This is a genomic window from Fundicoccus sp. Sow4_F4 (assembly GCF_052116145.1).
Classification (GTDB): domain Bacteria; phylum Bacillota; class Bacilli; order Lactobacillales; family Aerococcaceae; genus Fundicoccus.
Map to the genome: position 1 here is coordinate 1 of NZ_JBQKLQ010000010.1, position 57,005 is coordinate 57,005.

Below are 57,005 nucleotides of genomic sequence, written 5' to 3' on the forward strand. Positions count from 1 at the left end.
TAATTAGCCCATTCAAGATTTGAGTGGGACAATTAAAACTTTAACGTGACCACTCTAACTCCGAGTGGAACAATTAGAATTAAGTTTAGTAAAATCAGCCGAAAATGATCCAATTTCGCCGGATTTTGTTCAGGTTGCTGACTGATAATACACCTATTAGGTGATCTTTTAGTTTTAATTGGCCCACTCGAGATTTGAGTGGGCCAATTAAAACTTTAACGTGACCACTCAAACTCCGAGTGCAACAATTAGAATTAAGTTTAGTAAAATCAGCCGAAAATGATCCGATTTCGCCGGGTTTTGTTCAGGTTGCTGACTGATAATACACCTATTAGGTGATCTTTTAGTTTTAATTGGCCCACTCGAGATTTGAGTGGGACAATTAAAACTTTAACGTGACCACTCTAACTCCGAGTGGAACAATTAGAATTAAGTTTAGTAAAATCAGCCGAAAATGATCCGATTTCGCCGGGTTTTGTTCAGGTTGCTGACTGATAATACACCTATTAGGTGATTTTTTAGTTTTAATTAGCCCATTCAAGATTTGAGTGGGACAATTAAAACTTTAACGTGACCACTCAAACTTCGAGTGCAACAATTAGAATTAAATTCGAGGAAAGATTATCCAAGGTACCTTTTATAAATGGCTATCAGCGGTTTGTCAGAGTTCTTTCAGGGGTTCTTCTTGATGCATTCGTCAGCGTGGGAGGTGGAGAATGTTGGGGGATTTGTATGGTTTGTTAGAAGATTGGCGACTTATTGTAGGAAAAGGGCTTGCCTTTTATGGGTTACAGGTGTAAACTGTAAATGTATCGAGGTTACAACCGTAACCCAGAGGGAGGTTTTGAGATGTCGGTTGAATTAAAGCAGCTTGCGATTAGTGCGGCTGAGTGGGAAATCATGCGAGTCGTATGGGCCGAGGGCGCGGTGACGAGTCGTCAGGTTATTGATACGATGTTGGGGCTTTCTGATTGGAAGGAAGGCACCATCAAGTCGATGTTGAATCGTTTGACGAAAAAAGGTGTGTTGACTCAGGATACGACCGTGACGCCCTTCTTGTATTCGAGTTCGATTTCTTTAGAGGATGCAACTTTGGCGCGGACTGATGAGATTATGGTCAATACCTGTAATTTGGATCGTGCGGATATTGTGCAGCATTTGTTGGATAGCAATACGTTTTCGCAGGCTCAGATTCTTGGTTTGTTGGAGACTTTGCAGGATAAATTGAAGACGGCGCCGGAGAAGATTAAGTGTGATTGTGCGCCTGGTCAGTGTCAGTGTCATTCGCAGGGTCACGGACAATATGCGTAAGTAGAATTTTAAATTGAAAGAAGGAATAACTAATGAAAAAAGAATTGTATACAGTTGAAGGGATGAGTTGTCAAGGGTGCGCCAATGCGGTTACTCGTGTATTAAATGATGTGGTAGGCGTTGAGTCGGCGACGGTTGATTTAGACAAACAATCGGCAGAGGTGGTGTATGATGAAGCAGCCACTAATTTTGAAGGGATTCGTTCGGTTGTCGATGAAGCAGGCTATCGTTTAGTAAAATAATTTAGAAAGGGAGTGGATGTTTTGGCTAAAGTAAGCTATGCCGTCGAAGGCATGACCTGTGCTTCGTGTGCGGCCAATGTGGAAAGAAGTTTGAATAGGACTGAGGGTGTTGAGGAAGCGTCAGTCAATTTAGCAACCGAGAAAGCACAAGTGTCCTTTGATGATACTTTATTGTCGGTGGCTGATTTACAAGCAGTCGTTAAAAAAGCCGGCTATCAGTTGATTATTGAACATGATGCGGCGGCTTTAAGTCATGACCGCTTGCATCAGAACTTCTCGATTGATGGGATGACTTGTGCATCATGTGCGGCCAATGTTGAAAAAGCGGTGGCTAAGTTACCAGCAGTCAAACAAGCTGGAGTCAATTTGGCAACTGAAACGTTGAGTGTTGATTGGAGTGAATCAGCAGATGCACAGTCAGTGTTTGATGCTGTGAAAAAGGCAGGCTATCAAGCGTCGCTATCTTTATCAGCCCAAGAACAATATGAGATTGATCAAGCTAAAAAAGAGACTCGTTTAAAAGAGATGCGTCAACGCGTGATTTGGATGGCAGTCTTTACGATTCCACTCTTTATTCTAACGATGGGCCCGATGATTGGGCTGCCTGTGCCGGCTTTGATTGATGCACATCATCAACCAGGCATTAACGCGCTCCTCCAGTTAGTCTTAACGCTACCGGTTGTGTGGTTGGCACGTGCGATGTATCAACGTGGCTTCAAGCTCTTATTCGGGGGACATCCTAATATGGATTCTCTCGTTGCGGTCGGGACAACGGCCGCTTTTGTTCAAGGTTTAGTGATGACTTACTTATTAGTGACCCAACGTTACATTCCAGTTGGTCATCCTGATTTATATTTCGAATCAGCAGCAGTGATTTTAACTTTAATGAATGTCGGTAGTTACTTGGAAGAACGTGCTAAAGGTCAAACGTCGGCAGCAATTAAAGCCTTGATGGATTTAACACCAAGCCAAGCGCGCCGTGTTAAGGAAGACGGATCTGTTGAATTGGTCGCTGTTGAGATGATTCAAGTCGGCGATTTAATCCAAGTACGTCCTGGGGAAAGTTTGCCGGTCGATGGTGAGATTACACAGGGGCATTCAAATATTGATGAGTCGATGTTAACTGGGGAAAGTTTACCCGTTGAAAAAACGGTCGGCGATTCGGTGACGGGTGCGAGTATTAATAAGACAGGTGCTTTTACTTACCAAGTGACGAAAATTGGTCAAGATACGATGTTGTCGCAAATTGTCCGAATGGTTCAAGAAGCACAAGGAACCAAGGCGCCGATTGCGAAGATGGCTGATGTGATTTCAGGTTACTTCGTGCCGATTGTGATGGGCTTGGCGATTGTGTCTGGTTTGTTCTGGTACTTCGTGATGGGTCAGCCGATTGAATTTGCGCTGACAATTTTCATCAGTATTCTGATTATTGCCTGTCCATGTGCTTTGGGCTTGGCGACTCCGACAGCGATTATGGTCGGGACCGGTAATGGTGCGCAAAAAGGGATTTTAATTAAAAGTGGAACGGCTTTAGAAGGCATTCACCACGCTAATGCGGTCTTGTTGGATAAAACCGGGACGATTACGGAAGGTCAACCGACTGTAACCGACTTTGTGTTAGCCGATGGTCAAGACGATGCTCAATTATTAGCATGGATTGCGGCGGCTGAATCTGCTTCGGAACATCCATTAGGTGAAGCGATTGTCCGTTACGCGACCGAGGAGAAAGGTCTGACCTTACCCGAGGTAGATTACTTTAACAGTATCACCGGTCAAGGGATTGAAGCCAAAATCGATACTCATACTATCAAAATAGGAAACCAAAGACTGATGGCTGACTTGCCGGAAAATAAAGAATTAATGCTAGCAGCGGACCGTCTAGCCAATGAGGCGAAAACACCGATGTTTATTGCAGTTGATGATCAATTAGCTGGTGTCATTTCGGTGTCCGATCCAGTTAAATCAGAAAGTGCCGCAGCGATTAAACAAATGCAGAAGATGGGCTTAGAAGTCATTATGATTACTGGTGATAATCGCAAGACAGCTGAGAAGATTGGCGAATTAGTTGGTGTCAGCCGTGTCATGAGTGAGGTTCTGCCGGAAGATAAGGCCGATATGGTCAAGAAACTACAAGCAGAAAGCAAGCATGTCATTATGGTGGGTGATGGGATTAATGATGCGCCTGCTCTAGCCCAAGCCGATATTGGGATGGCCATTGGTTCTGGAACAGACATTGCGATTGAATCGGCTGATACAGTCTTGATGAAAAACCAATTGACCGATGTGGTGGAAGCCATTAACTTGAGTCATGCAACAATTCGCAACATTAAGCAAAATTTGTTCTGGGCCTTTGGGTATAATGTGATTGGAATTCCAATCGCCATGGGTGTGCTTCATTTATTTGGTGGCCCACTACTTAGTCCAATGTTCGCAGCGGTCGCGATGAGTTTAAGTTCGGTTTCTGTTTTACTGAACGCTTTACGTTTGAGAAACCGCTAATCTTTATAGAAGAAAAGAGCCCCCGGAAACTAGTGCATGAACTGCTCCCTGTCAAGTAGACAGATAAATAAACAAAATATTTGTGCCATGTATGATAAGACATCATACATGGTATTTTTTTATGCTGGTATCTTTAACCCCATGCTCAGTGTAACTCGCTTGGTGTTGTAAAAGTCAATATAATCTTTGATATCAGACTCTAACTGTTCAAAAGTCTCATAATCATTCAAACGATACCTTTCATCTTTGAGCGTCCAAAAGAAACCCTCCATTGGACCGTTATCAATACATTTACCCGCTCTCGACATACTCTGAATAACTTGATGTTCATCCGCGAAATGTTTGAAGCTGTGTGACGGATATTGAAAGCCACGATCACTATGGATGAGTGTTTTAGTTGCTTTAATTCTATCCTCCATTTGACTGACTGACTCTCGAACTAATTCATTATTATTATGTTTAGAGAGTTTGAATGTCACAATTTTCTTTTCGCCATAATCTAGGATGACACTTAGATAAACTTTTGCTTGAGTCCCGTACTTAAACTCTGTGACATCTGTTAATAGGACTTCCATCGGCTGATAGTCCTTTTGGTATTCTCTGTTCAGTATGTTTTCAGCCACATGGGATGGAGAATGAGGCTTATAATTGTAACGTTTGCGAGAGATGACAACTTTTAATCCCAATAGATGCATCAATCGTTGAATACATTTAAGGTTGACTTTAGCGTTAAGAAAATGACCTCTAATTAGACGTCAAGAAACAACCACATGGGGTTAGAATTCTATAAAGTGTACTCTATAGAATAGAGTTTTTGTGACAAGGCCCTTCGATAAAATGAACCATCCTAAAAAAGAGTGTCAAAAACTATGGACAGTTAGCCAAAAGGGTCACTTTTTTCTAGATATCTCTAAAAAAACACTATTTTTTAAGCAAACAGACACAAAAGCTCGACTCAAAGCAAAACATAGCGAAAGTACAATGTGAAACAAGACACCCTATAGTGAAGAGCAAATTAATCAGATTAAACTGGCACCCTATCGTTTAACTAAAGATAGCTCATATGGGAATTACGTCGCACTTATGTCATGATCGTTATGGCTCTACTGCATGTGGCTCAATTATTAGTATCTTCCTTAGATTGATTTATCGCTTCATAGCTAAAGTATCCTCATCGCTTGGCGGGCAATAAAAAAAGGCAATCTGTAAAATCTACAGATTGCCGTTGGGCTTGCCTATGACAGTATCAGTTAGCAAGATGTTTTTATTATTTGTTCAACGCTTTTGAGTGGAAGTCGATATGTTCGCCAATGAAGGTCGCAATCGTGAAATAGCTATGGTCATAACCTTTTTCCAATTGGTAGCGAACGTCGTGTCCTGTCGCTGCTTCTAGGAAAGCTGTTTCTTGTAACTGCACTTCATAGAAATTATCTGCGTCTCCTTGAGTAATTAGAATTGGCGGAACTTGTTTGGCTTCTTTAATCAAATAGGTCGCATCCCAAGTTTTCCAGCTGCTCTCTTCTGAACCTAAATAAGCTGTGAACGCTTTTTGACCCCAAGGCACTTGACTTGGATTAGAGATCGGCGCGAAAGCTGAAATGGCTTCAAAACGTTGCGGATTCTTCAAGCCAATCACAAGTGCGCCATGACCACCCATTGAATGCCCCATGATACTTTCTTTACCAGAATAGTTTCCTATTAAGTCGTAAACTATTTGCGGAAGTTCTTCTGTTAAATAAGTGTACATTTGATAGTGCTCTACCCAAGGTTCTTGATTAGCGTCAACATAAAAACTAGCGCCGGTTCCTAAATCCCAAGCATCACTATCCGCAACATTGTCACCGCGCGGTGATGTATCGGGAATGACAACTGCCACTTCATGTTTGGCAGCATATTGTTGGAAGCCACTTTTCTGACTAAAGTTGTCATCGGTACAAGTTAAGCCTGATAGCCACCAAATTAATGATAGTTCTTTAGCTTCGTCTTGAACTACTTCTGGTAAATATAGACTAAAAATCATATCAACATTCATCGCTTTAGAAAAATGGCGGTACTTACGTAGCTCGCCACCAAAAGAACGATGTGTTTCAATTAATTCTACAGACATTTTATTTCCCTCCATATGTTAAAACAGTACGAATTGACTCTCCTTTATGCAATAAATCAAAGGCTTCGTTGATTTCAGTAAAGTCTAAGCGGTGTGTAATGAATGAATCTAAGTCAAGCTCGCCATTCATGAAGTCTTCCACCATACCAGGTAATTCTGTACGGCCTTTCACACCACCAAAAGCTGAACCGCGCCATACACGGCCCGTTACCAATTGGAATGGACGCGTGTGAATTTCTTTACCTGCACCGGCAACACCTAGAATAATACTTTCACCCCAGCCCTTGTGACAACATTCGAGAGCCGATTTCATCACTTCAACGTTTCCAATACATTCAAAACTATAATCCACTCCACCATCTGTCATTTCAACAATTACCTCTTGGATCGGACGATCTAAATCAGCCGGGTTAAGGAAATCAGTTGCACCCATTTTCTTCGCTAATCCCCATTTGTCAGGATTTAAGTCAACCGCGATAATGCGTTTTGCGTTTGCTTTTTTTAGTCCTTGGATAACCGCTAACCCAATCGCTCCTAAACCGAAGACCGCAGTCACCGCGTCCTCTTCAACTTTGGCTGTGTTTTTAACCGCACCTAAACCAGTCGTTACACCACAGCCTAAAAGACACACTTTATCTAAAGGTGCTTCTTCATCCACTTTAACTAAGTTAATTTCATTCACGACCGTGTATTCACTAAAAGTACTTGTCCCCATGTAATGATAAATCGGCTCGCCCTTGTAAGAAAAACGCGTCGTGCCATCTGGCATCAAACCTTTCCCTTGTGTTTCGCGAACTGCACTACATAGGTTTGTTTTACCTGATAAACAGAATTTACACTGGCGACACTCAGCCGTATACAAGGGAATCACGTGATCGCCCGCTGTAACAGATGTAACGTTTTTACCGACGGATAGCACAACTCCTCCACCTTCATGCCCGAGAACTGCTGGGAAAACTCCTTCTGGATCATCACCAGATAATGTGAAGGCGTCAGTATGACAAACTGACGTGTACAACATTTTGATAAGTACTTCGTTGTCTTTCGGTTCTGCTACATCGATTTCCACAATTTTCAGTGGCTCATTGGGTCCAAATGCTACTGCTGCTCTACTTTTCATCTAAAAACCTCTTTCTTGTTAAAGTGTTCTGTTCTCATTGTACACTTTTAAATTTTTTCTCGCTTGCTTCGGGTGTTTTAGTAGATGGGGTGCCGGTTCTTTTATATCATATATGATGGCACTTTACCCATTGCTTTATCAAGTTTACAATAAAAAATCCGGTTCCTTTTGATGATTTCATTCATCAAAGGACCGGCTTTTCTATTTAATGTATATTTAAGCTTTGGCTTTTTCCATAAAGAACATCGATACGCCACCCAAGCCGACGTGTGTTCCAACAGCGACACCCATCTGCATAATGTGAATAATCCCTTTGAAATTCGCTTGTGTTTCAAGGCGTTCTTTTAATTGCTGAGCAATTTCGACATTAGAGGAATAGCCGATAATAATAAAATTGTTCATATCTGCTTGATTACGGCTGATAAACTCATCAACATAATATTTGAGAGCCTTATTAAGTCCCCTAACTTTCGCAACGATGGCACCCTTGCCTTGTTTCATCGACATAATAGGCTTTACTTGTAAGATACTGCCTACAAATGCACCTGTATTTGAGATACGTCCACTTTTAATAAGGTTTTTTAAATCGTCCACACATAATAAATGTTTGACGCGCTTCTTGTGAGTTTCGTTAAAATCGATTAACGCTTCGAATGTAAAGCCCTCTTCTAACAACTGAGCCGATTTTAAAATCAGCCAACCACTTCCATGACTCATCGACGCCGAATCAACCACGTGAATCTTCACATTTGAATCGGGATATTGTTCTTCAAACATATTCTTTGCTAAAACAGCTGACTGATAAGAACCACTTGTGCCACTCGACATACAGATGCATAAAAATTCAGTATAGCCCTCTGCCATCGCATCATCAACAATATTTAAATACGCTTCAGGACTTGGCATTGCGGTCGTTGGTAACTGCGATAACGTCGGAAGAAATTCGAAGAATTCATCTGAAGATAAGTCTATTTTATCACGGTAAGTCTTGCCATTAATATCAATTTTTAAAGGTGCTATACCGATATTGTACTGTTCCACAATTTCCTGAGATAAGTCACAGGTTGAATCCGCCATAATTTTAATCATATTTAATCTCCTAATAAACAAACCAATCTTCACTCACAAAAATCAGCCTATATTCTAATGATAATAAAAGCATTTTAAATTTCTCCACCAGTCACTATATCTCACATTGGCGATTAACGCTTGAACTCAAATTATAGACAACTCACATACATTGTGCAATAAGAAAAGCGTTTACCTTGCCTACTTTCTCGCATGACTGGCTAGTTAATGTCCCACGTTTTCTGCTTGTTTTTATTAAAACTAATCGTAGAGCTTGGTACTTTTAAAGGACTTGTCGTTGGAAGTTCAGTGTTTTTGGGTGTTTTTTTAATAAGGAAACCATCTTTGCTTGTTACTTTTACAGACAGAGCAGCTTTCCTTAGACAAGAATGTGGTGGGCTGATGACTGGGTGTTCGCCTTTATTGGGGAAGCTTATTTTTAAATCTGTGATTTTATAGGGGCTTGTGATTGTATCAGCTTGGTTGCTTCGATATAATTAAATTAGATTGAGATTTGATGAAGGGGAGTTTTAGGATGGCTAAGTTATATTTCGCAGCATCTTTGTTTAATGAGATGGAGTTGGCCTTTAATGCGTTGTTGGCGGGGCGTATGCGTGAGGAGTTGCCTGGTTTAGAGGTGTTTTTGCCTCAGGTGCAAGGGGAGATTAATGATAAGAATGCGTATGCGGATTCTAAGATGATTGCGAAGTTGGATACTGAGGCGATTCTTAAGAGTGATGTCTTGTTTGCGGTGTTGGATGGTCAGGTGATTGATCCTGGTGTGGCTTCAGAGATTGGGGTGGCTTATCAAGCTGGGATTCCGATTGTGGCTTTATATTCAGATACGCGTCAGCAAGGTGGGGCTCATCCTGAGAAATTGGCGGCTTTACAGGTTTTGGCTGAGTCACAATTTAGTTATGTCAATTTATATACAGTTGGTTTAGTCAAATTGAATGGTAAGGTGGTTGCGTCGTCGTCTGAGGCGATTGAGGCGATTAAACAATATATCTAATATTCTGAAACTTTGAGGAGTTGGCGAGTGATGTATCAAGAAAAATTAGCGATTGTGGATATTGGATCGAATACGGTCCGTTTAGTGATTTATGGGATTGATTACGATTATTATTTAACCGAATTGATTAATATTAAGACGCCTGCTCGTTTGTCACAACATTTAACATTAGTGGATGGCGAGAAGGTGATGGATCAAGCGGGGATTGATAAGTTGGTTCGCGCTTTAGAGAGTTTTCGTTTGGTGACGGATGAGCATCATGTCGATACGATTAAGCCTTTGGCGACGGCGGCGATTCGTCAGTCAGTCAATCAAGAGGATATTCTAGCTCAAGTGTTCGACCGGATGGGTTGGCAAATAGAGATTGTGCCAGAAGTGGCTGAAGCATCTTATGGCCAGTATGCGATTATGCATTCAACGTCTTATAAAGATGCGATTACGATTGATATCGGTGGCGGTAGTTGTGAGGTTACTTTATTTGAAGACAAACAGATGAAGGAATACTTCAGTTTCCCATTTGGGACGGTGTCTTTGAAGGAGCAGTTTTTTGCCGGTAAGGAGCATAATGACAAAGAAGCCATGCAGGAATTGTCGAAATTTGTCAGCAAGCAGTTCAAGCAGTTTGCTTGGCTTAAAAAAGCAAAACTGCCTATTGTAGCAGTGGGTGGCTCGGCGCGTAACGTGACCTTGGTCCATCAGCGGGCGACGAATTATCCAATTGCAGGGGTTCATGGTTATCATTTGTCTTTAGATAATTTAGAGTATACGCTAGATTTATTTACTTCAACTTCTTTAGATAAAATGAGTGACATTGATGGCTTGAGTTCGGACCGAGTGGATATTATTATCCCAGCTAACTTAGTGTTTATTGAATTATTCAACGCAGTCAAGGCCTCGACTTTCGCGATTTCGATGCAAGGTCTACGTGAAGGGATTGCCTTGAGTTATATTAATACGACTTACAATTCGCCACTTGATACAGAATTAATTAAGGCGCGTGCCATTCGTCAAGCGATTCATTTATTCCCGATTCATTTGGACGGTGCCCAATTAAGGGTCAATACGTGTTTGGATTTATACAAGCAGATGTGTGATTTAGAGCAGTTTGAGTATTCCTATCAGACTCAAGAGATGTTGGAATTTTCGACTTACCTGTATATGTTCGGTTCCTTTATTAGTGCAGAAGCCGAGTCGCAACATACCTTTTACTTACTATCAAACATGAATCTGTTCGGCTTTTCGCATATCGAACGTTTACGTTTGGCTTTACTGAGTAGTTACCGAAACCGCTCATTATTTAATCAGTATCTTGAGGATTTTGACGGTTGGTTCAGTGAGTCGAGTCAAATAGAATTACAGAAATTAGGTGGTGTGATTAAATTCTGCCAAGCTTTAAATGATTCGCAGACGGCACCCATTCACACTCTAAATCTATCCCGTGAAACGGATGGCAATTTCACCTTAACGATTGAACATCACGGTCCAATTGTGGCTGAAAAATATCGGACTAATCGTCATATCAAACATTTAGAGCGTGCCTTGGATGGCAAATTATCGCTCAACTACCGTGATATTGCATCACAAGAAGCATAAGTTATATCATTTGCGATGTGCTGGAAGGAGTTTTTAGGATGATGAATGAATCGAAAAGGCCGCCTACTTCGAGTGACCAGAGTCTCGACTCGCAGCGAAGCATTGAGCCTAATGAGCAAACTAGATTGACCCCATTGCCTGTTGACGAATTCAATCAGGCGGCTAATTTTTTTAACCGTGAGTTAAGCTGGTTGGATTTCAATAAGCGCGTGATTGAAGAAGCTTATGATAATGAAAACCCCTTTTTAGAGCAGCTCAATTTCCTTGCGATTGGCAGTTCTAACTTAGATGAGTTTTTCATGGTCAGAGTAGCGGGCGTCTACGATCAATATTTAGCAAACATTGAGATTTCAGAAACGAAAACTTATATGTCCCCATTAGAATTGCTTTCTGCTATTAGTGAAAAGAACCATCAGATTGTGGCTAGGCAGTATGAGCGCTATCAAGAATTAGCACGGATGTTACCAAAAGTTCAGTGTACGATTAAACGAATCTCGCAACTGAATCAAGACGAATTGGCAGAAGTGGCGCGTATTTTTGAGCAATTAATTATGCCGACACTCTCACCTTTGGGGATTGATGCTTACCGCCCTTTCCCGCATTTAACGAATAAGTTATTGAATATTCTGGTCCGCTTAGAAAAAGATGGGCAAAGCAATGTGGCCATTGTGCCTATTCCAGCCCTCTTAAATCGCTACTTTACGATCGATGCTGGCGTTAAGAAAACGATTATTATGATTGAAGATATCATCAGTCATTTCATCCAAAGGCTCTTTGAAGGTCAAACGATTAGCTATACGTACCCTTTTAGAATTACGCGTAATGCTGACTTCGATATTATTGAAGATGGCGCATCGGATTTACTAGAAGTGATTGAAGATTATGTCAAAAAACGTAAAAACGGCATGGCAGTTCGCGTCGAAGTGGACACGTCCCAATTAGATGATTTTTCAGAAAAACAAGTCCAGTATTTATTGAATGCACTGGATTTACATATTAATGATGTCTATCAAATCAAAGGGCCACTCGATTTAACTTTCTTATTTAGTTTACGCGATGAAATCGGGGATGGATTTTCTGAGTTGATGTATCAACCTTATGACAGCTATCTAAATCCTGCCCACCTTGGTGAGAGTTTATTTACCCAAGCCAAAAAAGGTGATTTATACTTTCACCATCCCTATGACTCTTTCCAACCGATTGTGTCTTTAGTGGAACACGCAGCGAGTGATCACCAGACGATTTCTATTAAACAAACACTTTATCGTGTGTCTAAAAACTCGCCAATCATTGCGGCTTTGAAAAAGGCAGCGGAAAATGGCAAAGAAGTCACGGTTCTAGTCGAATTAAAGGCGCGTTTCGATGAGGAAAACAATGTCTTCTGGGCGCGTGAATTAGAAGAAGCGGGTTGTCATGTTTTATACGGGGTAACGGATTTAAAAACCCACAGTAAAATCACCTTGATTACTCGGCGTGAAGAGGAGCATATGCAACAATATGTTCATTTAGGAACTGGTAACTATAATGATAAAACGGCCAATTTGTACACTGATATGGGGATTATTACGACCCATGAAGGGATTGCAGCGGATGCCACTAATTTCTTTAATTATTTGAGTGGTTACACTGAACGCCCTGTCTATAAGCATTTACATGTCTCACCCTTTGCGATTCGAGATTCTTTGATGGATTATATCGAGGAGGAAATTGAGTTTCATAAGAAGTATGGTAATGGTCGCATCATTGCTAAAATGAACTCTTTGACTGATAAAGAATTAATCAAAAAACTGTATGAAGCCAGTCATGCGGGTGTGAAAATCGATTTAATCGTGCGTGGTATTTGTTGCTTGAAACCTGGAATTAAAGGCATTTCAGAAACAATTCACGTCAGAAGTATCGTTGCCCGTTTGCTAGAACATTCACGAATTTACTTCTTCCATCGTAATGGCAATCATCATTTATTCTTGTCATCGGCGGACATGATGACTCGCAATATGACCAAACGAGTAGAAATTGAGTTCCCTATTCTCGACAACACAATCGAACAAGAAATCTTTAATTATTTAGAGTTGCAATTGTCAGACACTTTAAAAGCTCAAATCTTGCAAAATAATGGTGACTATATTCAACCTGATAAGTCCCAGCAGCGCATCAACAGTCAAAATGTCCTAATCAAACGTGCCCAAATGGAGAGCGACGCATTGAAAATAGCCTTAAAAAAGGCTGAACTCGGTCAAGAAATTGCTAATGAGGCAGAACTACTTAATCAAGTAATTCAAGTTTCTGATGAGTCGTCTACTCAGTCCACTAAGCCAGAGGTACCCCCGCTGGCTGTTGAGTCACATTCCTGGTGGCTAAAATTGCTACGTTTGTTAGGTTTCAAATAATTATCAGAGTCATTACAGCTATAGAAAAGTCTTGCGACGTTCACTTTATTTAGTGAGTATCGCGAGACTTTTCTTATTTGATGGACTTGAGCATTGGGAATATTTGGAAGCAGACACGTATAAGAAGATAGCACACAACTTAAAGAGAAACAGCCGGATCTTCGTAACGTTTAATGAACACTTAGTGTTCTAAAAAATATTGTACGACGCTATGTCCACTTTTAGTTGTTTGAAAAGTTAGGTTTTCTTTTGGCAATGAAAGCATCTGTACCTTCGATAAATTGGTCAGACAACACGGCTTGGCTTTGAGCAACTGTTTCTTCCTTAAGATACCTTTCTAGTTCTGAGTAGTTGGCCGTATAGTTCAATGCTTTTAGGTTGCGGTAAGCTACGAGGCCAAGTTCGAGCCCTTCGTCGGTTGTCACTGAACGACCTGTGATACTTAGTTTTAGCTCGCGGCTACTCTCGATAGCTTTGGAAAGCAAGTATAAAATCCCACCATCTGACACTAAGCCCACGCTAACGAAGGTCGTCAGAAACTTTGCATTATCTGCCACAATAATCATATCAGAGGCTAAGGCCAAACTGAAGCCTGCTCCTGCAGGGGCACTGTTAACTGAACTAATGACAATTTTCGTCATTTTTTTAATGTAAAGGATGACATCAGCAACGGCCTCTACCAGTTCTTTTAAGGTATCAGCGTCTTGTGCTTTCGCTTGTTTATTCAAGCTGACTAAATCGCCACCCGCACTAAATTTGCCGGTACTGTTAATGACGATCACTTGTGTGCCTGGGTCGGCTTCTGCTTCAATCAAAGCTGCGAGTAAATCGCTCACAATACCTAAACCCATTGCGTTTAAATTTGCTGGAGAATCGAGAGATAAGTAACTGATATGTCCTTCTTTTGTTACCTTTACCAATTGTTTGCTCATGCTTTTCTTTTCTAAAATCCAATCATTTCACTCACTTTAGTTTATCACTCTGGTCCGTCTTTGTCCGCAAAAGGCTCCTGTTTAGTTAGATGTCCTAAATGTCAGAAGTCTTTAAATCTTCTAACTAATTAAATAAATCGGTAAAGGGGTATATTCAAATGCAAGAAGAAAGGAGTTTTATTATGACAACCGGACTCATTCATCACATTCAATTATACGTTTCAAACTTGGAGTGTTTCTTGACCATCTGGTCTTGGTTATTGGAAGCTCTTGGTTACCAGATTTACCAAAGTTGGGATCAAGGTAAAAGTTGGAAGTCCGGGGATACTTACCTGGTATTTGTCCAAGCAGATGAAGCTTTTAAAGAGACACCTTTCCATCCTCGTGCCGTTGGCTTAAATCATTTAGCCTTTCATGCAACTTCGCACCAACAAGTTGATGATTTTACACAATCATTACGCGAAAGAGGCGTACGGATTTTATATGAGCCTCGCCATCCTTTTGCTGGTGGGCCGAATCATTACGCTGTCTTCTTCGAAGATTCAGATCGCATAAAAGTGGATTTGCTTGCTCCAAGCGGTCGCGAGACTTTAAAAAGCGGAGACTTAGGAGACTGTCGGGAAAGTTGAGGCGGGGATTTGGTTTAGTTAAGTGAGTGACTTATTTTTCCTAAATAAAAAGCAGGAAGCTCTTAGTGAGTTCCCTGCTTTTGTGTCTTTATTTAGTTTGCTTTGCGGCCGCGGTAAATGAGGTAGCCGGCTACTGCGATTAGAATGACTGCGACGCCACCGATCCACCATGAGCTGGTTTCACCCGTGTTTGGTAAGGTCGGTTGGTCACCTGCTTCAACGTCTGTTGATTTTGATACGGATACGCTTGTGCTATCTGATTCGCTTTCGGTTCCTGTTTCTGAGCTTGTTTCAGATGCTGCGTCTGACTCAAAGACTGCTGGATACAGTTCGCGTAAGTGTTGTTCTGCTGCCGCATAGTCCACTTCAGCGTCAGCCGAGAAGTTCGCAAATAATAAGTCGACGAATTTCATTTGGTCTACTTGGGCTTGAGTTAAGGCTGTGTTTCCTATTAAGTCTTGTTTAGCTTGGATGACTAAATCGGTAAACAGGTCTGGATATTCTTCGACTGCGCGTTGGAATGGATAAGTCATGTCGTTTCCACCTGCGTCAATCGCTTCACGGTTCCATGCTAGGAAGTCTCCTGATGGAATTTGGTTGGCGATATCCATTGTCATTGGCGTCAGGTTAACTGATGTTTCCCGCAATAGGTTCGCTTCTGAGTTCACTTGTTCGCTTGTGAAATTATCTGGGTAGTAAGTGATCAACATGCGTCTAAAGCCAACTGCGTTGCCTTCAGTCGTGTCTTCAATATCAAAGCCGAATGTGTCAATCGTTGCTTGTAGCGTTTCGTCGCCTAAGGCTGCTAATTGGTCATTCGTTATGTCCGTTTGTGAAACAACAGCAGCTTTGAAGCCGTCTAAGGCTGTTTCTTCAGTTTCAGATTCAGATTCGGCTTCGCTAGATTCCTCTTCACGGCTGACTTCATATTTAGCTTCCATGACAGCGGCTAATTCTTGGAAGTCTTCTGCGCCACCTGCTTGTAAGTATGTATAATACTCTTCCCAAATCAGAGAAACATCTGGAACAACTGCTAAGTCATCAGCATTTAACTGATATTCTTCATTTAAAACTGTACGGAAGCGGTCTGCTTCATCAGCAAATACTTCTGGATAATCTTCAATTGAGCGGTTAAAGAGATATTCGACACCATTTTCGCTTGTGTTAATCACTTTATTGTAAGCTAATAAAGCTTCAATTGGAATTTCTTCTGCTTGTGTTTGCAGCATTGGTGTTTCAGCGATTGCTGCTACTCTGACTTTGTTAGCAACTTCTTGAATTTGCTCACCAGTAAATAAGTCTGGTCTTTCACTAACTAATCGATCTTGGATCACTAAGGCAGATTCCGCGCTAAAGTTGTTTTCAACTGCAATCGGCAAGTAAGTGTTCAAGACTGTTTCATCAAAGTAAGTTAAGCCTGCTTCCGTGATAAATGTGTATTCCACTAATGAGGCTTTCATTGACTCTAAATCAGTGACTGGCACTTCTGTTGAGTCGGATTCTTCTGGCTCTTCTTCAGAGGACGGTTCCTCATCAGGTGTCGTTTCTTCTGAATCGGTTTCTTCTGGTGCTTCTTCTGACGGAATTTCCTCTTCAGAGCTGTCTTCTTCCGGTACGTCTTCAGATGACGTTTCTTCTGGAGTTTCTTCTTCAGATGATGTTTCTTCCGGTGCTTCTGCTGCTTCTGCTGCTTCTGCTTCGCGAGCGTCACGTCTTTCAATATAAGCGTCACGTGCTACGGTGATTTGCGGTAAAATCGCTGCTACCGTCGCTTCAACGTTTTGTTCGTTAGTCGCAAATTCTGTTTGGTACCAAGCAAGAATATCGCTTGGTAAAGCGGTATTTAAATCAGAAAACGAATAGCTTGAGCCTGCTACAATTGCTTCGGCCGCACGGCGGTAAGCATCATAGTTTTCTCCAGTTAATAAACCTAAATTTAGATAGTTGGCTGCAAGTGAATCATAGACAGCTTTGTAAATAACGGCACTGTCTGTACTTGCTGCAGACGCATCATTAAAGTAAGTTAATAAATCTTGGTCCGATACGCTTAGTAATTGTTCTAAGTTGACAGGTTCTAAACCTGCCAGTGTATCTTTAATTTGTGCAACTTGGGCTTCCTGTTCTGGAGTTAACTCTTGAGCATAAACAATGCTTGCCTGCGCCATGCCCAAAGCATCTCCTAGATAGTTTACATTCGCTGAAACAGTTCCTAATGCTAAGGTGCTGGCCGAAACGAATAATATTTTTTTCATGTTCATGTGACTTCCCCCTCTTAATGTACTTTCAATTATACGTGATAAATGTGAAATTTCATTGACTTTCTTATGTCAATTCAAACAAATTCGATTAACTGTCGGTCAAAATAGTTCCCTAAAACCTGTCCCTATTCTAACGTTTCTTCTGACTTTTGTCATTTAATTCAAGGTAAGCGTTTCATTAAGAATTCTCTTGCTAGGAATGTTCTAATTTTTCCTAAAATAGTCCTTTTATCCGCTCAGTTATGCTATTATATTACTTGTGTCAGAAGTGCTTGACACCTTCTATAAGCACTCAAGGAGGATAAATAATGTTAAACGTATCAAACGTAAGTTTGCAGTTTCCTGACCGCAAACTTTTTGATGATGTAAATATAATGTTTACACCAGGTAACTGTTACGGAGTAATAGGTGCCAATGGTGCAGGTAAATCAACGTTCCTAAATATTTTATCCGGAGAAATTTCACCTTCAACAGGTAATGTTTCAATGGATCCAAACGAAAGATTGGCTGTTTTAAGCCAAAACCACTACGGTTTCGAAGACTCTACTGTTATTGAAACGGTCATGATGGGTTACAAGGAATTGTACGAAATTATGAAAGAAAAAGATGCTATCTACATGAAAGAAGATTTTACTGATGAAGATGGTCTTCGCGCTGGAGAATTAGAAGGTCTTTTTGCTGAAATGGGCGGTTGGGAAGCAGAATCAGAAGCAAGTAACATGCTTCAAGGGTTAGGCATCACAACGGACATGCATTTCAGTTTAATGCGTGAATTAATCGAAGCAGATAAAATTAAGGTTTTGCTAGCCCAAGCATTATTCGGTAAGCCGGATAACTTGTTACTAGATGAGCCGACAAACGGTTTAGATTCTCAAGCAATTAGTTGGTTAAGTGAGTTTATTATTAACTTCCCTAACACTGTTATTGTTGTATCCCATGACCGTCACTTCTTAAACAACGTTTGTACGCATATGGCTGACGTCGATTTTGGTAAGATTAAATTGTATGCTGGTAACTATGATTTTTGGTTACAATCGAGCCAATTAGCTGCTAAATTAGCTGCTGACCAAAACTCAAAAAAAGAAGAGAAAATCAAAGAATTACAAGACTTTATCGCTCGTTTCTCTGCGAATGCTTCTAAATCTAAGCAAGCAACCTCTCGTAAGAAAACATTGGATAAAATCACTTTGGATGATATTCAACCATCTTCACGTCGTTACCCGTTCGTAGGCTTCTCGCCTGAACGCGAAATCGGGAATGACTTGTTGAGCGTCAATGGTCTTTCAAAAACAGTTGATGGCGTTAAAATTCTAGATAATATTACGTTTACTCTAGACCGTGATGATAAAGTGGCTTTCACTAGTCGCAACGATATCGCAATTTCAACCTTCTTTGATATTATCACTGGTAAAATTGAACCAGATAGTGGGACTTATGAGTGGGGAGTGACTACTTCTCAAACTTACTTACCACGTAACTCTGGCGACGAGTTTGACGGTGTGGAATTAAACATTGTTGACTGGTTACGTCAATTTGCTTCTAAAGAAGAAAGTGACAACACGTTCTTAAGAAGTTTCTTAGGCCGTATGTTATTCTCTGGTGATGACGTACTGAAAAAAGTTAACGTCTTATCTGGGGGAGAAAAAGTTCGTTGTATCCTATCTAAAATGATGCTTTCTAAAGCGAACGTTTTAGTATTAGACCAACCAACTAACCACTTGGACTTAGAGTCTATCACGGCGCTTAACGAAGGGTTAGTTAAGTTTAAAGGTGCGATGTTAGTTGCTTCTCATGACTACGAAGTACTAAACACAACGGTTAACCGCGTCATTGAATTAACACCAAACGGTTCATTAGACCGCATCAACACTACTTATGAAGAATTTATTAATACTCCTGAAACACAACAACGTGTGGAAGAGTTATACAACGCTTAATTTAATAATGTATTGTCAAAATAACTAATATTTTGCGCCAATAAAGGAGAATGTTTTGTGGAAGTTTTTGATTATGAAGATATCCAACTGATTCCAAATAAATCGATTGTTAGTAGCCGTTCTGAATGTAATACGTCCGTTCAGTTTGGTCCGCGTACTTTTAGAATCCCTGTCGTTCCTGCCAATATGCAGACAGTAATAAATGAAGAGCTGGCCGTTTGGTTTGCAGAAAATGATTACTTCTATATCATGCACCGTTTCGATGAAGCGGCAAGAAAACCATTTATTACAATGATGCATGAGCGTGGCTTGTTTGCTTCAATCAGTGTGGGTATTAAAGACTACGAATATAATTTTGTTCGAGAATTAGTTGAAGAGAATTTAATTCCTGAGTATATCACAATTGATGTGGCTCATGGTCATTCTGAGGATGTTCTAGACATGGTACGTTTTATTAAAGAAATGCTACCGCAAACTTTCTTGATTGCTGGAAATGTTGGTACACCTGAAGGTGTACGTGAACTTGAAAATGCCGGTGCAGACGCTACGAAAGTTGGCGTAGGTCCTGGTCGCGTATGTATCACAAAATTAAAAACTGGTTTCGGAACTGGTGGCTGGCAATTAGCGGCTGTTCGTTCTTGTGCAAAAGCAGCACGTAAACCTATTATCGCTGATGGTGGCATTCGTCATCACGGTGATATCGCAAAATCTGTTCGTTTTGGTGCTTCAATGGTAATGATTGGATCATTATTGGCTGCTCACGAAGAGAGTCCTGGTCGCACTCGAGAAATCGACGGTCGTACTTACAAAGAGTACTTCGGTAGTGCATCAGAACATCAAAAAGGTGAACGCAAAAACGTTGAAGGTAAAATCGAAATGATTGCCGCTCGTGGTAAATTAACAGATACTTTAACTGAGATGGAACAAGATTTACAATCTTCTATTTCATATGCTGGTGGTCGTGACTTAGATGCGATTCGTAAAGTTGACTATGTCATTGTACGTAATAGTATTTTTAATGGCGATCGTTAAGTAGAGTCATAATAAAGAAGCAATTAACTCTCTCTTTGGCCACTCGGTCCAGGAGAGAGTTTTTTATATTGTGTTGCATTAATTATTTTGGTGAATGTTCGCTTTTAAAGTAGGCATTGGGCTTCTAGAGCGGGAAAAGCCCAGTCTCATTACATTCTAACTTAACAAATGAGCCCTTTCATGTATATAATATACCTAAGACATTTAGAAAGAAGAGTGAACTTAATGGGACGTAAATGGATGAACATTCGCGAAAAAAAAGCGAAAACCGATCAGAATACTTCAAGAATTTACGCTAAATTTGGAATTGAAATTTATGCGGCAGCAAAATCTGGTGAACCCGATCCCGAATTAAATCAAAAACTTAAATTCGTTGTGGACCGAGCTAAAACTTATAACGTTCCACGTCATGTTATTGAAAAAGCCATCGATAAAGCCAAAGGAGGCGATGACGAAACATTCCAAGAGTTACGTTATGAAGGTTTCGGACCAAATGGCTCCATGATTATCGTTGATGCTTTAACGAATAATGTCAATCGTACCGCTGGAAATATCCGTTCAGCCTTTGGAAAAAACGGTGGAAATATGGGCGTAAGTGGTTCTGTAAACTATTTATTTGAATCGACTGCTGTCTTTGTATTTGCAGGCAACGATGCAGATGAAATTATGATGGGCTTATTGGAAGCTGAAGTCGATGTCCGCGAAGTCTTCACTGAAGATGAACAGATTGTCGTTTATGGTGAGCCAAATGAGTTCCACTCTATTAAAGAAGCATTAGAAAACATCGATATCAGTGATTTTGAAGTCGCTGAAATTGAAATGTTACCACAAAATGAAGTAACATTAACTGGTGAGGATTTACGCTTATTCGAACGTCTGATTGACACGCTTGAAGAAGATGACGATGTTCAAAAAGTTTATCATAATGTTGCGCTAGATGATTAAATAGCCAAACTATAAAACAACACCGCTTAGTTGCTGGTAGAAGGAGACGACATGACTTTACCCGATTTTTCATTAATTAGAAGTAATGGTGACCCTTATGCATTTAACCAATACAATGACCACGTCATTTTGGTTGTGAATACCGCAACGGAATGCGGCTTTGCAAAACAGTTTGATGGTTTAGAAAAACTATACCAAGATTATCAAGATCGCCAATTTGTTGTGATTGGATTCCCGAGCAATCAATTCAAAAATCAAGAACCTGTCAGTAATGAGGATATGACAGAGTCTTGCCGTTTGAATTTCGGAGTAACCTTTCCTTTAAACGAAAAGATTGATGTGAACGGCCCGACTGCTTCACCTTTATATCAATGGTTGAAACAAGAAAAAGGTGGCTTAATCAATTCCGATATCAAGTGGAACTTCACGAAATTTTTAATCAATCGTGAAGGTGAGGTTATTAAACGCTATCCGCCGACAACCGAACCGAAATCAATGGTTAAGGATATTGAGAAACTTCTATAGTCTTTAATGCTTAATGCTTGATACTTGTGCATGCGGCAACGGTTAACTGTTATTAACGTTTGATATATTTTCTTATGCTGACTGGCTTTGCTAGATAAGTGCAAGTAAAGATAACTATTTAATACGATTAACGTGTTTCTTCGAGTGATTCTTATACTCAAAGGAACACGTTTTTTATTTGGTTCCTTGGATTAGTTCGTGTCTACTTGCGGTGTAGAAAGTCAAAACTAGCTGTCTTCTATCTTCAGCATGCTTACTACTCAATAGCTGATTCTTAGTTGACTTGAATGTCATCGCCTTCCTTCTTAGCTTTTAAGTAGTAAGCATCATGGCGAAGGACGCCACGAATCCTGGGCCATGTTTCTCATCGTCGCTCAACTCGCCATGATGCGAAACATAGCAGATATCATTTCAAACGTATCCAGTTTATTCCCACCATCCCTCCACTCCAAACAAAAAAAAGTCCTAAACGCAACTTTAATATGCGTTTAGGACTTTAAATGATTAGTCGGTTGTTTTTTCGTGGACAGATTTCACTTCGTAGCCACGTGCTTTAATTGCCTCTTCAAGCAAAGTTGTATCTGTTGTTGAGACATGCAGTACAAGACGGATATTTTCTTCATGATGATAAACAATCATATGAGTCAAGTTAACGTCTGTTTCTACTAAAGCATCACCGACTTCCTCGATGACCCCTTTACGGTCTCCAACTAACTCAACAACTAAACTTGATCCTGGAGTATCATAACCAGACACATCAACAAAAGCTTTGAAAATGTCTTTATCTGTAATAATACCAACCAGCTTCGAACCTTCAGTGACCACTAACACACCAATATTGTTTGAGCGCATAATTGAAGCTGCCTCTTCAACAATACTATCTGGTGCAATAGTTATCACCTGCTTCTTCATGACGTCTTTAACCGTCGTTTTTTCTAAAATATAATTCACTTCATGAGCGCTTAAACTCGTCGCTCCAGATGGAGAATTTTTAGAAAGAATGTCTTTTGTAATTAAGCCGACTAATTGGCCATTTTCTAAAACAGGTAGACGATTAATATCGTGCTGCTTTAGTAAGTCACTCGCTTTTAAAACACTTGTTTCGGGTGTAATCGTAATTAAATTCGTTGACATATAATCTTTAATATACATTCACTAACCTCCTAAGTATGCTTTTTGAACGTCGTCACTTTCTAGTAAATCCTGACCCGTACCTGATAATACAATTTCACCGGTCTCCAGAACGTATCCTCGATTCGCTATCGTTAATGCCATTTTAGCATTTTGTTCGATTAAAAGCACGGTTGTTCCTTGTTTTTGAATATCGACGATAATATTGAAGATTTCTTTAATAAAGATAGGCGCAAGTCCCATAGATGGCTCATCTAACAACAATAGCTTCGGTTTAGACATCAACGCACGTCCCATGGCCAACATTTGTTGCTCACCACCAGAGAGTGTTGCGGCATCTTGCCCTTTTCTCTCTTCCAGAATTGGGAAACGTTTATAAACAGCTGACATATCCTCTTGAATGCCCTCTTTATCATTGCGTAAGAAAGCGCCTAATTCCAGATTTTCCTTAACCGTTAACCCTTTGAAAACATGACGTCCTTCCGGCACATGTGAAATGCCTGTTTCTACAATTTTCTTGGGAGCCAGTTTTAATAAATCGTGATCGCCATAAGTGATCGAGCCTTCAGTCGGTTTAACTAATCCCGAAATGGTTCTCAAGATGGTTGATTTCCCTGCCCCGTTCGCTCCAATTAGAGCTACAATTTCACCTGTGTTTACTTCAAAGTTAACAGATTTTACAGCGTTAATCATTCCGTAGTTTACTTTTAAATTTTCAACCTTCAGCATTAATCAACACCTCCTAAATAAGCACGAATAACATCAGGATTCTGCTTCACTTCTTCAGCATTCCCATGAGCAATTAATCGCCCGTATTCCAATACATAAATTCTTTGACAAATTTCCATAACTAATGACATATCGTGTTCAATTAACACAATTGTCAATTCGAATTGTTCTCTAATTTGAGCGATCAGATTAGTTAAATCCGCTGTTTCAGCAGGGTTCATTCCTGCAGCCGGCTCATCTAAAAACAAAATCTTAGGTTGAGTCGCTAAAGCACGAACGATTTCTAAACGACGCTGTTGACCGTAAGATAAATTACGTGCTTTTTCTTCAGCAATCCCTTCTAAATTAAAGATTTTTAATAAGTCTAAAGCTTTAGTGTAAAGTCGTTTATTCGTTTCATAATGGGCACCTAAACGTAAGATACTTGAGAAAACTGAATTTCCTTGTTCACGGTGCATCGCAACCATTACGTTTTCAATTACCGTTTGATCTTTAAACAAACGAATATTCTGGAAAGTTCTTGCTAAACCTAATTCGTTAATTTTATCCGGTTTAACCCCATTTAAATTAACTTTGCCATTCTCAGTTAATAAATCAATTGTTCCTTCAGAAGGCACGTAAACCCCTGTCAACAAGTTGAAAAAAGTTGTTTTTCCGGCCCCGTTTGGTCCGATTAAACCGACCAATTCATTCTCTTCCAAATGAATTGACACATTAGAAACGGCTGCTAAACCGCCGAAGTTTTTAGTTAAATTCTTGACTTCAAGCAAACTCATGAAACAGCCTCCTTATCTTTTCGGATTGCTTTAGCAACTAATGAGCCTAAACGTAATTCTTTCGTCCCAAGGATTCCACCTGGTCTGAATATCATAATTAATACAAGCGCTACTGCATAAATAACCATACGTAATTGACCATAATCTTGTAAGAATACGTTTAGTAAACCTAATAAAATTGCTGCTACAAACGAACCAGTGAAACTACCAATTCCACCGAATACAACAATAATTAGAACATCGATTGAACGTTCAAACGTATAATCTCCTGGAGTTACAATTCCTAAGAAAGTTGCTTGTAAAGAGCCACCAATACTTGCGGTAATGGCACCCAATACAAAAGCTAATACTTTATAACGTGTCACATCAACACCCATTGATTCAGCAGCAATTTCATCTTGTTGGATAGCCATCGTTGCACGCCCCGCACTACTATAAACATAGTTTAAAATAAAAATTGTCGTGATTACCATTAAAATGTAAACATTTACCCAATTGGAAACAAGAGGGATCCCACTGATACCAGCAGGTCCGTTGGTCAAATCACGCATGTTATTTATTAATACACGCACGATTTCGGCCACTCCTAGTGTCGCAATCGCTAGGTAATCCCCTTTTAACCGTAACGTTGGAATGCCTACAAGTAAAGCAAGGATTATTGATAAAACCACCCCAACACCCATACCAGCATATAGGCCCATCGTACTATTCTCCATACTCTTAGTCAAAATGGCTGCTGAATAAGCACCAATCGCGATAAAACCCGCGTGTCCTAAAGAGAATTGTCCTGCAACCCCTAGAACGAGGTTTAAACCAACAGCATAAATTATATTAATCATAATGGTTACAAGCGTGATTTGATAAAAACGATTAATAATCCCCGCTTGAACTAAAGCATACAGCGCTACGAAACCAAGAATTGCTGCTGCGATCCACACCATATTACGTATATGAAATCTATTCACTTGTGCCACCTACACTTTCTCTTTGACATTCTTGCCGAATAATCCTGATGGCATAATGAGAAGAATGACAATCAGTAAGGCATAAACGGCTGCGTCTTTATACATGGACCCACCTAAGAACGTTACAATGGTTTCAAGCACACCAATTAAATAACCACCCACCATTGCACCAGGTATACTGCCCACGCCACCTACAACAGCAGCAACGAACGCTTTCAGTCCAGGCGTCGTCCCCATCGTAGCTGAAATTGAATTATAGTAAACACCCACGAGTACACCAGCGATTCCCGCTAAGCCTGAACCTAAAGCAAAGGTAAAGGAAATCACACGGTTCACATCGATTCCCATTAATTCTGCTGCTTCTGAATCAACTGCTACAGCTCGCATGGCTTTACCCATTTTTGTATGTTTGACAATCGCATTTAAAATGATCATTAAAGTAATCGTCGTCACAAAAACAAAAACTTGCTTCATGTTAATGACAATTCCAAACACTTTAAATGGCATCACTGGGATTGTTGAAGGAAATGCTCGAACCTCAGGTCCTAAGAAATAAATCATCACATTCTGTAAAAAGTACGATACTCCGATTGCAGTAATTAAAGCTGCTACACGTGTTGATTTACGTAATGGCTTGTAGGCCACTTTCTCAATCACAACGCCTAAAATCGCACAGAATACTCCTGATAAAATCATTGCAAGAAACACATTGATGTTTAAAGCACTAACAAGAAAATAACCGAAAAAGGCTCCCACCATATAAATATCGCCATGAGCAAAATTTATTAAACGAATCGTTCCATACACCATTGTATAGCCGAGTGCGATCAGAGCATAAATACTTCCTAACGAAACACCGTTAACAAGTTGTTGCATAAATAATTGCATAGTTAAAATCCTTTCCTACCATATTTTGCCTACTTTAAAAAAGTATATAACACACTTTCTAATAATTCAACCGTTATTTTAAATAAATTTTAATCTTATCATTGATTTCTTAGAAAAACTTTGCCCATGAAAGCCCTTAAATTGACATTTATCGCTACAAATTATTTCTATAAGCCTTTTAGCTAAAGATTAAAAACAGATTAGAAGTTTCTAATTTTCAACCTTGAGATAAAGAAATTACTTGCGCAATAAAATGAAATACTGTGAAAGTAAACGATCCAAACTTTCACAGTATCACTTAACTAATCGTTATTCGGCCGAAACTTCTTCAGCTGAAACAATTTCACCATTTTCCAATTTAAGCATCAAAGCTGGTTTAATGGGATTATGTTCCTCATCAAAAGAGAAGGTACCTGTAATCCCTTCGAAATCTTGCGTTTCCCCAATTGCTTTTATAATGGCTTGTCTGTCTGTAGAGCCTGCGCGTTCAATCGCATCTAGCAATAGATTAGACGCATCATACCCTAAAGCAGCAAAAGTATCAGGTTGCTTACCAAATTTTTCAGAATAATCATCGATAAACTGTTGGGTTTTTGGATCATCATTTCCTTCATAAAAATGCGTTGTAAAGTAAATATCCGTTGCATTCTCAGCACCAGCTAACTCGATTAATGTTTTACTATGGTAGCCATCTCCACCAATGATTGGTTGTGTAATCCCCATTTCGCGTGCTTGTTTAATAATTAAGCCTGTTTCTGTATAGTAACCAGGGATATACAGAATATCAAAGTCTTGCGCTAGTAAAGTTGTCAGAATCGCCGAAAAATCTGTATCTCCCGATGTGTACGACTGAGTATTTAGGATACTTCCACCATTTTCTTCAAATCTTTGCGTAAAACTATCTGCCAAACCTAGTGAATAATCTAAAGCTTGATCAGTTATAATAATCGCTGAATCTGCTGTTAAAATTTCGGAAGCATATTCTCCTGCAGCTAGGCCTTGAAATGAATCTTCGAAACAGACTCTAAATAAGTATTCTAAAACACTCCCATCCTCAGCTAAAGTTAATCCATCCCCTGTTGAAGCACCTAAGATGGTTGGCATCTCACCTTCAGTAATAATTGGTATGGCAGCTTTGGCTACCCCCGTCGCAGTTGGTCCAATAATCCCTACTACATCTTGAGATATTAATTTAGTCGCAACTGATGCGGCTTCCGTTAAGTCTGATTGATTGTCGGTAATCAATAATTCGATGAGCTGTCCGTCTAGTAGACCCCCTGCATCATTCTTCTGTTCAATTGCTAATTCTAATGCTTCAGCAATTGGTGTACCATAAGCCGCAGCCGCACCGGATAATTCTAAGTTACCACCAATTTTTATTGTGTCTTGTGCGTAAGTGGTTTGCGTTGTTAATAAAGCTGTCGATAATAATAAGCCTGTAAGTAACGTTTGTCCAACTTTTCTGATATTCATAATAGTTCCTCCTAATTTTTATCTGTGTATTTTTAAGCTTTTAAGCAAGCACGTGTGTTTCAATAACAACAAAAAGACCTAACCAGATTTCTAAAAATCTAGTCAGGTCTTTTAAATAATGATACTTATCCTAACTGCACAAAAGACAGCTACCGGTGGCCACCATGATAAGAACCGTTTATTATATTACACCCGAATAGATTTTCGTCCATCTATGCGGGCAACACCATAAGGCCTCCTCGTCATAGATACTTAAAGTACCACGACGACGACGACGTTATATGATGTATTCGCTTGTAATAAATTAAACTGATTCATACGCTTTGCCTCCATTAGAATAATTGATAACCTTATATTAAAACCTTCTCATTCCATTGTCAACTGTTTTAATCAAAAAATCATTTTATTTTTATAATAGCGTCTTCCCTCTAAGTGACAGGTTTTTCTGAACAGTCAAATCATGCCTTAAATTAAAAAAGCTCGGGACACTATCGTATCCCGAGCAGAGTTTCTAATGATTATTCTGCTGATACTAATTCAGCGTTTGTAATTTCACCATTTTGTAATGTAATCATTGTCGCTGGTTTAACCGGGTTATGGTTTTCGTCAATCGCGAAAGTTCCTGTTACTCCGGCAAATTCTGTCGTTGAAGCAATCGCATCTTTGACAGCTTCTGGATCTGTAGAGCCCGCTCTTTCTACTGAGTCGATTAATAACATTGCCGCATCATAACCCAAAGCAGCAAAACCATCTGGTTCTACGCCAAATTTCTCTTCATAAGCAGCCATAAATTCCACTACTACAGGCTCTTCTGATTCAGATGAGAAATGGTTAGTAAAGTAAATATCATTAACGTTTTCAGCGCCCGCTAATTCAACCAATGTTGGTGATGCAAACCCATCGCCCGCTAAGATTGGTTGCGTAATTCCCATTTGACGTGCTTGTTGGATAATTAATCCACCTTCTGTATAGTAACCTGGTACATATAATACATCAAATTCTTGCACTAATAATGATGTTAAAACAGCTGAGAAATCTGTATCACCACTTGTATAGGATTCATTAGCTACAATGGTTCCGCCAGCTTCTTCAAACTGAGTCACAAACGAGTCTGTTAAACCTTGTGAGTAATCTAATGCTTGGTCAGTTAAAATAGCGGCAGTTTGAGCCTCTAATGTTTCTGTAGCATAAGCAGCAGCTGCTGCCCCTTGGTAAGAGTCTTCAAAACATACTCTAAACAAATATTCTAATACACTTCCACTATCGTCTAAAGTAATACCATCCCCAGTTGCAGCTGGTAAAATAACTGGAATACCTGCTTCTTCAATAATAGGAATTTGAGCATTGGCTTGGCCTGTTGTTGCTGGTCCAACAATACCGACAACACCTTCTCCAACTAAACGTGTCGCAACAGAAGCAGATTCTGTTAATTCAGATTGGCTATCAAAAATAATTGCTTCTAATTGTTGACCCTCTAAGACGCCACCTTCAGCGTTAACTTGTTCAATCGCTAATTCTAACCCGTTAGCCATTGCTTGTCCATAGGATGCTGCTCCGCCGGATAATTCATAGTTTGCTCCAATTTTTACTGTCTCTTGCGCTAAAGCGGTTGTACTGGCTAATGAACCAACAATTGCTACACTTGCTAAAAAGGTTAATCCAATTTTCTTTAATCTCATGTTATTTCCTCCCATTAATTCGTTCATGTCTGAATTATAAGATATTCATGGCAAGTTTACAAGGTGTTTTTTCATATTAGTCACATTTTTATCATTAAATTCTAATTATTTGGACTTTATATTGATTTTAGGCATTTAAACGCTGATTTTTGATACTTTTCTCATTTATGGCGTTTTTTATAACAAAAAACTACCGACATAAGATCGATAGTTTAACAATTTAGTATCTAAGATTAGCAAGCTAATTCATTATTCCTCACGTGTTGTTAAATGTGCTTTGATGTGTTCGATGAAATGCTTCAACACTTGTACCCTCGCATAGTACTTATCTTGCCCCGGCACAATATACCAAGGCGCATGGGGCGTATTCGTGCGTACTAACATTTCGTTCATCGCCTCAATGTATTCATTCCACTTTTCTCGATTGCGCCAATCCTCAGAAGTAATCTTATAATTCTTTTCGGCTTCATCTAATCTTGCTTGGAAACGCTTCGCTTGCTCGTCGGCATCGATATATAAGAAAAACTTCAGCACGACAGTCCCGTGATTCGTTAACACGGCTTCCATCTGATTAATTTCATCATATGCACGCTCCCAAGCCGTTTGATGAACAAAGCCTTCAACTCGCTCCACAAGGACACGTCCGTACCAACTACGGTCGAAAATGACCATCTCATTATCTTGAGGCATTTCAATTTGAAAGCGCCAGAGATAATGAAACAAACTCTCCACTTGATTAGGGGCATTAATTCCATAAATTTTATAACTTCGCGGATCTATGTGACGAGTTAAGCGTTTAATCGCACCACCCTTACCAGCAGCATCCACTCCTTCAAAAGCTAATACAATCGGAATTTTCTTCACATAACACTCATACACCAATTCTGAGGCTTGTTTTTGTAATGTTTCTAATTGCTTATCATATTCTTTATTGGATAACTTTAAGGTGATATCTACTTCATCAAGTGGCAAACTATCCGCATTAAATACGTGTTGCGGTAAATCATCTTTGCCACTGCGTCTTAACGTAATCTGTTCGATACCCGCTGTAATTTGTTCAATGACTAATCCTAAAACAGTCTTCGATGCCAATTTTAAATCTTCTGCAGCGATAATATTCCAATGACTGTAAGGTAAATCCGTCGCCTTGAGCACTTTATCAAACCATTCTTGGTGACCGCAATAGTCATCATTTTGTCGATAGTCTTCGTCTGACAGGAGTAATTGGTTACGATTAGACTTTTCTAAACGCTTGATATTTTCTTTCTGAGTTTCTTCTGTGACATTTAGAAACAATTTAATCACAATTGTTTCATCATCAATCAACATTTTCTCCAATGATAAAAGCTCATCGACTCTTTGCGAGAGTTTCTCATCCGTTCGCTGATCATGATTAAACACTTGGTAGTAAAAACTACGGTCGTATACCACCATCTCGCGACGACTTGGTATCTTGCGCCAGAAACGCCAAACACTTGGATAATCTTGCTCTTGTGCATTCGGTTGCTCAAACACTTCCACTCGAACATAACGAGGATCTAGTTCACGTGTCAAATCATTGATGACAAACCCCTTACCTGAACTTTCCCAACCATCCACTAATATTAAAACAGGAATATCGAGACGCTGAACAATTCGTTGTAATTGATCCAACTGGTCGCCTAATGCTGAACGCTTGAAATTATCATATCGATTGTCTACTTGATCAAAATCAAAATCTTTAAGCATCAAATCTTCCTTTCTTACGTGTCTAAAGCGCCCTGATCTTATAACTCAATATCAAATTGCAATTCAAATTCATCTTCTGTCAGCAATTGTGTAAAAACGTAATTCCCCACTAACATTAACAATTCCTCCGTCGCATCAACAATTCTTCCTTTGGCCGTTACAGCTCCTTGATGAATCGCTCCATCTTCATGTGCAAGAAAACATCCTTTTTGCTGGTTAATCTCACCTTCAAATTTCATAAATCCTCGAAAAAGCACCGGTACACTGTCAGTATCCTCCATCTCGTAAATTAAATGATGAACTTTAGCAGACCCCTTACAATTTGGTCCGTCCAATTCGTAAGCATACTCCACCAATCTCACTGGATAACCGTCAACATCCGTATGCACCGAATGTTCCATCCGATTGACCACTTTACTTTTCAACTTAATCATCATGCTCTTCACCCCTTAACAAGCTATTAACTCCATTCTAACACTTACATCATCAACTATAAATTAAACTACACCAAGACCAAATAGGACAAAAAAAACAGACGGCCTTTCGACCCGTTTTTCTGCCCTATTCATTAGGATACAATTCTTTTTGTTTAATCCTACCACTTACTCCATTTAACTTAATTTAAGCGTGTATAGTGATAAGCATTACGTGCTGTCCCATCACCAACATAAATAACACCACAATATTTAAATCCAAATTTCTCAATGACATGAATCATTGGCTGATTCAAATGATGGGTATCAATTTTTATATTATTATAATGATCAATCACCCACTGCATGCAATGTTGCCCTGTCCCTTTTAATTGGCCACTCGTACTTATCCGGTGAATCGTCACATAAGGAGCATCATTTAACCATTGTCCGCCTTCAACAGTCGTATAAGTAGGATCTTCACCTTCTAATGCCGCAAAGGTAGCGACAATCGTTCCCACAGGTAAATCAGTCTGATCCTTTTCATCGACGACACACACATAGCTAAAACCAGCCATCAGATCTTTCATTACTAACTCACGTCCAGGATGTCCCTTTCGCCATTGATTAGGATTTCCTGTTTTAAGTTGAACTTGACGACCATGTTCAAATATTTCAAGAATTCGTTCAATATCTTCTTTTACTGTATGCCTTATTTTCATCCGAACACCTCAACGCTTTAGAATTAATGTCCTTATTGTATCACAGCTTCCTCATTAAGCACTAATAAAATAAAACAGAGCACCGACCAGCCTCAGCGGTCAATGCTCTGATAATTATCGTTAATTGAAAGGATTTTGCTCGTATTCTACTTTCATGAGATATAAGCCTTCTGGAGAAGCAGTTGGGCCTGCTTCATTCCGATCACGCACTTCAAGTAAACGATCCATCTCTTCTACAGACTTTAAACCATCACCAATCTGTAAAAGTGTGCCTACGAGAATTCGAACCATATTATAAAGAAATCCTTGGCCTTTAAACCGAAAGCGTAATTCCTGAGTCACCTCATCAAAATAAACCTCAGCTTCATAAATTGTCCGAACTTTATTTTCTTTATCGGTTTTCGTAGAACAGAAACTGCCAAAATCATGGGTGCCAATAATTTTCTGGATTGCTTCCTGCATCGCTTCTAGACTATAACGGTAAGGGTGATGCAAAGTATAAAGTCTTTTAAAAGGATCTGGAAACCGACTGGTATCTACCCGGTAAAGATATTCCTTTGAAATAGCATGATATCGCGAATGAAAATCGTTCGCAACATGCGCTACTTGAACTACTCGAACTGAGGGGTCTAGAATACTATTTAATGCTCTCAACATCGAATCAGTCTTAATAGCGACCGGATAATCAAAATGAAGCACTTGTCCTAAGGCATGAACCCCTGAGTCTGTACGTCCCGAACTTGATGTTGGAATATGTTCCCCTTTAGGTAACTTCGCCATCAGAACTAGAGCTTTCTCGAATTCAGCTTGAATACTGGGTCCATTGGGTTGAACTTGATAGCCCACATAATTCGTGCCATCGTATTGAATTTTCACCGCAAAACGTGGCATCTTACTTCCTCCTATAATGAAATAAAACGTAAGGCTATTAAGACTATTGTGATTGCTAAGTAACCTAAGCACACATATAAATCATTACGATCGAAATCTAATTGGCGATACTTAGTACGCCCTTCGCCACCACGGTAACCACGTGCTTCCATGGCTGTAGCCATTTCTTCAGCACGGTTAAAGGCACTGACGAATAAAGGAACTAGTATTGGAATAATAGCCTTCATTCGATCAACAAAATTTCCTTGGTTAAATTCAACGCCACGTGCTCTCTGGGCATTCATGATTCGTTGGGCTTCATCCATCAATGTCGGTACATAACGTAACGCGATTGACAACATTAAGGCGATTTCGTGAGCCGGGAAACCAAATCGAGCTAATGGACGGAGTAAATGTTCGATTCCATCCGTTAGTTCTAATGGTGCAGTTGTCAACGTTAATAATGTCGACATCATAATAATTAAAACTAATCTGGCAAAGATAAATGCCCCATTCATTAGACCAGCAGATGTAATCTGAAAGACCCAAAACTGCAAATATACTGTCCCACCTGTGGTAAATAATACTTGAAATACGACTGTAAATAGAATTAACCAAATTAAAGGCTTCACTCCATTCAAGAAGAACTTGATATCAATCCCACTCAACCAGATCGCAAAAAACGTAAAGAGTGTAAGTAATAGATAGGATAACCAGTTATTCGCCAAGAAAATAATCAGAATAAAATAGAAACTGCCAAGCAATTTCGTTCTAGGATCTAACTTATGAACGAAGCTGTTCGACTTAATATAACGACCTAATAACATTTTTTCTAGCATTTACTTACGCCTCCTCTGTCTGATTGAATGCTTTGATATTAATCAAATAATCCGCTAGTTCTTCAACCGTTAAAGGGGCTTGCTTCACTTCTGGAAGAAGCAAATCCGTTTGTTCAGTAATTCGTGTTTTAAAGGCCATTGCTTGGGGTAGACTCAATTGTTTTTTATCTAACCATTCAGCATCTTCGAATACTTGGGCTGGGCTACCATTCTTGACCATCGTCCCTTTTTCCATCACGATCACATTATCTGCATATTTAGCTACATCATCCATCTGATGTGTAACAAGTACGAGCGTAATGTTCATTGTCTTATGTAAGTTAATAAACATTTCCATCATATTCTTGTGACCTAAAGGATCTAAGCCTGCCGTTGGCTCATCCAAAACTAACACTTCTGGTTCTAAAGCGAGCACACCAGCAATCGCTACACGGCGCATTTGCCCTCCACTTAAATCAAAAGGTGAACGCTCATATAAAAACTCTGGTATACCGACTAGTTCTAGTTTCTCTTTAGCAATACGCATGGCTTCATCTTCGGAAACATCGAAATTTAAAGGTCCAAACATCACATCTTTTAAAACAGTTTCTTCGAATAATTGAGCCTCAGGAAACTGAAAGACTACTCCCACTTTTTTACGTAAAGGTTTCAATGTCTTGTGTTCGGAAGTTGAGGTAACTTTCTCTCCAACGACGGTTACTGACCCTGATGTGGGACGTAAGAGTACATTCAAGTGCTGAATCAAAGTAGACTTACCAGAGCCTGTATGACCAACAATCGCTGTTACTTTATTCTCCGGAATTGCTAAATTAACATTATGCAAAACATCCACAGCAAAAGGAGTGTTTGGACTATAAGTAAAACTTACTTGATCAAATATGATTTGATTAACCATTCAAATAGCGCCTCCTCATTTAAATAGGTATCTGGCAGTTCAACTCCACGCTGAATTAAAGCTTGTTTTAATTTTTGCGCAAATGGAACATCTAGTCCCATAGTGACTAAATCATCACCTAATGCAAAAATATTCGCCGGAGTATCACGGTTCATTATTTTCCCTTGATTCATCACAAAGATTCGGTCAGCATAACTTGCTTCATCAATATCATGAGTAATAGAAATCACTGTTAAATTAAACTCTTTTTTTAGTTCTCTAATGGCAGCTATCACTTCTCGACGACCTAATGGGTCAAGCATAGCAGTTGCTTCATCAAGAATAACTACATCTGGACGTAAGGCAATAACACTCGCTAGTGCTACCCTTTGCTTTTGACCACCAGATAAACGGGCTGGTTCATGTTCACGGAAATTTGAAATACGGACTTGTTCTAATGCGTCTTCAATACGTGTTAACATTTCTTCACGAGGGATGCCATTGTTTTCCAAACCAAACGCAATATCATCTTCAACCGTTGCTCCGACAAATTGATTATCCGGATTTTGGAAAACCATTCCTACAGCACGACGAGCGTCCCAAACAGTTTCTTCATTTAAAAGTTCTCCGTTAATATGGACTTGACCTTCATAAGGTACTAATAAGCCATTGATAATCTTGGCTAATGTCGACTTCCCTGATCCATTCGGTCCTATGATCGCTATCCATTCACCTTTCTTAATTTCCAATGAGACATCTTGTAAAGCGTCCGTTTCATTGTTCGGATACTGAAAGGATATATTATTTAATGCAATGATTGGTTGAGACATTCCATCCACTCCCTATCTCTAATTATTGGTTCACAGAATATGTAAAAATAAACCTTCGCTAAATACTAGTGGTTTTCTTTCATACTTAAAGTGTCATTCAATCTTTCGTCCTTGTCAAACAACAAATATAAAGAATCACATTTTAAGTATAAAAAAAACACTTAAACGATGAATAGCACGTGATTGAGACCAACTATAAAAATTGACCTCAATCATTGAATAATAGTGATTTTAACTGATTATTCGTGCTATAGAGCTAGACTAATAAACAATATTTATTAATCGTAACACTCTCCATCATAAAAGTGAATCACATAGAGCAATTATACTAACTCTAAGATTACCATTGGTGCAGCGTCTCCACGTCTAGGTCCTTTTTTAAGGATGCGTGTATAACCACCATTACGGTTCTCATAGCGTGTTGCGTAAGTATCGAATAAACGATCTAGAACACGTTCGATTACTACCTTATCATCTTCAATTCTAGCGTCAGCAATTTCATTGCGTAAGAAAGCTGCTGCAGCACGACGTGATGATAAATCGCCTTTTTTAGCCAAAGTAATCATTTTATCAACTGTTTTACGAACTTCTTTAGCGCGAGCTTCAGTTGTTTCGATACGTTCGTTAATGATAACGTCAGTTGTTAAATCGCGTAATAATGCTTTACGTTGCGCACTTTTACGTCCTAATTTACGGTATGCCATTAAAATTTTCCTCCTTTTCTAACAAATGAAAAGTTTAGTCTTCTTCACGTAAACCTAACTCTAGACTAGCTAACTTATTCTTAACTTCTTCAAGTGATTTACGTCCGAGGTTACGTACTTTCATCATTTCAGACTCAGTCTTATTCGTTAATTCTTGGATAGTATTAATACCAGCACGTTTTAAACAATTGTATGAACGAACAGATAAATCTAATTCTTCAATTGTCATGACTAGCATTTTTTCTTTTTCTGCTTCTTCTTTTTCAACCATGATTTCAGCTTGACGTGCTTCATCACTTAAGTTCACAAAGATATTTAAATGTTCAGTTAAGATTTTAGCAGCTAAACTTAATGATTTCTCAGGACTGATTGAACCGTCTGTCCAGATATCCATTGTAAGTTTATCGTAAACATTTTTCTGTCCGATGCGTGTATTCTCAACTTGATAATTTACTTTATGAACAGGTGTATAGATAGAGTCAATTGGTAAGACTCCAATAGGCATATCTTCACGTTTATTATGTTCTCCACGAACATAGCCACGTCCATTTGATACATTTAATTGAATATCTAATTGTGCACCTTCAGCTAAAGTACAAATATATAAATCTGGATTTAGAATCTGTACTTCATTATCATGAATGATGTCTGCAGCGGTAACAGTTTTGGGACCAGTAACATTTAATTCGATTACTTTGTCTTCTTGAGTGTGAAGTTTCAATGCAAGTTCTTTCAAATGTAAGATGATTGTTGGGACATCCTCAACCACACCTTTTACAGTTGCAAATTCATGCAACACTCCATCAATCTGAATGCTAGTAACAGCAGATCCAGGCAAAGAAGATAATAAAATACGACGTAATGAGTTTCCAAGGGTTGTGCCATAACCACGCTCTAGTGGTTCAATGACGATTTTTCCATATTTGGAATCGTCACTGACTTCAATCGTTCTAATTTCTGGTTTTTCAATTTCGATCATTGATTATTCTGCCCCTTTCAAAACGTTATGTTTCAATGATAATTTAGATGCATAATATGTAGACAAACAATGTCACAATTATCATTAGACACGGCGACGTTTTGGTGGACGACAACCGTTGTGTGGAATTGGTGTTACGTCACGAATTGCAGTTACTTCTAGACCAGTAGCTTGTAAAGAGCGGATTGCAGATTCACGACCTGAACCAGGACCTTTTACAGTAACTTCTAGTGTTTTCATGCCATGTTCCATTGCTCCTTTAGCAGCAACTTCTGATGCCATTTGAGCAGCAAATGGTGTAGATTTTTTTGATCCACGGAATCCTAAAGATCCAGCTGATGACCATGAAATCGCGTTACCATTTACATCTGTAATCATAACGATTGTGTTGTTAAAAGTAGAGCGAATATGTGCAATACCTTTTTCAACATTTTTTCTTACACGACGGCGTCTACGTGTTTGTTGTTTTTTTGCCATGAAGTTTTTTACCTCCTTCATCTAAGTTATGTTAATTATTTTTTACCAGTGATTGATTTTTTAGGTCCTTTACGAGTACGGGCGTTGTTTTTAGTGTTCTGTCCACGTACAGGTAAATTACGACGGTGACGGTTTCCACGGTAAGAACCGATTTCTTGTAGACGTTTAATGTTTAAGCTTACTTCACGTCTTAAGTCACCTTCGACTTTTAATGCATCAATGATACCACGGACACGATCTAACTCATCGTTAGTCAAATCTTTCACACGAGTGTCTTCTGACACGTTAGCTTCAGCTAAGATGTTTTGAGCAGTTGTGCTTCCGATTCCGAAAATATATGTTAATGCAATAACTACGCGTTTTTCACGCGGAATATCTATTCCAGCAATACGAGCCATATATCTGTTTGCCTCCTTATCTTACTTATTAACCTTGACGTTGTTTATGTTTCGGGTTTTCACAAATGACCATTACTCGTCCGTTACGGCGAATAATTTTACATTTCTCACAAATTGGTTTTACTGATGCTCTAACTTTCAACTATGTCCCTCCTTAACTACTTGGCGGATGGTCTTATTTAAAGCGGTATGTAATTCGTCCACGCGATAAATCATAAGGAGACAATTCAATTGTTACCTTATCACCTGGTAGAATACGAATGTAGTTCATTCTAATCTTACCTGAAACGTGAGCTAAAATTTCATGCCCGTTTTCTAATTCAACCTTAAACATTGCATTTGGTAAAGTTTCAATGACTGTACCTTCTACTTCGATAACATCATCTTTAGCCATTATTACTTCCTCCTTTTAACAATCTTTTTACTGATATACAAAACAAGTGACGAAATAAATCTATTTCTCTAATATTGTACGAATCTCACGGTAAACTTCCTCAATTGATTGTTCACCATTGATTTTGTGTAATAGACCGCGTTGGTTGTAATAATCAAGTATAGGTCGAATTGATTCCATTTGAAGATTAATTCGATGTGCTACTCTTTCAGGTTTATCGTCTTCTCTTTGATAGAAATCATGTGACCCGCAGTTATCGCAAACACCATCCTCGGTAGGAGGATTGTAAATTTTATGATAAGTCGCGCCACACTCTCTACAAATGATACGTCCACTTAAACGAGCTTTTAAGACATCAGGATCAACATCAATTAGAATAACTGCATCGATTTGAGTATCTAAAGTATTCAAGTTTTCTTCTAATGCTTCAGCTTGCACTTTAGTACGAGGATACCCGTCTAACATGAAGCCTGTCGCTTTAACATCAGCCTGTGCTAATCTTTCGCGAACTAAACCATTAGTTACGTCATCTGGAACTAGATCACCACGGTCTGTGAATGATTTAGCTTCTAATCCAAGAGGTGTTTCATCTTTGATTGCTTGTCTGAAAATATCACCAGTTGAAATATGAACGATATCATAATCTCTAGTAATTTGTTCACTTTGAGTACCTTTACCTGCACCCGGCAATCCCATTAATAATATATTCATCTTTATCTTCCTTCGTTTTTTAATACGTTTTATTCTTGAAGAAATCCTTGGTAACGACGTTTTACCATTCGACCTTCAATTTGTTTAGCTGTTTCAATTGCTACTCCAACAACGATTAATAAACTTGTACCACTAAGTGATATTTGCATTGGTACGTTCCATATAAAACCAATTGCAATTGGCATTACCGCGATAAACGTTAAGTAAAATGCACCAACACCACTTAACCGATTGATAAGATTTGTAATATACAATTCTGTATCATGTCCAGGTCTCACGCTTGGTATATAAGCGCTTTGTTTCTGAAGGTTTTCAGCAACTTTCTCTGGATTGACTTGTACTAGAGCATAGAAATATGCAAAAGCAATAATTAAAATTGTATAGAAAATAGCACCAAGTGGGTGTTGAAGACTAAATAAATTTACAATAAATTGCATCCAAGTACTATTTGGATCTGTATCCATAAATCCAAGAATAGTTTCAGGTGTTGTAATAAATGACGATGCAAAAATTACAGGAATAACCCCAGCGGAATTAATTTTTAAAGGTAAATGAGCAGTATGGCTTGCGCCAGATACTTTTTTCGAGTGATGAATCGGAATACGTCTTTGTGCTCTTTCCATTAAAACAACAATTACAATCAGCACAACAATTACTAAGATCACTGCTAATAAAATTAGAATGTTCATTCCTAATTGATCGCCTGCATTCACAATGCTTGTAGAAACATAACTGTAAATTTCTTTTGGAACTTCTGCAACAATCCCTGCGAAAATTAACATTGAAACACCATTTCCAATTCCGTTACGAGTGATTTGCTCACCTAACCAAATTAAGAACATTGTTCCAGCTGTTAATACTAAGGCAATTGTAAGATAAGTTGCCACGCTTGGGTTTCTCACTAAGCCTAAACCTGATAATTGGTTAAATCCGACTGAAATTCCCACCGATTGTACAAATCCTAAGACAATAGCTGTGTAAGTAGTCGTTTGATTTAACTTACGACGACCTACCTCACCTTGTTTTGCCCATTCGGTCAACTTAGGAATAATATCCATCTGTAACAATTGAATGATAATTGAAGCCGTAATGTAAGGCGAGACACCCATCGCAAAAATAGAGTATCTTTGTAACGCCCCACCGCCGAAAGTATTCAATAGTCCAGCCAAACCACCATCGGTAAGCGACTGTATTTCTGCTGCATTCACACCAGGAACTGGAATATGAGACCCAAGCCGAAAGACTGCAAGAATAAATAATGTAAACAATATTCTTTGACGTATATCCTTAATGGTGAAGGCATTCTTCAAAAATGAAAACATTAAATCACCTCGATTGATCCACCAGCTGCAGTAATTGCTTCTTCTGCTGCTTTGGAGAATTTAGCTGCTTGTACAGTTAATTTTCGTTCCAGTTGTCCCTCACCTAAAATTTTAATACCTGATAATTCATTTTTTACGATTCCAGCTTCGATTAATAGAGCTGGGTTTACTGTTGTACCATCTTCAAAACGGTTTAAAGTTTCTAAGTTAACAACAGCATAGTCTTTACGGTTAACATTGTTGAATCCACGTTTTGGAATACGTCTGAACAATGCTGTTTGTCCACCTTCGAATCCTAAACGCACTCCACCACCTGAACGTTGTTTTTGTCCTTTTGATCCACGTCCAGCTGTTTTCCCGTTACCAGAACCTTGACCACGACCTACACGGTTACGTTCTTGTCTAGATCCTTCTGCTGGTTTTAATGTATGAAGTTTCATTAATTGGCACCTCCTTATACTAGTCTACAGTAATTACGCTTCTTTTACTTCTACTAAGTGACTGATTGTTTGAACCATACCACGAATCGCTTCGTTATCAGGTTTAACAACTGCTTTATGCAATTTAGTTAAGCCTAATGCTTTAGCTGTATCGACTTGGTTTTGAGGACGTCCAATCAAGCTACGCTTTAAAGTGATTTCTAAGTTTGCCATTGTACAGTCCTCCTTATCCTAATAGTTCTTCAACAGTTTTGCCACGTAGTGCAGCAACTTCTTCGACAACTTTTAATTGTTCTAAACCTTTAACAGTTGCACGAATCATGTTGATTGGGGTATTTGACCCTAATGATTTACTTGTTATATCAGCAACGCCCGCTAATTCCATAACGGCACGAACTGGACCACCTGCAGCAACTCCCGAACCGGCAGTAGCTGGTTTTAATAACACACGTCCACCACAGAATTCTCCGATAGTTTCATGTGGAATTGTAGTACCTGACATTGGTACAGCGATTAAGTTTTTCTTAGCAGATTCTACAGCTTTACGAATTGCTTCTGGTACTTCTTGTGCTTTACCTGTACCAAAACCAACGTGACCATTTTTGTCACCAACTACGACTAAAGCAGAGAAACGTAAACGACGTCCACCCTTTACTACTTTAGTAACACGGTTGATCGCAACTACACGCTCTTCGATTTCTCCTAGATTATCTGGATTGATAAATACCATGAATAGGTGTCCTCCTTTTCTTAAAATTCTAAGCCGTTTTCACGAGCTCCGTCAGCTAAAGCTTTAACACGTCCGTGGAATAAATATCCACCACGGTCAAATACAACTTTCTTGTATCCATTAGCTATAGCACGTTCAGCGATTAATTTTCCAACTGCAGTTGATTGCTCAACTTTAGTTCCTTTTTCAATTGCTGAATCATTACTAGAGGCACTTGCAAGCGTCACACCCGCTACGTCATCAATTAATTGAGCGTAGATGTTAGTATTCGAACGGAATACGTTCAAGCGTGGGCACTCAGCAGTACCAGAGATTTTGTTTCTTACACGATTATGTCTTTTTTGACGTAATTTGTTTTTATCTGGTTTAGTAATCACAATTGTCACCTCTTTATCTTAATTTTTAATGTATATATATAGGAGATACGATCAGGTAAATTATTTACCTGTCTTACCTTCTTTACGACGTACTAATTCGTCAACGTAACGAATACCTTTACCTTTATAAGGCTCTGGTGGACGTACCGCACGGATATTAGCAGCTAATTCGCCAACTTTTTCTTTGTTGAAACCTTCAACAATGATTTTTGTGTTAGCAGGTACTTCAACAGAAACACCTTCTGAACCTTCGAATTCGACCGGATGAGATAGACCAACGCTTAATACAAGTTTTTCTCCTTGTTTTTGAGCACGGTAACCAACACCGATTAATTCTAATTCTTTTTTGAAGCCTTCAGATACACCAATAACCATGTTATTGACGATAGAACGAGTTGTTCCGTGTAATGAACGGCTAAGTTTAGATTCGTTAGGACGAGTGAATACTACTTCGTTTTCGTTAACTTCAACTTGGATGTTGTGGTTTAACTCACGAGTTAATTCGCCCTTTGGTCCTTTGACAGTCACTGTATGACCATCGATTTCTACGGTTACGCCAGCTGGGATTGTTACAGGTTTTTTACCAATACGACTCACAGGGCTGCACCTCCTTGTTTAATTTTATAATAATTTGGTAGGATTACCAAATGTAAGCTAATACTTCTCCACCAACGCTTTGTTGACGTGCTTGTTTATCAGTTACAACACCTGTTGATGTTGAGATAATTGCTATACCTAAACCGTTTAACACTTTAGGTACATCCTCTGATTTAGCATATACACGTAAACCTGGTTTAGAAATACGTTTAATACCAGTGATTACTTTTTCGTTGTTACGACCGTATTTTAAGAATACTTTAATTACGTTTTGTTTGTTATCTTCAGCTACCTCGTAGTTTTTGATGAAACCTTCTTGTTTTAAGATTTCAGCAATCGCTACTTTCGCGTTTGAAGAAGGAGCAGATACAGTTTTGTGTCCTACGCTGTTTGCGTTACGGATACGTGTTAGGAAATCTGCGATTGGATCTGTCATTACCATTTATGTTTACCTCCTTAGTTACTAATATTCGTCAAAATTACCAGCTAGCTTTTCTAACGCCAGGAATTTGGCCCTTGTATGCTAACTCACGGAAGCAAATACGGCAAAGTTTGAATTTACGGTAAACAGAATGTGGACGACCGCAACGCTCGCATCGTGTATACTCTTGCACTTTGAACTTCGGTGTACGTTTGTTTTTTTCTCTCATCGATGTTTTAGCCATTAATTATTCGCCTCCTTATTATTTTTTGAATGGCATGCCAAGTTCTTTTAACAAAGCATGTGATTCTTCGTCTGTGTTTGCAGTAGTTACAATAACAATGTCCATACCGCGAACTTTATCTACATTATCGTAGCTGATTTCAGGGAAAATTAATTGTTCTTTCACACCTAAAGTGTAGTTACCGCGACCATCGAAAGATTTATTGCTAATTCCTTGGAAGTCACGAACACGTGGTAATGAAACAGTAATTAATTTATCTAAGAAATCATACATTCTTTCGCCACGTAATGTTACTTTAGCTCCAATTGGCATACCTTCACGTAGACGGAAGCCTGCAATTGATTTTTTAGCTTTAGTGATGATTGGTTTTTGACCAGTTAATAATGTTAGTTCATCGACAGCTTTGTCTAAGTTTTTAGCATTAGTAGTCGCATCGCCAACACCCATGTTTACAACAATTTTGTCTACTTGAGGTACTTGCATAACTGAAGTATAGTTAAATTGTTCAACTAGTTTAGCTGTTACGTCATTTTTATATTTAGCTTTTAAACGGTTTTCCATTTAATAGGATCCTCCTTCCACGGATTAGTTAATTGTTTCGTTTGATTTTTTTGCAAAACGAACTTTTTTTCCATCTTCGAAACGATAACCAACGCGTGTTGCTTCTCCTGATGTAGGATCAACCAACTTCACATTAGATACATGGATCGGTGCTGAAATTTCTTCAATTCCACCAGTAGCACTTTGAGATGGTTTAGTATGTTTTTTTGCAATGTTTAAGCCTTCAACGATTACTTTGTTTTTAGCTGGTAAAGTTTTGATAACAGTTCCTGTTTTCCCTTTATCTTTACCTGCAATAAGTTGAACTTTATCGCCAGATTTGATACGCATGAATTGTTTCCTCCTTTGTGTGTAATTATAAAACTTCTGGAGCTAATGAAACAATCTTCATATAGTTGTGATCACGTAATTCACGTGCAACTGGTCCAAAGATACGCGTACCGCGGGGACTCTTATCATCACGAATAATAACACATGCGTTTTCGTCAAATTTTATATAAGATCCGTCTTTGCGGCGAGCTCCTGATTTTGTACGTACGATTACTGCTTTAACAATGTCACCTTTTTTGACAACTCCACCTGGTGTTGCTTGTTTGACCGTTGCAACAATCACATCACCAATATTTGCTGTCTTACGACCTGATCCGCCTAAAACCTTAATTGTTAAGACTTCACGTGCTCCTGAGTTATCGGCAACTTTTAATCGACTTTCTTGTTGAATCATTTCGATGTCCTCCTTCCGAAATTAACTAATGTATTAGATAACGACTGCTTTTTCAACAATCTCTAATAAGCGGAAGCGTTTCGTCGCTGATAATGGACGAGTTTCCATAATACGAACGATGTCGCCTTCTTTTGCACTATTTAATTCATCATGTGCTTTATATTTTTTAGAGTATTTTACACGTTTACCATATTTAGGGTGTGTTTTACGAGTATCAACTTGAACCGTAATTGTTTTGTCCATTTTATCAGACACAACACGACCAAGGTAAACTTTACGTTTGTTACGTTCACTCATTCTATTTGCCTCCTTTTGCTAGTCTACTTAGACAATTCTTGCTCACGCAAGACTGTTTTGATACGAGCAATTGATTTACGTACGTGACGTAAACGGGCAGTGTTTTCTAACTGTCCCGTCGCCAATTGGAATCGAAGGTTGAACAATTCTTGCTTGAATTCTTTTTCTTTCTCAACCATTTCAGCGGCGGTTAGTTCTCTAATATCTTTAATTTGCATTCGATTCACCACCATATTCTTCGCGTTTTACAAATTTAGTTTTGATTGGTAATTTGTGAGAGGCAAGACGTAATGCTTCACGTGCTACTTCTTCCGATACACCGTCGATTTCGAATAAGATCTTACCACGTTTAACTGGTGATACCCATCCTTCTGGTGCTCCTTTACCTTTACCCATACGAACTCCGATAGCCTTAGACGTATATGATTTATGAGGGAAGATTTTAATCCATACTTTCCCACCACGTTTCATGTAACGAGTCATCGCAATACGTGCTGCTTCAATTTGACGGTTTGTAATCCATTTAGATTCAACCGCTCTTAAACCATAAGTTCCAAAGTCAACATTTTTGCCGCCTTTTGCTTCTCCGCGCATTTTACCACGGAATTCACGACGGTGCTTTACACGTTTAGGTACTAACATTGATTAGTTCCCTCCTTTCGTAGAATTTTTTTTCGCTGGTAAGATTTCACCGCGACAAATCCAAACTTTAACTCCTAATTTACCATAAGTTGTATCTGCTTCTTCCCAAGCGTAGTCGATATCTGAACGTAAAGTATGTAATGGAACAGTTCCTTCAGTATATGACTCAGTACGTGCCATATCTGCACCGTTTAAACGGCCTGAAACCATTGTTTTAACACCTTTAGCGCCAGCTTTCATAACGCGTTGGATCGCTTGTTTTTGTGCACGACGGAATGCTACACGGTTTTCTAACTGGTTAGCAATGTCTAATGCAACTAATTTAGCATCTAAACTTGGTTCTTTAATCTCAACAATATTAATGTGTACTTTCTTGCCTGTTAATTTAGTTAACCCAGCACGAACTGCATCAACTTCTGATCCACCTTTACCAATAACCATACCTGGTTTAGCAGTGTGAACAGAAACTACCACGCGGTTAGCTGCACGTTCGATTTGAATCGTTGAAACAGAGGCATCTGAAAGTTTGGTGTATAGGTATTCACGGATTTTTAAGTCTTCGTGTAGGAATTCTGCATATTTTTTATCTGCAAACCATTTTGCATCCCAGTCGCGAATGATACCAACACGCATACCTATTGGATGTACTTTTTGTCCCATGGATTAAGCCTCCTCTTTTTCTGATACCACAACAGTAATGTGGCTTGTACGTTTTAAGATTTGCGAAGCTGAACCTTTAGCTCTTGGACGGAAACGTTTCATCGTTGGTCCTTCATCCACAAATACTTCACTTACGTATAAGTTTTCTAAATCTAAATCATAGTTATGTTCAGCGTTTGCGATTGCTGACATTAGTACTTTTTCTACTACTGGTGCTGCGCCGTTAGGCGTGAATTTCAAAATTGAAATTGCTTCACCGATTTGCTTACCTCTGATAAGATCGACCACTAAACGAACTTTACGAGGGGCAATACGAACTGTTTTAGCTACTGCTTTAGCAGATGTAATTTGTTCTGTCATTTAAATTCCCTCCTTCGTCTAGCGTCTTTTCGTTTTCTTATCTTCGGCAACGTGACCTCTATATGTACGAGTTGGTACGAACTCACCTAATTTATGTCCTACCATGTCTTCTTGTACGTATACTGGCACGTGTTTGCGACCGTCATATACAGCAATCGTTAACCCAATAAAGTTCGGGAAGATTGTTGAACGACGAGACCATGTTTTAATAACTTGTTTTTTTGCGCTTTCTTGTTGTTCCTCAACTTTTTTCATTAAGTGAGAGTCAACGAAAGGCCCTTTTTTCAAACTACGACTCACAGTGTGTAGCCTCCCTTCGAATTGTTCATCTAATCAATTATTTTTTGCGTCCGCGGACAATTAACTTGCTAGATTTTTTCTTCTTGTTACGAGTTTTAAGACCTAGAGTTGGTTTGCCCCATGGTGACATTGGAGATGGACGACCGATAGGTGCTTTACCTTCACCACCACCGTGTGGGTGATCGTTAGGGTTCATTACAGATCCACGAACAGTTGGACGTTTAGATAACCAACGTGAACGACCTGCTTTACCGATGTTAATTAATTCGTGTTGTTCGTTTCCTACAACACCAATAGTTGCACGACAAGTTGATAAGATCATACGTACTTCACCTGAGTTAAGACGTACTAAAGTGTATTTACCTTCTTGACCTAATACTTGTGCGCTTGTACCAGCTGAACGAATTAATTGAGCACCTTTACCAGGTTTCAATTCGATGTTGTGAATTACAGTACCTACTGGAATGTCAATCAATGCTAGTGCGTTACCAACTTTGATATCTGCTTGAGATCCTGATTCAATCTTTTGGCCTACTTTTAAGCCTTTTGGTGCAATGATGTAAGTTTTAACACCATCTTCATAATGTACTAACGCAATGTTAGCTGTACGGTTTGGATCGTACTCAATTGTTGCAATTGTTCCGATTACTCCGTCTTTGTTACGTTTAAAGTCAATCACACGGTAAGCACGTTTGTTACCACCACCGTGGTGACGAACTGTGATTTTACCTTGGCTGTTACGGCCGGCATGTTGTTTTTGTGATTCTAGTAATGTTTTTTCAGGTGTTTTAGTTGTGATCTCTGAAAAGTCATAACCAGTCATATTACGACGAGCGTTAGTAGTCGCTTTGTAATGTTTAATCGCCACTATGTTTCCCTCCTGTTTCGATTATTCAAGTAATTATTCAGCGTTAGCGAATAATTCGATAGTGTTTGAATCTGCAGTCAATGTAATAACTGCTTTCTTGTATTTACGTGTGTAGCCGCTATGACGACCAACGCGTTTAGCTTTTCCAGCTACGTTAAGTGTATTAACTTTAGCTACTTTTACACCGTCAAACATTGCTTCAACAGCTTGTCTGATATGTGTTTTGTTAGCACGAGTGTCAACTTCGAATGTGAATTTGTTGTCATCCATAAGCATCATTGATTGTTCAGTGATGATTGGACGTAAAATTACTTCTGATAATTGCATTATGCTAAAGCCTCCTCTACTGTTGAAAGTGCAGCTTTTGTAATAATTACTTTGTCGTAAGTTACTACATCTAGAACATTCACGTTGTAGTCATCAATGACTTTAACGTTTGGAATGTTACGTGCTGATAAGTAAGTGTTAGCGTTGTCGCCTTCTAAGATTAGAAGTGTTTTTTCTGAAACATTTAAGCCAGCCAACACAGCTTTGAATTCTTTTGTTTTAGGTGCATCAAAGTTTAATGCATCTACTACTACCAAGTTGTTCTCTTGAACTTTCTGTGAAAGTACTGAATGTAGCGCTAAGCGACGTACTTTTCTTGGTAATTTATAACTATATGAACGAGGTGTTGGTCCAAAAACAACTCCACCACCAACCCATTGAGGTGATCTTGTTGAACCTTGACGTGCACGACCAGTTCCTTTTTGTCTCCATGGCTTACGTCCACCACCACGTACATCACTTCTGTTTTTAACTGCGTGTGTACCTTGGCGTAATGAAGCACGTTGCATGATGACAGCATCGAAAATTACGCTTTCGTTTGGTTCAATTCCAAACACAGCTTCATTTAATTCTACTTCTCCGGCTGTTGAACCGTCTTGTTTATATAAAGTAACTTTTGGCATTCTCTCGTTCCTCCCTTCTCGATATATTATTTAACTGTTTTAATTGCTTGTTTAACTTCAACTAAAGATTTTTTAGATCCAGGAACGTTACCTTTAATTAAGATGACGTTGTTTTCTGTATCTACAGAAACTACTTCAAGGTTTTGGATAGTTACACGTTCGCCACCTGTTTGTCCAGGTAATTTTTTACCTTTGAAGACTTTAGATGGATCCGATGCCATACCCATTGATCCAACACGACGGTGGTAACGAGAACCGTGAGATTCTGGACCGCGTGATTGACCATGACGCTTGATAGCACCTTGGAATCCTTTACCTTTTGATGTACCCGTCACGTCGACGACATCACCAACCACGAATGTTTCTACTGTGATTTCTTGCCCTACTTCATATTCCCCTAGCTCAACATCACGAAACTCGCGAATGAAGCGCTTAGGAGTAGCATTTGCTTTTGCTACATGACCTTTTGCAGGTTTGTTTGATAATACTTCACGCATGTCTTGGTAACCAACTTGTACAGCTTCGTAACCATCAGTTTCGTTTGTTTTAACTTGTAAAACAACGTTTGCTGGGGCTTGGATTACTGTTACAGGGATTAATTCACCGTTTTCCGTAAAGAATTGAGTCATTCCTACTTTTGTTCCTAAGATTCCTTTGGTCATGAGTACACCTCCATTTTTTTATTTTATAATTTAATTTCTACGTCCACGCCACTTGGTAAATCTAACTTCATTAAAGCGTCTACTGTTTTAGCAGTTGGCTCTAAGATGTCGATTACACGTTTGTGTGTGCGCATTTCGAATTGCTCACGTGAATCTTTGTATTTGTGCGTTGCACGAATAACTGTATATAAAGAGCGGTCAGTTGGCAATGGAATTGGTCCTGCCGTTTTAGCTCCCGTTCTTTGTGCTGATTCAACGATTTTGTTCGCTGAAACATCTAAAGCTCTATGCTCATATGCTTTTAAGCGAATACGAATTTTTTGTTTTGCCATGATTAATTTCCTCCTTCGTCAATTTTAAAAATGACTTGCTCCACAAGAATCTCCAACTTCACTAGCCCGTGGCAACTCGTCCTAGCGTGTCGCAACCTCTCGCTTCACCGCTGTCTTCCCCTTGTTTCCAAGGTTTGCGTTTGTTTCGATTTAAAAAAACCTTCTACAGACACAACGATTATTATATAGAATATAACATGATAATGCAAGGCTTTTTAAAGAAATAATCATAATTTTCTTTAAAGGTTTTTTATGACTTTAATATCCAATCAGAAATCGCTTAGAAACTCAGTGTTACCGAGTGTTTTCTATGTTTTTAAATTTTATCTACTATTATATAGGCTTGAGTTACACTTGAATGTTTTTTAGTAAGATTCTTAAGATGAAAAAAATACAGATGTCTTTAAAATAACCTATCGTTTGCTTATGATCATCACGAGAGTGTGCTTGACAGTGAAACATTGACGGATTGAAGTTGTTTACCCTTGTTGTTGAAGCGTTACAAGCGATTTGGCTATCACCTTGTGTGTTGCTTGCTGTGTAATGTTATAACGTTCAAAGCCCGATGTCAATGGATTTTCGTAAATATTTTATGAATACGTTTTACATATGCAAAGTCACAAAAAAAGAATCCTTAACTGATCAATAAGGACTCTTTTTGAAAGTATTAGTTGCTTAGCAAGTTCTCTGTTTCTGTTTTCACTTGTTGGATAAAACGAATGGTTGATTCTGCAAAAGGATGACGAATCCCACAACCTGGTGTTAGAATCAAGCCTCGGCCTTGAGTGCTGAGAATTGAGCGATAAATTTGTGAGCGCAGCTCATTTAATCGATTATGTGTAATATCCATTCGGGCAATACCACCCATCACACATTTATTTGTATAATCCAAACCTTCTTTGATTTCTGGTAAATTTTCCCAAATGTGCCAGTTAAATACTTGAACAGGATAATCTTTGACTAAGTCAAACATAATGTCATTACCGTGAATATGAATGGCATTGAACCAGCCGTTCGCTGCACCTTCAAGTACTTGTAAATCATAAGGTACACCATAAGTTTCATACTGCTTAGCTGTTAACTTCTCTTATGAGCTCATTTGACTAGCAAAGTAGACACCAGCTGCTCCAAGTTCGATCGCTTGTTTAGCTAATTCTGCTGTTGTTTCAGCAATATGTTCTAAGGCTTGATGCAACTGAGTCGCATCATCTTGTTCGAGTAGTTCTACTAGACGACCTTGTGCTAATTTATCTGCTGTCGTTAAAGGACCAAAGACGGTCATGATAACAGGTGCTTGTCCGTCTACTAATTGAAGTAAATGATTTAAGTGTGTTAATTCTCTTTGTAAGGCAGTAGCAGTGGCTACTTCTAACTTTGCTAGTTTAGTCCAGTCTTGATTTTCTTTGATAGGCGTATCTATTACTTGGGCTACCCCGCCTTTAGCTACTTGGGAAAAATCAATTTCTGTACCGTAGTCTTCTACTGCATACATACCGTTATTCATTGTTTTTATGAAATCCAGGTCATAGTCTTTATATAATTGGAAGCTCGCTTCGGCTAGCTTCTTTGGTTGACGGTCAATGTCAGGCAAGTGTGTCCAAAAATAAAACGGGATGTTTTGTTGTTTTTGTCCATTAATTGCTTGCTTCATTTTTTCATTTTTATTCATTCAAGTCACACTCCTTTAGTATTAGCTTACTCTACTTATTGTCGCTTATGACAATTGGTTCTATCTAACTTCACCAAATTTAAGTTTATCTTCCACTCGATTGAATATCACTTGTAAGACGCCACAGATGATCCAGTATACAAGGGCAGCTGCTATATAGGATTCTAGGAAACGATAGCTTAGAGCAGCTGCAAAGCGCGCCTGCGCTAAGATATCCACTACCCCGACAGTAAACGCCAGTGATAAACCTTTAATGTTCTTCAAGAAAGCATTTAAGAATAAAGGAATGGCGACACTTAAGGCTTGAGGAATAATGATTCTAGTTAAGTTTTGCCGTCTCGTCATTCCAATTGATTGACCCGCTTCAATTTGCTTAGGATCGATTGATTGAAATGCGCCTCGAATATTTTCTGATTCAACTGCCGCTTCTAATAAAGAGTAGGTTATCAAAACGATAATTAACGAAGGGAATTCGTGTACTTTCAGCGTGACACCAAAAATCGATAATAAGGACACTCCGGCTTCTGGCAATAAATTCATCATGACATACAGATGCACGATTAAGGGTACACCACGCATGTAAGATACGAAGATAGTAACGATTGTCGTCACCATTGGAATTTGTTTGATTTTAACTTGAGCTAACACTGCTCCTAAGATAATTCCGAAGAATAAGATAATTCCAGCTAGGAGGAAGGTTCTTGGTACTGCTTGAAAGACAATCCATATTGTGTCGATCATAATTTGTATATCGAAGTTCATGCCTAGCCCTCCTGTCGGTTATAACGATTATAGTAACGTTCGAGTAGTTGTAAGGCATACACAAGAACGCTCGATAAAATCCAAAAGATAATAGCGATGGCCACATAGACTTCTAGTTGATAAACTCGGTAAGTATTCGCAATGATGATATTGGCTTGTCCCATGATATCGATTAAACCGATAAGGAATAATAAAGAAGTATCTTTAAGCAAATCGATCAAGGCGTTACTCAAACTGGGTAGGGCAATCGGTAAAACTTGGGGAAAGATAATCCGACGGTGCGTTTGCCAACGTGTCATTCCCACACTTGTTCCAGCCTCATGTTGTTGCTTAGAGACGGCTAAATAGCTAGGTCGTAAAATTTCCGAAACAAAAGCTCCGTTATATAAAACAAGCGCAATAACGGAAAAGACCATACGGTCTATATTATTAATGTTAATGCCAAAGTTACTTAATAAAACCGGTAAACCATAATACACCACAAAAATATGGATAATACCCGGCGTGCTCCGCACAAAGGAAGCATATACTGCAAATAATTGATGGAGGACTGGCACTTTGACAATTCGAATTGCCGCCACAAGAACCGCTAGTAAAAAGCCCAAAAATGCTGATATAAAAAATATATACAGCGTTAAAGGCAAGGTTTTAATTAGTGTCGGTAATGTTTCAAGTATAAATCCAAAATCCATCTCTTCACCTCCAAAGGACTGTTAGTTATATAGTATTAAATTCTTCTATATCGAAAAGGTGTTGCAAGTACATAGAGCGGCACCGGCAACACCTTCACATTGTGATACATGATTTTTGATTTTTAGTAGTTTAGTAAGGATTACTCTGACAATTCGTAATCAAACATGTTTTCGTTGTACCATTTTTCAGATAATTCATCCAAGACACCCTCTTCTTTTAACTGTTGAATCGCAGCATCTAATTTTTCTTTCAAGTCTGTTTGATCATTCGCCAATACGAAATAAGTTGGGTTCACTTGAACTGGTTCGTCAGCTGTATTAACGTTCAGAGATAACTCTTCAATAATATCTGACGCGCCTAAGTTAGACGGCATAACAACTGCATCCGACACCTCATCATTTAACGCTTGGAATCGTTGAGCGAAGTTTCCACTTTCACCTAATTGTAAATCAATCGGTGCTTCTGCATTTTCTTCATTATAAGCTGTCAATAGATTAAAAATTCCACCGTTTGGTGTGACTGGATGAACCACTTTACCCACTAAGTCATCCAATGTTTGAATACTATCATCGTCCGCACGTTTGAAAATCTCAATCGTACTCACACCTGTATGTTCTTCAGGGAATAAGTATAATTCTTCGCGCTCAGCGTTTTTAAAAAGGCCGCCTCCAATAAAGGCATATTTCCCAGTGTCTAAACCAACTTGCGTTGCTTCAGCACTTACTGACTCAATATTTAAATGATAACCTTCGATGACATCATTTATAGCATTAATGACATCCACTTCGTAACCTGTTAACTCACCAGCGTCATTCGTGAAACTAAGTGGGTTTGATGCATTTTCAACCGCTACAGTTACTTCAGTTACATCGTCTTCTGTCGTCGTTTCAACCGCTTCCGTCGTTTCCTCTACTGAAGCGTTTGCTTCTTCTGTTGGTGTATTGCCGTCACCACATGCCACTAAAATTAAAGACACAAGCGCTAAAGCTAAATATTTTAAGTATTTCATAAAAATCTCCCTTTATAATTAATTAATCCGCAAATGGATTTTCTAACTCCTGAACAAACCTACGTGTTCGCTCTTCCTTTGGATTGGTAAAAATCTGTTCCGGTGTTCCTTGTTCAACGATATGACCAGCTTCCATAAAGACAACGTGATTCGACACATATTTCGCAAAATTCATTTCATGCGTGGCGATAACCATCGTCATGCCCGTTTTCGCGACTGTTTGTAGAGCTTTTAAAATCTCAGCCGAGCGTTCCGGATCAAGTGAAGAAGTCGGCTCATCTAATAACATCTCATCAGGATTAAGTGCCATAGCACGCGCAATTCCAATCCTTTGTTGCTGTCCACCAGATAATTGCATCGGGTAAGCATCTAATTTATCACTCATGCCAACCATCTCAATCTGTTCCTTGGCAATTGCTTCTGCTTCCGCTTTAGATTTACCTTGAACAATCGTTAGACCTTCCATAACATTCTCTAATATCGTTTTATTATGGAAAAGGTTATAATTTTGGAATACCATCGCTGTCTTGCGACGTAATTGGATAATCTCATTCTGCGTAGCGCTTTGACAATCCACGCTTACCCCATCTACGATAATATGACCTTTATCGGCACGTTCTAAAATATTAATGGTCCGTAACAAAGTTGTCTTGCCTGTCCCACTTGGGCCAATGAGTGCCACAACATCACCTTGATTGACCGTTAGATCAATTCCTTTCAAAACTTTGTTTTGCCCAAACGTTTTCTCGATTCCTTCAACTTTTAACATTTTTTACCTCCTTACATTAGTATTCAATACAAACAAAGCGCCTTAACAAACGCCTTATTCCAATAATCATTTTTCTACAGCTAAACTAAAACCGTTTTTAACTAACTTTTTATGACAAATAAAAAAACACCAGGTAAACCATCAACTAATGATGATTCCCTGGTGTAGTGAGTTATTTAATGTCTGACTCTCACAAGCATATTATTTATTACTCTTTCGTCGAACCATCCACTTCAAACACTTCTACGATTTCCCCGTTTTCCATATGAAGCATTGGTGCCGTCTTCACAGCGTTATGGAAATCATCAAATGAGAAGGCACCGGTAATTCCTTCGAACTGTTCGACATTTTCAATAGCGTCACGAACAGCCTCACGGTCAGTTGATCCAGCATCTTCAATTGCTTGGAATAAAAGGTTAGCTGCGTCATATCCCAATGCGCCAAATGTATCGGGTGTTTTACCAAATTTTTCTTCATAAGCAGCAATAAACTCTTTTACCTTTGGATCTTCTGAACCTGTGTGGAAGTGAGACGTATAATATAAATCTGTTGCGTTCTCAGGACCTGCTAACTCCACTAATGTATCACTTGCAAAACCGTGTCCACTCAAGATTGGTTGTGTAATCCCCATTTCACGAGCTTGTTTCGTAATTAAACCACCCTCTGTATAAAAGGCCGGTAAGTAAATCACATCAAAATCTTCCGCCATCAAAGTCGTTAGAATTCCCATAAAGTCCGTTTCTCCACCTGTATAAGACTCTTCTCGGACAATCTCTCCACCTAAACGTTCGAATTCAGCCACAAACGGACCAGCTTGACCAACTGAATAGTCATTGGCTTGGTCAACCAGAACGACTGCTTTAGTTGCACCGAAGTGATCTTGAGCAAAACGAGCGGCTGCGTTCGCTTGATAAGTATAAGTGAAGGCTAAACGGAATAAGTAATTATAAACTTCCCCATCGGCATTCGTTGTTAAATGGTCAGCAGTAGCTGCAGGAATCAAAGTAGGTACACCCGCTTCTTCAATGATTTGACTCTGTACCATCGCGACGTCCGTTGCACCTGGTCCAACAATTGCTACGACATTATCTTCAATCAGTTTTGTCGCAACCGATGCTGTTTCGGTTTTATCAGATTGGTTATCAGCATAAACTAACTCTACTGGACGTCCATCTAATAAACCACCTTGTTCATTGACCTGTTCAACCGCTAACTGTAAGGCTTCAAATAATGCGACACCATATGAAGCAGAGTAACCCGATAGTTCATAGTTCGCACCGACTAAAATCGGTTCTTTATCCTCTTGTGCGCTAGCTGTAATGGCTGGTGCAACCCCTGTTAATAACGCTAGTCCCGTAAATAACTTAATTCCGAATTTTCTAAAGTTCATGCTGTGTTCCTCCTGTATTTGTTTTTATTGTTTAGATCAGATTGTTTAAAATAGAAAAAGCCACCCATTCAATCATCGAATGGGTGGCTTATAAGAAAGTCCCATTCATCATGATGCACGAATAGGACTGTATATTTTATAGAATTTTCTCTATAAATACATAGCCCTTATATTAATAATAATAATAATATTCTGTTGTGCGCATAATGTTTGCATAGGTATACTTCCTTAACTAATTTTAATGTTTTCTAATCTAAAACTAATATAACTCATCTAAATATTAATTACAAGCATTTACACATATTTTAATAAAAGACAGCGCAGCAGACAAGCATCAATCGCTTCTTATCCGAAAGTAAGAGCATTCAAACCAACGGGAGATACTAGAAGAAGCTATTAGCTTCTTCCCAATTGACTAAAAAAACTGCTAAGGAATCGATTCCTTAACAGCTCTTTTTTTAATTCTAATTCAATTGATTATTTTTTGCTTCCTGCATTATCTTGTCCTTTTTCGCTGGCTCCAACCATACTGAATGAGTGTCGCTTAACATATGTTCCACTCCTTGTCCATAGTTTAACCCACTACCGGCATAATCATAATGTAGAGCAATCCGATGTTTTTCCAAACGAGGATTCGGATGTGGAATCGCAGATAAGAGCGACCTTGTATAAGGATGAATAGGATTGTTAAAAATTTCATCCGTTGTACCGGTCTCTAATAAATGACCTTGATGCAAGACACCAATGCGATCAGAAATATATTTCACCATTGATAAATCATGCGCAATAAATAAATAAGATAATTTAGTCTCTTGTTGAATATCTTTCATCAAATTAACAATTTGAGCTTGAATTGAAACATCTAAGGCACTAATTGATTCATCCGCTATGATTAATTGTGGATTCATAATTAAAGCTCTAGCAATCCCAACCCTTTGGCGTTGTCCACCAGAGAATTGATGAGGATAACGGTTCGCAAATTCCCTTGATAGCCCCACACGTTCCAATATCTCTAGACCGCGCGCTTCACGCTCTGATTGAGAATTATA

Annotated in this window: 66 protein-coding genes and 1 pseudogene (1 of these 67 running past the window's edge); 11 read left to right on the forward strand and 56 right to left on the reverse strand. The window is 39.0% G+C overall.

Going from position 1 to position 57,005, the window contains the following annotated elements:
• Positions 1-807: 807 nt before the first annotated feature.
• Genes ACTQ5J_RS12260 through ACTQ5J_RS12270 form a run of 3 tightly spaced genes read left to right on the forward strand, consistent with a single transcriptional unit; the run spans position 808 to position 4,052 of the window.
• On the forward strand, positions 808-1,311 hold the full coding sequence (locus ACTQ5J_RS12260) for a BlaI/MecI/CopY family transcriptional regulator (RefSeq protein WP_441753361.1): 504 nt from the start codon (positions 808-810) through the stop codon (positions 1,309-1,311).
• A gap of 32 nt (positions 1,312-1,343) precedes the next feature.
• Positions 1,344-1,553 carry a heavy-metal-associated domain-containing protein gene (locus ACTQ5J_RS12265; RefSeq protein ID WP_441753363.1) on the forward strand — a complete coding sequence of 70 codons (210 nt, stop codon included), beginning with the start codon at positions 1,344-1,346 and terminating at the stop codon, positions 1,551-1,553.
• A 21-nt stretch (positions 1,554-1,574) separates the two neighbouring features.
• Positions 1,575-4,052 carry a heavy metal translocating P-type ATPase gene (locus ACTQ5J_RS12270; protein ID WP_441753365.1) on the forward strand — a complete coding sequence of 826 codons (2,478 nt, stop codon included), beginning with the start codon at positions 1,575-1,577 and terminating at the stop codon, positions 4,050-4,052.
• A gap of 119 nt (positions 4,053-4,171) precedes the next feature.
• Here the strand turns inward: ACTQ5J_RS12270 and ACTQ5J_RS12275 are convergent, their stop codons facing one another.
• From ACTQ5J_RS12275 to ACTQ5J_RS12290, 4 genes are all read right to left on the reverse strand, one after another.
• Complete coding sequence (locus ACTQ5J_RS12275; protein WP_441753475.1) at positions 4,172-4,801, reverse strand: IS3 family transposase; 630 nt, start codon at positions 4,799-4,801, stop codon at positions 4,172-4,174.
• A 518-nt stretch (positions 4,802-5,319) separates the two neighbouring features.
• A complete protein-coding gene (fghA, locus tag ACTQ5J_RS12280) occupies positions 5,320-6,159 on the reverse strand; it encodes an S-formylglutathione hydrolase (RefSeq protein ID WP_441753367.1) in 840 nt (279 codons plus the stop codon).
• A gap of 1 nt (position 6,160) precedes the next feature.
• The gene (locus tag ACTQ5J_RS12285) at positions 6,161-7,279 is read right to left on the reverse strand and encodes an S-(hydroxymethyl)glutathione dehydrogenase/class III alcohol dehydrogenase (RefSeq protein WP_441753368.1); all 1,119 of its coding nucleotides are present in this window, start codon (positions 7,277-7,279) and stop codon (positions 6,161-6,163) included.
• A 216-nt stretch (positions 7,280-7,495) separates the two neighbouring features.
• The gene (locus ACTQ5J_RS12290; RefSeq protein ID WP_441753369.1) at positions 7,496-8,368 is read right to left on the reverse strand and encodes a DegV family protein; all 873 of its coding nucleotides are present in this window, start codon (positions 8,366-8,368) and stop codon (positions 7,496-7,498) included.
• Positions 8,369-8,882: 514 nt separating this feature from the next.
• Here ACTQ5J_RS12290 and ACTQ5J_RS12295 point away from each other — a divergent pair.
• Genes ACTQ5J_RS12295 through ACTQ5J_RS12305 form a run of 3 tightly spaced genes read left to right on the forward strand, consistent with a single transcriptional unit; the run spans position 8,883 to position 13,339 of the window.
• Positions 8,883-9,359: a nucleoside 2-deoxyribosyltransferase gene (locus ACTQ5J_RS12295; RefSeq protein ID WP_441753371.1), complete on the forward strand. Its 477-nt coding sequence runs from the start codon at positions 8,883-8,885 to the stop codon at positions 9,357-9,359.
• 30 nt (positions 9,360-9,389) lie between these two features.
• A complete protein-coding gene (locus ACTQ5J_RS12300) occupies positions 9,390-10,952 on the forward strand; it encodes a Ppx/GppA phosphatase family protein (RefSeq protein ID WP_441753477.1) in 1,563 nt (520 codons plus the stop codon).
• 38 nt (positions 10,953-10,990) lie between these two features.
• Positions 10,991-13,339 (forward strand): RNA degradosome polyphosphate kinase, encoded by a 2,349-nt coding sequence (locus ACTQ5J_RS12305; protein WP_441753373.1) that lies wholly within the window; start codon positions 10,991-10,993, stop codon positions 13,337-13,339.
• Positions 13,340-13,560: 221 nt separating this feature from the next.
• Here the strand turns inward: ACTQ5J_RS12305 and ACTQ5J_RS12310 are convergent, their stop codons facing one another.
• The gene (locus ACTQ5J_RS12310; RefSeq protein ID WP_441753375.1) at positions 13,561-14,259 is read right to left on the reverse strand and encodes an enoyl-CoA hydratase/isomerase family protein; all 699 of its coding nucleotides are present in this window, start codon (positions 14,257-14,259) and stop codon (positions 13,561-13,563) included.
• Between the two features lie 170 nt (positions 14,260-14,429).
• On the opposite strand from ACTQ5J_RS12310, the gene ACTQ5J_RS12315 reads away from it, so the two are divergent.
• Entirely contained in the window at positions 14,430-14,900 is a 471-nt protein-coding gene (locus tag ACTQ5J_RS12315; protein ID WP_441753377.1) for a VOC family protein, read from the forward strand.
• A gap of 92 nt (positions 14,901-14,992) precedes the next feature.
• Here ACTQ5J_RS12315 and ACTQ5J_RS12320 read toward each other — a convergent pair whose 3' ends face one another.
• Complete coding sequence (locus ACTQ5J_RS12320) at positions 14,993-17,158, reverse strand: LPXTG cell wall anchor domain-containing protein (protein ID WP_441753379.1); 2,166 nt, start codon at positions 17,156-17,158, stop codon at positions 14,993-14,995.
• 308 nt (positions 17,159-17,466) lie between these two features.
• Between ACTQ5J_RS12320 and ACTQ5J_RS12325 the strand changes: the two genes are divergently transcribed.
• From ACTQ5J_RS12325 to ACTQ5J_RS12340, 4 genes are all read left to right on the forward strand, one after another.
• A complete protein-coding gene (locus ACTQ5J_RS12325; protein ID WP_441753381.1) occupies positions 17,467-19,095 on the forward strand; it encodes an ABC-F family ATP-binding cassette domain-containing protein in 1,629 nt (542 codons plus the stop codon).
• A 57-nt stretch (positions 19,096-19,152) separates the two neighbouring features.
• Positions 19,153-20,127: a GMP reductase gene (gene guaC / locus ACTQ5J_RS12330; RefSeq protein WP_441753382.1), complete on the forward strand. Its 975-nt coding sequence runs from the start codon at positions 19,153-19,155 to the stop codon at positions 20,125-20,127.
• 225 nt (positions 20,128-20,352) lie between these two features.
• Positions 20,353-21,072, forward strand: coding sequence for a YebC/PmpR family DNA-binding transcriptional regulator (locus tag ACTQ5J_RS12335; RefSeq protein WP_441753384.1), 720 nt, complete (start codon positions 20,353-20,355; stop codon positions 21,070-21,072).
• Between the two features lie 51 nt (positions 21,073-21,123).
• Positions 21,124-21,597 (forward strand): glutathione peroxidase, encoded by a 474-nt coding sequence (locus ACTQ5J_RS12340; protein WP_441753386.1) that lies wholly within the window; start codon positions 21,124-21,126, stop codon positions 21,595-21,597.
• A 504-nt stretch (positions 21,598-22,101) separates the two neighbouring features.
• On the opposite strand, the gene ACTQ5J_RS12345 is transcribed toward ACTQ5J_RS12340, so the two are convergent.
• The 50 genes and pseudogenes from ACTQ5J_RS12345 to ACTQ5J_RS12590 form a co-directional block, all read right to left on the reverse strand.
• Positions 22,102-22,749, reverse strand: coding sequence for a CBS domain-containing protein (locus ACTQ5J_RS12345; RefSeq protein WP_441753387.1), 648 nt, complete (start codon positions 22,747-22,749; stop codon positions 22,102-22,104).
• A gap of 3 nt (positions 22,750-22,752) precedes the next feature.
• On the reverse strand, positions 22,753-23,457 hold the full coding sequence (locus ACTQ5J_RS12350) for an ABC transporter ATP-binding protein (RefSeq protein WP_441753389.1): 705 nt from the start codon (positions 23,455-23,457) through the stop codon (positions 22,753-22,755).
• Positions 23,457-24,233, reverse strand: coding sequence for an ABC transporter ATP-binding protein (locus ACTQ5J_RS12355; RefSeq protein WP_441753390.1), 777 nt, complete (start codon positions 24,231-24,233; stop codon positions 23,457-23,459). The genes ACTQ5J_RS12350 and ACTQ5J_RS12355 overlap by 1 nt, the downstream gene beginning before the upstream one ends.
• Positions 24,230-25,174, reverse strand: a complete 945-nt coding sequence (locus ACTQ5J_RS12360) for a branched-chain amino acid ABC transporter permease (RefSeq protein WP_441753479.1) — start codon at positions 25,172-25,174, stop codon at positions 24,230-24,232. Before ACTQ5J_RS12360 ends, ACTQ5J_RS12355 begins: the two co-directional genes overlap by 4 nt.
• 33 nt (positions 25,175-25,207) lie before the next feature.
• Positions 25,208-26,086 carry a branched-chain amino acid ABC transporter permease gene (locus ACTQ5J_RS12365; protein WP_441753391.1) on the reverse strand — a complete coding sequence of 293 codons (879 nt, stop codon included), beginning with the start codon at positions 26,084-26,086 and terminating at the stop codon, positions 25,208-25,210.
• Positions 26,087-26,395: 309 nt separating this feature from the next.
• Positions 26,396-27,559, reverse strand: coding sequence for an ABC transporter substrate-binding protein (locus ACTQ5J_RS12370; protein WP_441753393.1), 1,164 nt, complete (start codon positions 27,557-27,559; stop codon positions 26,396-26,398).
• Between the two features lie 518 nt (positions 27,560-28,077).
• The gene (locus ACTQ5J_RS12375; RefSeq protein ID WP_441753395.1) at positions 28,078-29,238 is read right to left on the reverse strand and encodes an ABC transporter substrate-binding protein; all 1,161 of its coding nucleotides are present in this window, start codon (positions 29,236-29,238) and stop codon (positions 28,078-28,080) included.
• A 249-nt stretch (positions 29,239-29,487) separates the two neighbouring features.
• A complete protein-coding gene (locus ACTQ5J_RS12380) occupies positions 29,488-30,966 on the reverse strand; it encodes a hypothetical protein (RefSeq protein ID WP_441753396.1) in 1,479 nt (492 codons plus the stop codon).
• 38 nt (positions 30,967-31,004) lie between these two features.
• Entirely contained in the window at positions 31,005-31,403 is a 399-nt protein-coding gene (locus ACTQ5J_RS12385) for a DUF3224 domain-containing protein (protein ID WP_441753397.1), read from the reverse strand.
• A gap of 179 nt (positions 31,404-31,582) precedes the next feature.
• Positions 31,583-32,101 carry a GNAT family N-acetyltransferase gene (locus tag ACTQ5J_RS12390; protein ID WP_441753399.1) on the reverse strand — a complete coding sequence of 173 codons (519 nt, stop codon included), beginning with the start codon at positions 32,099-32,101 and terminating at the stop codon, positions 31,583-31,585.
• Between the two features lie 120 nt (positions 32,102-32,221).
• Positions 32,222-32,992, reverse strand: a complete 771-nt coding sequence (gene truA, locus ACTQ5J_RS12395; RefSeq protein ID WP_441753401.1) for a tRNA pseudouridine(38-40) synthase TruA — start codon at positions 32,990-32,992, stop codon at positions 32,222-32,224.
• 11 nt (positions 32,993-33,003) lie between these two features.
• Positions 33,004-33,810 (reverse strand): energy-coupling factor transporter transmembrane component T family protein, encoded by an 807-nt coding sequence (locus tag ACTQ5J_RS12400; protein ID WP_441753403.1) that lies wholly within the window; start codon positions 33,808-33,810, stop codon positions 33,004-33,006.
• A 4-nt stretch (positions 33,811-33,814) separates the two neighbouring features.
• Positions 33,815-34,705, reverse strand: coding sequence for an energy-coupling factor ABC transporter ATP-binding protein (locus ACTQ5J_RS12405; protein WP_441753405.1), 891 nt, complete (start codon positions 34,703-34,705; stop codon positions 33,815-33,817).
• Positions 34,675-35,514, reverse strand: coding sequence for an energy-coupling factor ABC transporter ATP-binding protein (locus ACTQ5J_RS12410; RefSeq protein ID WP_441753407.1), 840 nt, complete (start codon positions 35,512-35,514; stop codon positions 34,675-34,677). Before ACTQ5J_RS12410 ends, ACTQ5J_RS12405 begins: the two co-directional genes overlap by 31 nt.
• Before the next feature lie 323 nt (positions 35,515-35,837).
• Entirely contained in the window at positions 35,838-36,218 is a 381-nt protein-coding gene (gene rplQ, locus ACTQ5J_RS12415) for a 50S ribosomal protein L17 (RefSeq protein WP_441753408.1), read from the reverse strand.
• A 34-nt stretch (positions 36,219-36,252) separates the two neighbouring features.
• The gene (locus tag ACTQ5J_RS12420) at positions 36,253-37,197 is read right to left on the reverse strand and encodes a DNA-directed RNA polymerase subunit alpha (RefSeq protein ID WP_441753410.1); all 945 of its coding nucleotides are present in this window, start codon (positions 37,195-37,197) and stop codon (positions 36,253-36,255) included.
• An 84-nt stretch (positions 37,198-37,281) separates the two neighbouring features.
• On the reverse strand, positions 37,282-37,674 hold the full coding sequence (gene rpsK, locus ACTQ5J_RS12425; protein WP_441753412.1) for a 30S ribosomal protein S11: 393 nt from the start codon (positions 37,672-37,674) through the stop codon (positions 37,282-37,284).
• 35 nt (positions 37,675-37,709) lie between these two features.
• Positions 37,710-38,072 (reverse strand): 30S ribosomal protein S13, encoded by a 363-nt coding sequence (gene rpsM / locus ACTQ5J_RS12430; protein ID WP_441753414.1) that lies wholly within the window; start codon positions 38,070-38,072, stop codon positions 37,710-37,712.
• A gap of 28 nt (positions 38,073-38,100) precedes the next feature.
• Positions 38,101-38,214, reverse strand: a complete 114-nt coding sequence (rpmJ, locus tag ACTQ5J_RS12435; protein WP_153831128.1) for a 50S ribosomal protein L36 — start codon at positions 38,212-38,214, stop codon at positions 38,101-38,103.
• A 33-nt stretch (positions 38,215-38,247) separates the two neighbouring features.
• Positions 38,248-38,466, reverse strand: coding sequence for a translation initiation factor IF-1 (gene infA / locus ACTQ5J_RS12440; protein WP_153831127.1), 219 nt, complete (start codon positions 38,464-38,466; stop codon positions 38,248-38,250).
• Positions 38,467-38,526: 60 nt separating this feature from the next.
• Positions 38,527-39,177: an adenylate kinase gene (locus tag ACTQ5J_RS12445; RefSeq protein WP_441753417.1), complete on the reverse strand. Its 651-nt coding sequence runs from the start codon at positions 39,175-39,177 to the stop codon at positions 38,527-38,529.
• 29 nt (positions 39,178-39,206) lie between these two features.
• Entirely contained in the window at positions 39,207-40,499 is a 1,293-nt protein-coding gene (secY, locus tag ACTQ5J_RS12450) for a preprotein translocase subunit SecY (RefSeq protein ID WP_441753418.1), read from the reverse strand.
• On the reverse strand, positions 40,499-40,939 hold the full coding sequence (rplO, locus tag ACTQ5J_RS12455) for a 50S ribosomal protein L15 (RefSeq protein ID WP_441753420.1): 441 nt from the start codon (positions 40,937-40,939) through the stop codon (positions 40,499-40,501). Before rplO ends, secY begins: the two co-directional genes overlap by 1 nt.
• A 33-nt stretch (positions 40,940-40,972) precedes the next feature.
• A complete protein-coding gene (gene rpmD, locus ACTQ5J_RS12460) occupies positions 40,973-41,152 on the reverse strand; it encodes a 50S ribosomal protein L30 (RefSeq protein WP_441753422.1) in 180 nt (59 codons plus the stop codon).
• A gap of 13 nt (positions 41,153-41,165) precedes the next feature.
• Positions 41,166-41,669 (reverse strand): 30S ribosomal protein S5, encoded by a 504-nt coding sequence (rpsE, locus tag ACTQ5J_RS12465; RefSeq protein WP_441753424.1) that lies wholly within the window; start codon positions 41,667-41,669, stop codon positions 41,166-41,168.
• Positions 41,670-41,689: 20 nt separating this feature from the next.
• Entirely contained in the window at positions 41,690-42,046 is a 357-nt protein-coding gene (gene rplR, locus ACTQ5J_RS12470) for a 50S ribosomal protein L18 (protein ID WP_441753426.1), read from the reverse strand.
• A 60-nt stretch (positions 42,047-42,106) separates the two neighbouring features.
• Positions 42,107-42,643, reverse strand: coding sequence for a 50S ribosomal protein L6 (gene rplF / locus ACTQ5J_RS12475; RefSeq protein WP_441753427.1), 537 nt, complete (start codon positions 42,641-42,643; stop codon positions 42,107-42,109).
• A 43-nt stretch (positions 42,644-42,686) separates the two neighbouring features.
• The gene (gene rpsH, locus ACTQ5J_RS12480) at positions 42,687-43,085 is read right to left on the reverse strand and encodes a 30S ribosomal protein S8 (RefSeq protein WP_441753429.1); all 399 of its coding nucleotides are present in this window, start codon (positions 43,083-43,085) and stop codon (positions 42,687-42,689) included.
• 37 nt (positions 43,086-43,122) lie between these two features.
• Positions 43,123-43,308 (reverse strand): type Z 30S ribosomal protein S14, encoded by a 186-nt coding sequence (locus tag ACTQ5J_RS12485; RefSeq protein ID WP_441753431.1) that lies wholly within the window; start codon positions 43,306-43,308, stop codon positions 43,123-43,125.
• 18 nt (positions 43,309-43,326) lie between these two features.
• Positions 43,327-43,869 (reverse strand): 50S ribosomal protein L5, encoded by a 543-nt coding sequence (gene rplE / locus ACTQ5J_RS12490; protein ID WP_441753433.1) that lies wholly within the window; start codon positions 43,867-43,869, stop codon positions 43,327-43,329.
• A gap of 24 nt (positions 43,870-43,893) precedes the next feature.
• Positions 43,894-44,199: a 50S ribosomal protein L24 gene (gene rplX / locus ACTQ5J_RS12495; RefSeq protein WP_441753434.1), complete on the reverse strand. Its 306-nt coding sequence runs from the start codon at positions 44,197-44,199 to the stop codon at positions 43,894-43,896.
• Between the two features lie 25 nt (positions 44,200-44,224).
• The gene (gene rplN / locus ACTQ5J_RS12500; RefSeq protein WP_441753436.1) at positions 44,225-44,593 is read right to left on the reverse strand and encodes a 50S ribosomal protein L14; all 369 of its coding nucleotides are present in this window, start codon (positions 44,591-44,593) and stop codon (positions 44,225-44,227) included.
• A gap of 33 nt (positions 44,594-44,626) precedes the next feature.
• Positions 44,627-44,890, reverse strand: a complete 264-nt coding sequence (gene rpsQ, locus ACTQ5J_RS12505; protein ID WP_441753438.1) for a 30S ribosomal protein S17 — start codon at positions 44,888-44,890, stop codon at positions 44,627-44,629.
• Positions 44,891-44,913: 23 nt separating this feature from the next.
• Positions 44,914-45,108 (reverse strand): 50S ribosomal protein L29, encoded by a 195-nt coding sequence (gene rpmC, locus ACTQ5J_RS12510; RefSeq protein WP_441753440.1) that lies wholly within the window; start codon positions 45,106-45,108, stop codon positions 44,914-44,916.
• Positions 45,098-45,532, reverse strand: coding sequence for a 50S ribosomal protein L16 (gene rplP, locus ACTQ5J_RS12515; protein WP_441753442.1), 435 nt, complete (start codon positions 45,530-45,532; stop codon positions 45,098-45,100). The genes rpmC and rplP overlap by 11 nt, the downstream gene beginning before the upstream one ends.
• A gap of 3 nt (positions 45,533-45,535) precedes the next feature.
• A complete protein-coding gene (gene rpsC / locus ACTQ5J_RS12520) occupies positions 45,536-46,192 on the reverse strand; it encodes a 30S ribosomal protein S3 (protein WP_441753443.1) in 657 nt (218 codons plus the stop codon).
• Between the two features lie 3 nt (positions 46,193-46,195).
• Positions 46,196-46,552, reverse strand: coding sequence for a 50S ribosomal protein L22 (gene rplV, locus ACTQ5J_RS12525; RefSeq protein ID WP_441753445.1), 357 nt, complete (start codon positions 46,550-46,552; stop codon positions 46,196-46,198).
• A gap of 18 nt (positions 46,553-46,570) precedes the next feature.
• Positions 46,571-46,852, reverse strand: coding sequence for a 30S ribosomal protein S19 (rpsS, locus tag ACTQ5J_RS12530; protein WP_441753447.1), 282 nt, complete (start codon positions 46,850-46,852; stop codon positions 46,571-46,573).
• 37 nt (positions 46,853-46,889) lie between these two features.
• Complete coding sequence (gene rplB, locus ACTQ5J_RS12535) at positions 46,890-47,720, reverse strand: 50S ribosomal protein L2 (protein WP_441753448.1); 831 nt, start codon at positions 47,718-47,720, stop codon at positions 46,890-46,892.
• Positions 47,721-47,753: 33 nt separating this feature from the next.
• A complete protein-coding gene (gene rplW / locus ACTQ5J_RS12540; RefSeq protein ID WP_441753449.1) occupies positions 47,754-48,047 on the reverse strand; it encodes a 50S ribosomal protein L23 in 294 nt (97 codons plus the stop codon).
• The gene (gene rplD / locus ACTQ5J_RS12545; protein ID WP_441753451.1) at positions 48,047-48,670 is read right to left on the reverse strand and encodes a 50S ribosomal protein L4; all 624 of its coding nucleotides are present in this window, start codon (positions 48,668-48,670) and stop codon (positions 48,047-48,049) included. Before rplD ends, rplW begins: the two co-directional genes overlap by 1 nt.
• Positions 48,671-48,696: 26 nt before the next feature.
• Positions 48,697-49,332 (reverse strand): 50S ribosomal protein L3, encoded by a 636-nt coding sequence (gene rplC / locus ACTQ5J_RS12550; RefSeq protein WP_441753452.1) that lies wholly within the window; start codon positions 49,330-49,332, stop codon positions 48,697-48,699.
• A gap of 23 nt (positions 49,333-49,355) precedes the next feature.
• Complete coding sequence (gene rpsJ, locus ACTQ5J_RS12555; RefSeq protein WP_441753454.1) at positions 49,356-49,664, reverse strand: 30S ribosomal protein S10; 309 nt, start codon at positions 49,662-49,664, stop codon at positions 49,356-49,358.
• 667 nt (positions 49,665-50,331) lie between these two features.
• Positions 50,332-51,333 (reverse strand): annotated as a pseudogene (locus tag ACTQ5J_RS12560) (uroporphyrinogen decarboxylase family protein).
• Between the two features lie 60 nt (positions 51,334-51,393).
• Positions 51,394-52,095 (reverse strand): amino acid ABC transporter permease, encoded by a 702-nt coding sequence (locus ACTQ5J_RS12565; RefSeq protein ID WP_441753455.1) that lies wholly within the window; start codon positions 52,093-52,095, stop codon positions 51,394-51,396.
• Between the two features lie 2 nt (positions 52,096-52,097).
• Positions 52,098-52,787: an amino acid ABC transporter permease gene (locus ACTQ5J_RS12570; protein WP_441753457.1), complete on the reverse strand. Its 690-nt coding sequence runs from the start codon at positions 52,785-52,787 to the stop codon at positions 52,098-52,100.
• Positions 52,788-52,927: 140 nt separating this feature from the next.
• The gene (locus ACTQ5J_RS12575; RefSeq protein ID WP_441753459.1) at positions 52,928-53,797 is read right to left on the reverse strand and encodes a transporter substrate-binding domain-containing protein; all 870 of its coding nucleotides are present in this window, start codon (positions 53,795-53,797) and stop codon (positions 52,928-52,930) included.
• A 22-nt stretch (positions 53,798-53,819) separates the two neighbouring features.
• Positions 53,820-54,566: an amino acid ABC transporter ATP-binding protein gene (locus ACTQ5J_RS12580; protein WP_441753461.1), complete on the reverse strand. Its 747-nt coding sequence runs from the start codon at positions 54,564-54,566 to the stop codon at positions 53,820-53,822.
• Positions 54,567-54,774: 208 nt separating this feature from the next.
• Positions 54,775-55,956 carry an ABC transporter substrate-binding protein gene (locus ACTQ5J_RS12585; RefSeq protein ID WP_441753463.1) on the reverse strand — a complete coding sequence of 394 codons (1,182 nt, stop codon included), beginning with the start codon at positions 55,954-55,956 and terminating at the stop codon, positions 54,775-54,777.
• A 464-nt stretch (positions 55,957-56,420) separates the two neighbouring features.
• Positions 56,421-57,005: the 3' portion of an ABC transporter ATP-binding protein gene (locus ACTQ5J_RS12590; RefSeq protein WP_441753465.1), read on the reverse strand. The gene runs 369 nt beyond the window's last position; 585 of the gene's 954 nt are visible here — the last part of the coding sequence; its start codon lies off the right edge, out of view; the stop codon is at positions 56,421-56,423.

Bases quoted from the DNA above. Each gene is read 5' to 3' on its own strand.
- ACTQ5J_RS12260 (WP_441753361.1), top strand. From the start codon at position 808: ATGTATCGAGGTTACAACCGTAACCCAGAGGGAGGTTTTGAGATGTCG.
- ACTQ5J_RS12265 (WP_441753363.1), top strand. From the start codon at position 1,344: ATGAAAAAAGAATTGTATACAGTTGAAGGGATGAGTTGTCAAGGGTGC.
- fghA (WP_441753367.1), bottom strand. From the start codon at position 6,159: ATGTCTGTAGAATTAATTGAAACACATCGTTCTTTTGGTGGCGAGCTA.
- ACTQ5J_RS12285 (WP_441753368.1), bottom strand. From the start codon at position 7,279: ATGAAAAGTAGAGCAGCAGTAGCATTTGGACCCAATGAGCCACTGAAA.
- ACTQ5J_RS12290 (WP_441753369.1), bottom strand. From the start codon at position 8,368: ATGATTAAAATTATGGCGGATTCAACCTGTGACTTATCTCAGGAAATT.
- ACTQ5J_RS12295 (WP_441753371.1), top strand. From the start codon at position 8,883: ATGGCTAAGTTATATTTCGCAGCATCTTTGTTTAATGAGATGGAGTTG.
- ACTQ5J_RS12300 (WP_441753477.1), top strand. From the start codon at position 9,390: ATGTATCAAGAAAAATTAGCGATTGTGGATATTGGATCGAATACGGTC.
- ACTQ5J_RS12305 (WP_441753373.1), top strand. From the start codon at position 10,991: ATGATGAATGAATCGAAAAGGCCGCCTACTTCGAGTGACCAGAGTCTC.
- ACTQ5J_RS12315 (WP_441753377.1), top strand. From the start codon at position 14,430: ATGCAAGAAGAAAGGAGTTTTATTATGACAACCGGACTCATTCATCAC.
- ACTQ5J_RS12320 (WP_441753379.1), bottom strand. From the start codon at position 17,158: ATGAACATGAAAAAAATATTATTCGTTTCGGCCAGCACCTTAGCATTA.
- ACTQ5J_RS12325 (WP_441753381.1), top strand. From the start codon at position 17,467: ATGTTAAACGTATCAAACGTAAGTTTGCAGTTTCCTGACCGCAAACTT.
- ACTQ5J_RS12335 (WP_441753384.1), top strand. From the start codon at position 20,353: ATGGGACGTAAATGGATGAACATTCGCGAAAAAAAAGCGAAAACCGAT.
- ACTQ5J_RS12340 (WP_441753386.1), top strand. From the start codon at position 21,124: ATGACTTTACCCGATTTTTCATTAATTAGAAGTAATGGTGACCCTTAT.
- ACTQ5J_RS12345 (WP_441753387.1), bottom strand. From the start codon at position 22,749: ATGTATATTAAAGATTATATGTCAACGAATTTAATTACGATTACACCC.
- ACTQ5J_RS12350 (WP_441753389.1), bottom strand. From the start codon at position 23,457: ATGCTGAAGGTTGAAAATTTAAAAGTAAACTACGGAATGATTAACGCT.
- ACTQ5J_RS12355 (WP_441753390.1), bottom strand. From the start codon at position 24,233: ATGAGTTTGCTTGAAGTCAAGAATTTAACTAAAAACTTCGGCGGTTTA.
- ACTQ5J_RS12360 (WP_441753479.1), bottom strand. From the start codon at position 25,174: ATGGTGTGGATCGCAGCAGCAATTCTTGGTTTCGTAGCGCTGTATGCT.
- ACTQ5J_RS12365 (WP_441753391.1), bottom strand. From the start codon at position 26,086: ATGCAATTATTTATGCAACAACTTGTTAACGGTGTTTCGTTAGGAAGT.
- ACTQ5J_RS12370 (WP_441753393.1), bottom strand. From the start codon at position 27,559: ATGAATATCAGAAAAGTTGGACAAACGTTACTTACAGGCTTATTATTA.
- ACTQ5J_RS12375 (WP_441753395.1), bottom strand. From the start codon at position 29,238: ATGAGATTAAAGAAAATTGGATTAACCTTTTTAGCAAGTGTAGCAATT.
- ACTQ5J_RS12380 (WP_441753396.1), bottom strand. From the start codon at position 30,966: ATGCTTAAAGATTTTGATTTTGATCAAGTAGACAATCGATATGATAAT.
- ACTQ5J_RS12385 (WP_441753397.1), bottom strand. From the start codon at position 31,403: ATGATGATTAAGTTGAAAAGTAAAGTGGTCAATCGGATGGAACATTCG.
- ACTQ5J_RS12390 (WP_441753399.1), bottom strand. From the start codon at position 32,101: ATGAAAATAAGGCATACAGTAAAAGAAGATATTGAACGAATTCTTGAA.
- truA (WP_441753401.1), bottom strand. From the start codon at position 32,992: ATGCCACGTTTTGCGGTGAAAATTCAATACGATGGCACGAATTATGTG.
- ACTQ5J_RS12400 (WP_441753403.1), bottom strand. From the start codon at position 33,810: ATGCTAGAAAAAATGTTATTAGGTCGTTATATTAAGTCGAACAGCTTC.
- ACTQ5J_RS12405 (WP_441753405.1), bottom strand. From the start codon at position 34,705: ATGGTTAATCAAATCATATTTGATCAAGTAAGTTTTACTTATAGTCCA.
- ACTQ5J_RS12410 (WP_441753407.1), bottom strand. From the start codon at position 35,514: ATGTCTCAACCAATCATTGCATTAAATAATATATCCTTTCAGTATCCG.
- rplQ (WP_441753408.1), bottom strand. From the start codon at position 36,218: ATGGCATACCGTAAATTAGGACGTAAAAGTGCGCAACGTAAAGCATTA.
- ACTQ5J_RS12420 (WP_441753410.1), bottom strand. From the start codon at position 37,197: ATGATCGAAATTGAAAAACCAGAAATTAGAACGATTGAAGTCAGTGAC.
- rpsK (WP_441753412.1), bottom strand. From the start codon at position 37,674: ATGGCAAAAAAACAACAAACACGTAGACGCCGTCGTGTAAGAAAAAAT.
- rpsM (WP_441753414.1), bottom strand. From the start codon at position 38,072: ATGGCTCGTATTGCTGGAATAGATATTCCGCGTGAAAAACGCGTAGTT.
- infA (WP_153831127.1), bottom strand. From the start codon at position 38,466: ATGGCTAAAGATGATGTTATCGAAGTAGAAGGTACAGTCATTGAAACT.
- ACTQ5J_RS12445 (WP_441753417.1), bottom strand. From the start codon at position 39,177: ATGAATATATTATTAATGGGATTGCCGGGTGCAGGTAAAGGTACTCAA.
- secY (WP_441753418.1), bottom strand. From the start codon at position 40,499: ATGTTTTCATTTTTGAAGAATGCCTTCACCATTAAGGATATACGTCAA.
- rplO (WP_441753420.1), bottom strand. From the start codon at position 40,939: ATGAAACTTCATACATTAAAACCAGCAGAAGGATCTAGACAAGAACGT.
- rpmD (WP_441753422.1), bottom strand. From the start codon at position 41,152: ATGGCAAACTTAGAAATCACTTTAAAGCGTAGCTTGATTGGACGTCCT.
- rpsE (WP_441753424.1), bottom strand. From the start codon at position 41,669: ATGGTATTTATCAATCCAGATAATCTAGGAGAAATCGAAGAGCGTGTA.
- rpsH (WP_441753429.1), bottom strand. From the start codon at position 43,085: ATGGTAATGACAGATCCAATCGCAGATTTCCTAACACGTATCCGTAAC.
- ACTQ5J_RS12485 (WP_441753431.1), bottom strand. From the start codon at position 43,308: ATGGCTAAAACATCGATGAGAGAAAAAAACAAACGTACACCGAAGTTC.
- rplE (WP_441753433.1), bottom strand. From the start codon at position 43,869: ATGGAAAACCGTTTAAAAGCTAAATATAAAAATGACGTAACAGCTAAA.
- rplX (WP_441753434.1), bottom strand. From the start codon at position 44,199: ATGCGTATCAAATCTGGCGATAAAGTTCAACTTATTGCAGGTAAAGAT.
- rplN (WP_441753436.1), bottom strand. From the start codon at position 44,593: ATGATTCAACAAGAAAGTCGATTAAAAGTTGCCGATAACTCAGGAGCA.
- rpsQ (WP_441753438.1), bottom strand. From the start codon at position 44,890: ATGAGTGAACGTAACAAACGTAAAGTTTACCTTGGTCGTGTTGTGTCT.
- rpmC (WP_441753440.1), bottom strand. From the start codon at position 45,108: ATGCAAATTAAAGATATTAGAGAACTAACCGCCGCTGAAATGGTTGAG.
- rplP (WP_441753442.1), bottom strand. From the start codon at position 45,532: ATGTTAGTACCTAAACGTGTAAAGCACCGTCGTGAATTCCGTGGTAAA.
- rpsC (WP_441753443.1), bottom strand. From the start codon at position 46,192: ATGGGACAAAAAGTACATCCAATAGGTATGCGTGTTGGTATCATTCGC.
- rplV (WP_441753445.1), bottom strand. From the start codon at position 46,552: ATGACAGAACAAATTACATCTGCTAAAGCAGTAGCTAAAACAGTTCGT.
- rplW (WP_441753449.1), bottom strand. From the start codon at position 48,047: ATGCAATTATCAGAAGTAATTTTACGTCCAATCATCACTGAACAATCA.
- rplD (WP_441753451.1), bottom strand. From the start codon at position 48,670: ATGCCAAAAGTTACTTTATATAAACAAGACGGTTCAACAGCCGGAGAA.
- rplC (WP_441753452.1), bottom strand. From the start codon at position 49,332: ATGACCAAAGGAATCTTAGGAACAAAAGTAGGAATGACTCAATTCTTT.
- rpsJ (WP_441753454.1), bottom strand. From the start codon at position 49,664: ATGGCAAAACAAAAAATTCGTATTCGCTTAAAAGCATATGAGCATAGA.
- ACTQ5J_RS12565 (WP_441753455.1), bottom strand. From the start codon at position 52,095: ATGAACTTCGATATACAAATTATGATCGACACAATATGGATTGTCTTT.
- ACTQ5J_RS12570 (WP_441753457.1), bottom strand. From the start codon at position 52,787: ATGGATTTTGGATTTATACTTGAAACATTACCGACACTAATTAAAACC.
- ACTQ5J_RS12575 (WP_441753459.1), bottom strand. From the start codon at position 53,797: ATGAAATACTTAAAATATTTAGCTTTAGCGCTTGTGTCTTTAATTTTA.
- ACTQ5J_RS12580 (WP_441753461.1), bottom strand. From the start codon at position 54,566: ATGTTAAAAGTTGAAGGAATCGAGAAAACGTTTGGGCAAAACAAAGTT.
- ACTQ5J_RS12585 (WP_441753463.1), bottom strand. From the start codon at position 55,956: ATGAACTTTAGAAAATTCGGAATTAAGTTATTTACGGGACTAGCGTTA.